The organism is Roseibium sp., assembly GCF_050301095.1.
Lineage (GTDB): Bacteria > Pseudomonadota > Alphaproteobacteria > Rhizobiales > Stappiaceae > Roseibium.
Window position 1 is genome coordinate 1 of the sequence record NZ_JBNKYW010000066.1, and the last position, 55164, is coordinate 55164.

The 55164-nt window shown below is 58.8% G+C and carries 46 protein-coding genes; 21 read left to right on the forward strand and 25 right to left on the reverse strand.

Annotated elements, in window-relative coordinates:
- Window positions 1–501: 501 nt before the first annotated feature.
- Window positions 502–3411 carry a hypothetical protein gene (locus tag ACQY7U_RS06060; protein WP_428642877.1) on the reverse strand — a complete coding sequence of 970 codons (2910 nt, stop codon included), beginning with the start codon at window positions 3409–3411 and terminating at the stop codon, window positions 502–504.
- A 507-nt stretch (window positions 3412–3918) separates the two neighbouring features.
- Window positions 3919–4503, reverse strand: a complete 585-nt coding sequence (locus tag ACQY7U_RS06065) for a peroxiredoxin (RefSeq protein ID WP_428642878.1) — start codon at window positions 4501–4503, stop codon at window positions 3919–3921.
- A 246-nt stretch (window positions 4504–4749) separates the two neighbouring features.
- On the opposite strand from ACQY7U_RS06065, the gene ACQY7U_RS06070 reads away from it, so the two are divergent.
- The 6 genes from ACQY7U_RS06070 (at window position 4750) to ACQY7U_RS06095 (ending at window position 16219) form a co-directional block, all read left to right on the forward strand.
- On the forward strand, window positions 4750–6891 hold the full coding sequence (locus tag ACQY7U_RS06070) for a hypothetical protein (RefSeq protein ID WP_428642880.1): 2142 nt from the start codon (window positions 4750–4752) through the stop codon (window positions 6889–6891).
- Window positions 6892–7020: 129 nt separating this feature from the next.
- Window positions 7021–8655, forward strand: a complete 1635-nt coding sequence (locus tag ACQY7U_RS06075) for an ABC transporter transmembrane domain-containing protein (RefSeq protein ID WP_428642881.1) — start codon at window positions 7021–7023, stop codon at window positions 8653–8655.
- Window positions 8655–10874, forward strand: coding sequence for a peptidase domain-containing ABC transporter (locus tag ACQY7U_RS06080; RefSeq protein ID WP_428642882.1), 2220 nt, complete (start codon window positions 8655–8657; stop codon window positions 10872–10874). The genes ACQY7U_RS06075 and ACQY7U_RS06080 overlap by 1 nt, the downstream gene beginning before the upstream one ends.
- Entirely contained in the window at window positions 10871–12229 is a 1359-nt protein-coding gene (locus ACQY7U_RS06085; protein WP_428642883.1) for an HlyD family type I secretion periplasmic adaptor subunit, read from the forward strand. Before ACQY7U_RS06080 ends, ACQY7U_RS06085 begins: the two co-directional genes overlap by 4 nt.
- Before the next feature lie 4 nt (window positions 12230–12233).
- The gene (locus ACQY7U_RS06090) at window positions 12234–13187 is read left to right on the forward strand and encodes a response regulator (protein ID WP_428642885.1); all 954 of its coding nucleotides are present in this window, start codon (window positions 12234–12236) and stop codon (window positions 13185–13187) included.
- Window positions 13181–16219 carry an ATP-binding protein gene (locus ACQY7U_RS06095; RefSeq protein ID WP_428642886.1) on the forward strand — a complete coding sequence of 1013 codons (3039 nt, stop codon included), beginning with the start codon at window positions 13181–13183 and terminating at the stop codon, window positions 16217–16219. Before ACQY7U_RS06090 ends, ACQY7U_RS06095 begins: the two co-directional genes overlap by 7 nt.
- 46 nt (window positions 16220–16265) lie before the next feature.
- Here the strand turns inward: ACQY7U_RS06095 and ACQY7U_RS06100 are convergent, their stop codons facing one another.
- From ACQY7U_RS06100 to rutR, 3 genes are all read right to left on the reverse strand, one after another.
- Window positions 16266–17798, reverse strand: coding sequence for an efflux transporter outer membrane subunit (locus ACQY7U_RS06100; RefSeq protein ID WP_428642887.1), 1533 nt, complete (start codon window positions 17796–17798; stop codon window positions 16266–16268).
- Between the two features lie 251 nt (window positions 17799–18049).
- Window positions 18050–18511 carry an alternative ribosome rescue aminoacyl-tRNA hydrolase ArfB gene (gene arfB / locus ACQY7U_RS06105; RefSeq protein WP_428642888.1) on the reverse strand — a complete coding sequence of 154 codons (462 nt, stop codon included), beginning with the start codon at window positions 18509–18511 and terminating at the stop codon, window positions 18050–18052.
- Window positions 18508–19200 carry an HTH-type transcriptional regulator RutR gene (gene rutR / locus ACQY7U_RS06110; RefSeq protein WP_428642889.1) on the reverse strand — a complete coding sequence of 231 codons (693 nt, stop codon included), beginning with the start codon at window positions 19198–19200 and terminating at the stop codon, window positions 18508–18510. Before rutR ends, arfB begins: the two co-directional genes overlap by 4 nt.
- A gap of 470 nt (window positions 19201–19670) precedes the next feature.
- Here rutR and ACQY7U_RS06115 point away from each other — a divergent pair, with 470 nt between their 5' ends.
- From ACQY7U_RS06115 to mazG, 8 genes are all read left to right on the forward strand, one after another.
- Window positions 19671–21017: an aspartate aminotransferase family protein gene (locus ACQY7U_RS06115; protein WP_428642890.1), complete on the forward strand. Its 1347-nt coding sequence runs from the start codon at window positions 19671–19673 to the stop codon at window positions 21015–21017.
- Window positions 21018–21053: 36 nt separating this feature from the next.
- A complete protein-coding gene (locus ACQY7U_RS06120; RefSeq protein ID WP_428642891.1) occupies window positions 21054–22310 on the forward strand; it encodes a Zn-dependent hydrolase in 1257 nt (418 codons plus the stop codon).
- 109 nt (window positions 22311–22419) lie between these two features.
- On the forward strand, window positions 22420–23190 hold the full coding sequence (locus tag ACQY7U_RS06125) for an endo alpha-1,4 polygalactosaminidase (protein WP_428642892.1): 771 nt from the start codon (window positions 22420–22422) through the stop codon (window positions 23188–23190).
- Window positions 23191–23257: 67 nt separating this feature from the next.
- Window positions 23258–24715, forward strand: a complete 1458-nt coding sequence (hydA, locus tag ACQY7U_RS06130) for a dihydropyrimidinase (protein WP_428642894.1) — start codon at window positions 23258–23260, stop codon at window positions 24713–24715.
- 119 nt (window positions 24716–24834) lie between these two features.
- Window positions 24835–25641, forward strand: a complete 807-nt coding sequence (locus tag ACQY7U_RS06135; protein WP_428642895.1) for an ABC transporter ATP-binding protein — start codon at window positions 24835–24837, stop codon at window positions 25639–25641.
- Window positions 25642–25710: 69 nt separating this feature from the next.
- Window positions 25711–26580: an ABC transporter permease gene (locus ACQY7U_RS06140; protein WP_428642927.1), complete on the forward strand. Its 870-nt coding sequence runs from the start codon at window positions 25711–25713 to the stop codon at window positions 26578–26580.
- Entirely contained in the window at window positions 26577–27722 is a 1146-nt protein-coding gene (locus ACQY7U_RS06145) for an ABC transporter permease (protein WP_428642896.1), read from the forward strand. Before ACQY7U_RS06140 ends, ACQY7U_RS06145 begins: the two co-directional genes overlap by 4 nt.
- Window positions 27723–27894: 172 nt before the next feature.
- Complete coding sequence (mazG, locus tag ACQY7U_RS06150) at window positions 27895–28716, forward strand: nucleoside triphosphate pyrophosphohydrolase (protein WP_428642897.1); 822 nt, start codon at window positions 27895–27897, stop codon at window positions 28714–28716.
- Between the two features lie 48 nt (window positions 28717–28764).
- Here the strand turns inward: mazG and hflX are convergent, their stop codons facing one another.
- The 6 genes from hflX to ACQY7U_RS06180 all read right to left on the reverse strand — a co-directional run bounded on the left by hflX (window position 28765) and on the right by ACQY7U_RS06180 (window position 36628).
- On the reverse strand, window positions 28765–30051 hold the full coding sequence (gene hflX, locus ACQY7U_RS06155; RefSeq protein ID WP_428642929.1) for a GTPase HflX: 1287 nt from the start codon (window positions 30049–30051) through the stop codon (window positions 28765–28767).
- A gap of 120 nt (window positions 30052–30171) precedes the next feature.
- Window positions 30172–30429, reverse strand: a complete 258-nt coding sequence (gene hfq / locus ACQY7U_RS06160; RefSeq protein ID WP_173006241.1) for an RNA chaperone Hfq — start codon at window positions 30427–30429, stop codon at window positions 30172–30174.
- A gap of 187 nt (window positions 30430–30616) precedes the next feature.
- A complete protein-coding gene (locus ACQY7U_RS06165; protein ID WP_428642898.1) occupies window positions 30617–31480 on the reverse strand; it encodes a D-amino-acid transaminase in 864 nt (287 codons plus the stop codon).
- A 103-nt stretch (window positions 31481–31583) separates the two neighbouring features.
- Window positions 31584–32960, reverse strand: a complete 1377-nt coding sequence (trkA, locus tag ACQY7U_RS06170) for a Trk system potassium transporter TrkA (protein WP_428642899.1) — start codon at window positions 32958–32960, stop codon at window positions 31584–31586.
- 49 nt (window positions 32961–33009) lie between these two features.
- Window positions 33010–34377 (reverse strand): sigma-54-dependent transcriptional regulator, encoded by a 1368-nt coding sequence (locus ACQY7U_RS06175; RefSeq protein WP_428642901.1) that lies wholly within the window; start codon window positions 34375–34377, stop codon window positions 33010–33012.
- Window positions 34367–36628: an ATP-binding protein gene (locus tag ACQY7U_RS06180; protein ID WP_428642902.1), complete on the reverse strand. Its 2262-nt coding sequence runs from the start codon at window positions 36626–36628 to the stop codon at window positions 34367–34369. Before ACQY7U_RS06180 ends, ACQY7U_RS06175 begins: the two co-directional genes overlap by 11 nt.
- Between ACQY7U_RS06180 and ACQY7U_RS06185 the strand changes: the two genes are divergently transcribed.
- The gene (locus ACQY7U_RS06185) at window positions 36546–36869 is read left to right on the forward strand and encodes a hypothetical protein (RefSeq protein ID WP_428642933.1); all 324 of its coding nucleotides are present in this window, start codon (window positions 36546–36548) and stop codon (window positions 36867–36869) included. The two genes, ACQY7U_RS06180 and ACQY7U_RS06185, sit on opposite strands and share 83 nt — an antisense overlap.
- A 487-nt stretch (window positions 36870–37356) precedes the next feature.
- Here ACQY7U_RS06185 and ntrC read toward each other — a convergent pair whose 3' ends face one another.
- Genes ntrC through dusB form a run of 3 tightly spaced genes read right to left on the reverse strand, consistent with a single transcriptional unit; the run spans window position 37357 to window position 40951 of the window.
- Window positions 37357–38796: a nitrogen regulation protein NR(I) gene (ntrC, locus tag ACQY7U_RS06190; RefSeq protein WP_428642904.1), complete on the reverse strand. Its 1440-nt coding sequence runs from the start codon at window positions 38794–38796 to the stop codon at window positions 37357–37359.
- Window positions 38797–38798: 2 nt separating this feature from the next.
- A complete protein-coding gene (locus ACQY7U_RS06195) occupies window positions 38799–39890 on the reverse strand; it encodes a two-component system sensor histidine kinase NtrB (protein ID WP_428642931.1) in 1092 nt (363 codons plus the stop codon).
- A gap of 56 nt (window positions 39891–39946) precedes the next feature.
- Window positions 39947–40951, reverse strand: a complete 1005-nt coding sequence (dusB, locus tag ACQY7U_RS06200) for a tRNA dihydrouridine synthase DusB (RefSeq protein ID WP_428642905.1) — start codon at window positions 40949–40951, stop codon at window positions 39947–39949.
- A 169-nt stretch (window positions 40952–41120) separates the two neighbouring features.
- On the opposite strand from dusB, the gene ACQY7U_RS06205 reads away from it, so the two are divergent.
- The 5 genes from ACQY7U_RS06205 (at window position 41121) to ACQY7U_RS06225 (ending at window position 44721) form a co-directional block, all read left to right on the forward strand.
- On the forward strand, window positions 41121–42374 hold the full coding sequence (locus ACQY7U_RS06205; RefSeq protein WP_428642906.1) for a bifunctional 2-C-methyl-D-erythritol 4-phosphate cytidylyltransferase/2-C-methyl-D-erythritol 2,4-cyclodiphosphate synthase: 1254 nt from the start codon (window positions 41121–41123) through the stop codon (window positions 42372–42374).
- A gap of 8 nt (window positions 42375–42382) precedes the next feature.
- Window positions 42383–42892 (forward strand): CinA family protein, encoded by a 510-nt coding sequence (locus ACQY7U_RS06210; RefSeq protein WP_428642907.1) that lies wholly within the window; start codon window positions 42383–42385, stop codon window positions 42890–42892.
- A 102-nt stretch (window positions 42893–42994) separates the two neighbouring features.
- A complete protein-coding gene (locus ACQY7U_RS06215; protein ID WP_428642908.1) occupies window positions 42995–43477 on the forward strand; it encodes a hypothetical protein in 483 nt (160 codons plus the stop codon).
- 225 nt (window positions 43478–43702) lie between these two features.
- Window positions 43703–44179 (forward strand): hypothetical protein, encoded by a 477-nt coding sequence (locus ACQY7U_RS06220; RefSeq protein WP_428642909.1) that lies wholly within the window; start codon window positions 43703–43705, stop codon window positions 44177–44179.
- 101 nt (window positions 44180–44280) lie between these two features.
- Window positions 44281–44721 (forward strand): hypothetical protein, encoded by a 441-nt coding sequence (locus tag ACQY7U_RS06225; protein ID WP_428642910.1) that lies wholly within the window; start codon window positions 44281–44283, stop codon window positions 44719–44721.
- Between the two features lie 38 nt (window positions 44722–44759).
- On the opposite strand, the gene ACQY7U_RS06230 is transcribed toward ACQY7U_RS06225, so the two are convergent.
- From ACQY7U_RS06230 to ACQY7U_RS06275, 10 genes are all read right to left on the reverse strand, one after another.
- Complete coding sequence (locus ACQY7U_RS06230; RefSeq protein WP_428642911.1) at window positions 44760–45212, reverse strand: type II toxin-antitoxin system RatA family toxin; 453 nt, start codon at window positions 45210–45212, stop codon at window positions 44760–44762.
- Window positions 45213–45244: 32 nt separating this feature from the next.
- Window positions 45245–46219 (reverse strand): lipoyl synthase, encoded by a 975-nt coding sequence (gene lipA, locus ACQY7U_RS06235; RefSeq protein ID WP_428642913.1) that lies wholly within the window; start codon window positions 46217–46219, stop codon window positions 45245–45247.
- Between the two features lie 56 nt (window positions 46220–46275).
- Window positions 46276–46716, reverse strand: coding sequence for an acyl-CoA thioesterase (locus ACQY7U_RS06240; protein ID WP_428642914.1), 441 nt, complete (start codon window positions 46714–46716; stop codon window positions 46276–46278).
- Entirely contained in the window at window positions 46713–46952 is a 240-nt protein-coding gene (locus tag ACQY7U_RS06245; RefSeq protein ID WP_428642915.1) for a GlsB/YeaQ/YmgE family stress response membrane protein, read from the reverse strand. Before ACQY7U_RS06245 ends, ACQY7U_RS06240 begins: the two co-directional genes overlap by 4 nt.
- A 22-nt stretch (window positions 46953–46974) precedes the next feature.
- Complete coding sequence (locus ACQY7U_RS06250; protein WP_428642916.1) at window positions 46975–47223, reverse strand: GlsB/YeaQ/YmgE family stress response membrane protein; 249 nt, start codon at window positions 47221–47223, stop codon at window positions 46975–46977.
- 88 nt (window positions 47224–47311) lie between these two features.
- Complete coding sequence (gene lpdA / locus ACQY7U_RS06255; RefSeq protein ID WP_428642917.1) at window positions 47312–48754, reverse strand: dihydrolipoyl dehydrogenase; 1443 nt, start codon at window positions 48752–48754, stop codon at window positions 47312–47314.
- Between the two features lie 71 nt (window positions 48755–48825).
- Window positions 48826–50166, reverse strand: a complete 1341-nt coding sequence (locus tag ACQY7U_RS06260; protein WP_428642918.1) for a pyruvate dehydrogenase complex dihydrolipoamide acetyltransferase — start codon at window positions 50164–50166, stop codon at window positions 48826–48828.
- Window positions 50167–50182: 16 nt separating this feature from the next.
- Complete coding sequence (locus tag ACQY7U_RS06265; RefSeq protein ID WP_428642919.1) at window positions 50183–51571, reverse strand: pyruvate dehydrogenase complex E1 component subunit beta; 1389 nt, start codon at window positions 51569–51571, stop codon at window positions 50183–50185.
- A gap of 14 nt (window positions 51572–51585) precedes the next feature.
- Window positions 51586–52635, reverse strand: coding sequence for a pyruvate dehydrogenase (acetyl-transferring) E1 component subunit alpha (gene pdhA / locus ACQY7U_RS06270; RefSeq protein ID WP_428642920.1), 1050 nt, complete (start codon window positions 52633–52635; stop codon window positions 51586–51588).
- A 174-nt stretch (window positions 52636–52809) separates the two neighbouring features.
- A complete protein-coding gene (locus ACQY7U_RS06275; RefSeq protein WP_428642922.1) occupies window positions 52810–53151 on the reverse strand; it encodes an FtsB family cell division protein in 342 nt (113 codons plus the stop codon).
- A 149-nt stretch (window positions 53152–53300) separates the two neighbouring features.
- Here ACQY7U_RS06275 and ACQY7U_RS06280 point away from each other — a divergent pair, with 149 nt between their 5' ends.
- The gene (locus ACQY7U_RS06280; RefSeq protein WP_428642924.1) at window positions 53301–53960 is read left to right on the forward strand and encodes a protein-L-isoaspartate(D-aspartate) O-methyltransferase; all 660 of its coding nucleotides are present in this window, start codon (window positions 53301–53303) and stop codon (window positions 53958–53960) included.
- A 19-nt stretch (window positions 53961–53979) separates the two neighbouring features.
- Here the strand turns inward: ACQY7U_RS06280 and ACQY7U_RS06285 are convergent.
- A partial coding sequence (locus ACQY7U_RS06285; protein WP_428642925.1) for a TRCF domain-containing protein occupies window positions 53980–55164 on the reverse strand: 1185 nt, incomplete at its 5' end.

A 55164-nucleotide genomic window follows, 5' to 3' on the forward strand; every position in this document is an offset into this window, starting at 1 on the left:
GAAAAATCCGGCTGCGATCTTAAGAATCGTGACATGGCCGTAACGGCATCGCTAGCACAGGCATACAAGCGACGCGCAAACCAGGCGCGGCTAACGGCCTGTGTTAGCAACCAAATTCATCCAGCTATTTATATTCCATAATATTGATTATGCGTATTTCGACTGCAAGTGCCGGACTGGACTGTCTCACGTGTGCGATTCAAAAATGTCACGCTCCCCGCGTCCATTGGATTGTCGGGTGTTTGAGCATGAGGTGGGTTTTGACGAGCGAACGTGACTTGAATCGGATCGAAGTGCAGCCCTGTTCGATGACGGGTACATCGGCGTCACTACCGCTGCCAACCTGATGTACATGTCCAGGCATCATGCCCATCTTTTGCTCGCCCGGTACCGGTCCGAAGGCCTTGTGGAGATACGGCACTTGGCTCGTGGCCGCTGCCCGAAAAACGCCACCCATCCGGATCGGGGGCTGATCGCTTCTTTATGCCCCTTTAACGCTTGCTATTGCAGTGCTGCGGAGGCCGAAGCCGTCGCGAGCTTCCAATCCTCGATCAAGGTCCCCTCTGTTTTGAGCCTGCTGGCAAGGTAATAGAGGCGCTGCGTGGCCGGTCCGTCCGGTGCAATGGTGAAGCGCTGTTTCAGGTAATAGGGTGGTATTGCCTGCGAATAGAGCGTTGCCGAGACAGTGACGTGTTCGGGGTTAATCCCTTCGGGCAACGCAATGCGGTATTCCAACCGGTCGGACCCGGGAACAAAATCAGGGTCTTTGGCCGCACGGCCTTCCGGCAGCGTCGCTTTCATGAAGGCCGATGTCACTTCGCTGTCGCCGAATTTCTTCTGGAACTCCGATGTCCCCGGAACCAGTGCACCAAGCGGCGTGAGCCGATTGTCCTTTGGATGATAAACGCGGTGCACAAAGCTCGTGGTGAACTCCCGTTCAGCGTTTTGGGTAAGCTCCTCGTAGATCTGCACCTGGGTCTGATCGGTGATAACCCGATAGTGCGGCTGGTAGAGCGCTGTCTCTTTGCCCTCAGGCACGACATCCAGAAACTCGGTCGGCAGCGCAGTGCCGGTATCGTCCACGATGACCCCTGCCCCATTTGTGCAGCCCGAACACCAGAGCGTCTCGCCGTTTTTCCCGACGGCCCGGACTTCAAGGAATGCCCGGCGGAACCCGACACCGGACGGCAGCCGGTGCCCGGTCTTGTTGGTCACGCTCACCTTGGCGACAAGCCCGCCGTAACCTTCCCTCAGATCCAGCGCCACATCCGCCGTTTCCTCGGCGGCCTGCAAGGCCATTGTGTCAATGGAAAGCTGCGCGCCGTTGGTGGCATAGGTCATGGGGTCCGTCCGACTCAGCCCCATTTCGGCCCGGAACTGCCGGAGCATCTCGACAAGGAAGACGTTGAGCCCGACATAGTTATGCCGCCGATAGTCTTCTCGGAATGGCACGTCGATTTCCTTCTGCGGCAGCCGGTTCGCCACATCCGGCAGCGTCGTATCCTGGATCGCGGCGATCTGCGTGGTGATCGAAGGTACCGAGAGGCTGCCGTCAACGCTCCTGAAGTCCGATTTCATGTGGCATTGCTGACACGTTTTCTTCGTCGCATCTTCGCTGTAGATGCTGTTGACCCATTCCAGATAAGTCGCCTGCTCCACCGAATGCTGAAACTCCGTCAGCGCCTTCGGGAAGGTCACCCCGAATTCGGCCTTCAGGTACTCCGAACCGTTTCGGGCTGCCTGGTTGAAGACCGCCTGGTCCGCCGCGGTATAACCTTCCAGCGGCTCATCCTTGTCGGCATCGACATTGGGCAGATTGATCGTGTGGCAGGCCCCGCAAAGCTCACTATCCTTGATGTAGCCGTCACGAACCGGCGCAATGCCCATGGCACTCTTCATCGGTTTTTGCCGAACATTGTCATATGGCCCGATCAGGCGGTCGGCACCGGTCAGGCGGAAAACACCGGTCGTTCCGTTCATCAGATAGGTATCAAGCTTGTTGTAGTGCGGCTGGCCTTCTGCCCGTTCAGGCGGCGCGATATGGTGGCAAACGGCACAGGAAATGCCTTCACGCGCAAGGCTGCCGTACTGGTTATAGGCGTAGGTTCCGTCTGCTTTCTGCTTTTCTTCCTCCGCCTTTGTCAGTGGTGCGTGCAAGAGTGTGTAGTCCACCTTGAATTCGTTCGGATCGAGCCCCGCGTGCGGGTTTGCATGAGCGTCGATCTGAAGCTGCCTCTGCCCCATGGCACCGTGACAGGACAGACACGTCGTGCCGAGGTTGGAAGTCAGCTCCCCAGCCCCGGCGGCTTCCAGCAGCGCGAATTCGCTTTCAAGCTGCGCGAAGAAAATGGGATCGCGTCCCGCCAGCCCCATCGGTGACCAGCGCCATTCGCCATATTCCGAAATGTTGTAGCCGTCACCGTAATTCGGGCCGGTCTGCAGGAACATCGTAGTGCCATAGGGCGGACCACCCAGACCGCCATGGCAACCGATGCAATTGTCGGACGTGAGGAAGTGCTGCGGGCCGCCCGGACGGGATGGAACATGATCCAGCCATTCACTCGGCAACGTTTGCACCTTGTTTGCAGGCACGGCGATGCCACCGGTCGGCGGAAACATCTTTGCAAAGTCGGGGTTGATGTCCGTGGGCGAAGGAGCGGCCTTGGCGTTGGACCGGTCAAACGCGTCGTCGTTATGAAAGAAATCCTGGATCAGAGCTGTCGCGCTCTTTCCCTCTGCCGGACGTTGTACTTTTGGCAGATTGAACGGCCCTGAAGGGAAACCCTCTATGTTCCGCCAGCTTTCGTCCACGCGGAATGTCAGCGGTTCGCCCGTATAACCTTGAATGTTTTCAAGTGCAGAGAAGGTGAGCTCCGCCGCCGAAGACGCATGGCAGCGCATGCACATGCCGTCGCCGGCCTGGCCTGAGGGCGGAGAAAACGGCGGTTTGAAACTGTCTACCTCGGCGGATTGTTCAACCGACGCGAAGAACCAGCCTCCGTGAGACACCGCGCTGTCCTTGACCATCACGGTCCAGCTGAGCCTCCCGGTCTTGCGCAGGAAATCCAGCATTTCGCCTTCCACCCGTTCCGGATCTCCGGGATGAAGGGACGCCAGCATATCGCGGTATTCGACGTAACGCGCCGCTGGAGGTGTTGCCATTTCCTTGATGATCATAGCTCCGTCGGGAATGGTTCCCTTTCGCTCGCCTTCAAGCCAGGTGACCACCCCGGGCGAATAATAGATCCGCACCGCCGGATGAACGCCATAGGATGTGCCAAGCACGAAAGGACCGGTATCGCGCCAGCTCTTGTCGCGTATCCAGCCTTCCTTTGCGTAAGTGCGATTTGCAACAAAGGGGTAGAGTTGTGCCTGGTATTCAAGCAAAGGCAATTCTGAGGGAAGCGGCATCGATGCCGTGTCCGACTGCGCCAGCGAGAAGCTCACAGATAGGAGAAGCAGGAAGACGGCGGCACAGGAACGAAACAACGGCTTACCCCTCCAAGGCTGACGAAGGGGAAGTATGTCCGCTCTGGTTGTGTCTTGCAAGAAGACCAATCCGGGGAAAGGTCTGATAAGGAAAGGCAATTATCTCCCCCCTCAGCAGCAAGATGTTTCAGGTGGATACGCCTTGAAGCCGAATTGCCACGCTACCTGGAATACTTTCCGGAAATGTCAGGGCATTTGATGAGGGAAAGCAGGTCGCACGGCTAGGCGCGTCGAGCAGCGCGATGCGATGCATCCGGAAAGCGGTGGAACGCTGCAAAACCACGGCGCGTCTCCCAACATGCCAGCAGACGAAACAGCTCCGGTCAGATGCTTCAGCTTTTAAGGAGCGTACTCCAGGTGCGGTTTTCAATTTCACTAACTTTGAATTCTGTCCTTTCCCGAGCGACCTGAACTTTTATATTTTTCCCCCTAGCACCTGCTCCGAAGGAAAGCCGCGACTTCGGCAGCATTTTCTGCCGGGTTTTCAACCGGTGAAAACACTTTTCGAACGCGTCCATCTTCGATGACAAGCGTAATTCGGCTCAGTAGCGTCATGCCGCCCGCCTCAAATCGAGGAAGCCCAAGCGCATCGGCAAACGCCAGTTGTTCATCAGACAGAATCGAAAACGGCAAGGACAGACGTTCCACGACTTCCTTCTGATAGTCGGTATCCTGGGTAGACAGTCCGAAAACGCGTCTGGCACCGGCCAGGAGGATTGCGTCGTGATGTTCCGCAAAACCTCTCGACTGTGGTGTACAGCCCCGCGCTCCCGGAATCTGGTCCCACCCCTCGATAGGTGGCTCGTTCGGCGGACTGGTGCGCGGGAAGGCGTATAGGACAGTTGTTCCCTCCAACCTGGCCAGATCTATTTCGTTGCCATCCGTTGCCTGCAACGAAAGATCGGGAACAGATTTCCCGGTCAAAGCCAAGGCAATGTGATCCTGGGTCAAATACGTTCTCCTGCAATGTTTCGAAGAAGTAACATGCAGCCTCTGTTGAGACAGGGCAATCATTCGGAATTTCCGGGAGGACCAAAACCCACGATTGAAATGCGGCATGGACCATTGGGATCGCTGTGCATCTTTACATAACGCATGGTAAGTTTTACCAATAAAAGATGTTACAAGTCATACCCAAGGGCAATACGTTAATATTTGTTAGTTTAAATGGATTGTTTACTTCACCACCAAGTGAAAGTACCGGTAAGTTAATCGTTTGCTATACTTTTCTTGCGACAGTGCTTTCTGTTGGAGGAAAAGATGGCTGCTCAAAATATTCCCAACGCTCTCGAGGCAAAGCTCTACGAGGCGATCGACCAATTCTCGGCACTCAACGGTTTCGCCGGCCCAAAAGGCCAGGACACAACCGGTGGTGACGCTGAAACGGCGGAATTGGGAGCAGCCGCGGTTCGCGGCGATGGGGCCCAATCGGATATTACGTCCATCTCCAGCAGCGCTTCGCCGCGAGCAGCTGAAGTTTCTCACGGGTCATCCGAGGACACGGTCACCTCCGCTCCTGAGGCCGCCGGCGTATCACAGCCGTTCACGGTGACGCCTGCAGACCTTCGCGGCTCCTCAAACGAAATAGCCGAAAATGCACATGCAGACGGCACTGCCGGATATTCGGAAGCCGAGAGTTCGGGAATAACCGGTGGGCATACTGGTATCGGCGCCACATTTTCAGCCCCCTCCTCCTCTTCCGCCCTTGAAACTGCTGTTGCGACCGGCAAGTCCGACGAAACAACCGGTTCGGGCAACAACTCCGGCGGCGACCCTACAAGTGGAGGCGGAGACGACATTCCCCCCGGAAGTGAAGGTTCTGACGGCGACACCGACCTGACTGTCGACGTGGTCGCGGACGTGCCGGTCCTGGATGACGTCGTGGCGGATATCGATGTCTCCCTTGATCCCGTTGAAAACCTGCTCAATACGGACATTGATGCCGATCTGGATCTCGTCGCCGACTTGCAAGCGGCGGTCGACGGCGTCGCGGACACATTGACGGATACCATTGACGGCGTGCTTGGAGACACCGCCGGCTCACTGCTGGATGTTTTGCTTGGCGGCGGCACCGGCCAAGACGGCGACACCGATCTGACCGTGGACGCGATCGCGGATATTCCGCTGGTTGGAGATGTCGTGGCCGACCTGGACGTCACCCTCGACCCTGTCGAAGACCTGCTCGATACGGACATCGACGTGGATGTGGATGTCGTGGCCGATCTTCAGACGACTGTGGAAGACGTCACGGACACTCTGACCGATACAGTCGACGACACGCTCGGCGACGCCGGATCCCTGCTGGATCCGCTTCTGGGTGGAGGCGACAGCACGTCCGAGGACGGTGACACGGATCTGACGGTGGACCTACTCGCTGATGCCCCCCTGATTGACGACACCGTTGCCGACGTCGACGTCACGCTCGATCCGGTTGAAGATCTTCTCGGCACTGATATCGATGCTGACGTCGATGCCGTCGTGGATCTGGACACATCCCTGGACAGTACGACGGAAACCTTGACGGGCAGCGTTGACGAAACGCTGGACACCGCCGACACCCTATTGTCCGACACAACGGACACAATCGTCGAAACCACAGATACGATCACCGATGCCGTAACCGAGGCTTCCGGCTCCCTGCTAGATCCTCTCCTGAGCGCGGATGACAGCACGCCCCAGGAAGGCGACACGGATCTTACGGTCGATGCAATCGCGGACACCCCGCTCGTGGAAGAAACGGTCGTCGATGCCGACGTGACCTATGACCCCGTGGAGGAGTTGCTTGGTACGGACATCGACATTGATGTCGACGCGACTACGGATGCCGACACACTGCTGACCGACACCACGGACACGCTCACCGATGTCAGCCTCGACGCCAGCCTCTCATCCACAGACGACCAGACGACATCGGGCGACACCTCCGCATCCTTGACCAGCGGTGACACGACTACGGACACCGACACAACGCTCACCGACACAACGCTCACCGACACGGTCGATGATCTGTTGAGCGCCGATACAAGCCTGGATTCCACCTTGACCGACACCACGGACCTCCTGAGTAGCGGCGATGAAATCGTGCTCGATGAAACCGTGGACGATACGTTGACCGATCAGACGCAAATCGACAGCCTCCTGGGCGATACCACAAGCTCGGTTGAAGACACGTCCCTGACTGCAGACACGGAAAGCGGCCTCCTCGACAGCGCTGATACGGTCAGCGACGGCAACGTTACTCTTGATGAACTCAGCCTGCTGGACAGCGGCGACACAACGAGTGACACGGGAACTCTCACCGATGACGGCTCGCTGACAACCGACAGCACGATCGACAGCACCACCGACACGCTTGGAGACCTGGGCGGTTCGCTGCTTGGAGGAGGAGGTCTGCTGGGCTGATACCAGCAAGGAAATACGGGGGACAGATCCAAACCGGAAGCAAATGTGTGGGGTAGCTTGATGGATCTTGGAAAAGGGTCATTCAACAAGGTAAGGAACGCCGACGCACCCGTTGGCGATCTCCTTATCATGACCGTGGCCCTGAATATTCTGGGCCTCACTGTTCCGATCGCCGCACAGTTGGTATTCAACCGGATTCTGCCAAACCCCCACTCCGCGACACTACCTGTCATCGTTGCAGGTGGTGCCGTTCTGGCCGGCCTGGAAGCCTGCCTCAGGTTTTGCAGGTCTTATACCCTTTACAACGGAATCGGCGTGCGTTCGGCCGCTCTGACCACCCGTCTGTTCAGCCAGCTTGTACGCAGTGGTTTCGAACCGGGCGAGCGAGGATCGGCGCGAAGCCTCGACTATTTCACACGGATTTCGCAAGTTGCTGAAAAATCGAGTGGCCAGACACTGGTCGCCATGCTCGAACTCATGTTCCTGCCGATCATACTTCTGCTGATCTTGTATATTTCCCCTGTTTCCGGCGTCCTCGTCACCCTTTGCCTGGCGGCAGGCGTCTGGTTCACCCTGCAACAGGCGACAAGGCTGCAAAGAACATCCAACCGTCTGAACAGGAAGACGGAACGCCGTTACCGCTTTCTCCTGTCCGTACTCGGGTCCATTCATCCGCTGAAGGCGCTTGCAATCGAGGACTATATTCAACGGCGCTACGAGGCCATCCAGGCCGACATAGCCCGCACCAGCCTTACCGCCTCCAACGCCGCCAGCAAGCTGATGAACGGCACCGTCCTGATCAACCAGGTGATCCTCGGCGTATCCCTCGCCTACGGCGCTTATTCGGCCTCAAACGGCAACATGACCCTCGGCGCGGTCGCGGCGATCATTCTGCTCGGCGGCCGACTTGTCGGCCCGATGCAGCGCGCCGTATTCATTTTGATCCAGTCCCGCGACATGTGCGAAGCCGAAACCACACTCTCAGAAGCCTTCGCCCTGACGCCGCGCCGCGCACTGGAGCTGAAGGTGGGCAGGGCCGAAATGGATGGCGAAGGCCGTCTGGATATCGAAGACCTGGAGTTCATTTCCCAGCATGGAAACGAACAGGCCCACTACGGCCCCATGAGCCTGCACCTTTCACCCGGAGAAACCATCGCCATTTCCGGGGCCGGAGAAGTCGCGCAAACCAAGTTTCTGCACTGCCTCGCCGGGATCAGCGACCCCATGGAAGGCCGGGTACTGATCAACGGGGCCGATATCAGCATGGTTGACCAGCAGCTCCTCAACAGGTGCGTCGCTTATGTCCCGCCTCAGGCGCGGATGTTCAAGGGTACCATCCGGGACAATATCACCCGCTTCGGCGAAGTGTCACTCGACGAGGCCATGCTGGTGGCCGGCATGATGTCCTTGAACGGCCCGCTTTCCGAGCTCCCCCGCGGGGTCGATACTCCGCTGACTGGAGAACTGAACGAAAATATTCCCGCCGGGCTCTGCCAGCAGCTCGCCATCTTGAGGGCATTGGCCCTGCGCCCCAGAATTCTGCTGCTGCACAACATCGACCGGGGGCTCGACCGGCAGGGATATGACCGCCTGCAACGTTTCCTCGGCCGCCTTCAGGGACAGGTCACGCTCATGATCGTGTCCGACGACCTCAATCTGACAAGCGGCGCTCAACGCAGCCTGATCCTGACCCAGCACGGATTTTCCGCAGATATGTCGCGGACCGAACGTCAGATTTCAGCATACAGGAGCCTGAGACTGTGATGGACGCACGCACGCTCCAGGCCCGGCTTCGACGGGAAATGGCTGGTGGCCCTTCTTCCGGGGCGCAGACGAGCCCGACCAAGCGTCATGCAACGTTTCGCCAGGGCATTGATGCCGTGGCGAAAGTGATCGCCACCTATAACAACGATATGGAGGCGAGCCGCCTTTTCAGCGCGCTGACCTTGAGTTCCGGCCGTGACTTTCCATTGAAAAAAGCCTTGGGTGCCATTCCGATCTCGCGTCTTGACGGCAAGGCGGATAGCTTGTTGTCGGCCATGGCTAATCTCGGTTTTCTCGTGACGAGCAGAACCCCCGCCTGGCTTGCGAAAACGGAAAAGCAACTGCCGGTGCTAGTGTGCGGAAAACGGGGCCTCGCTGCTCTGGTTCCAAGCGACGACAACTGGCTCGCGATCACCCCTCGTGGCAACGTTCGGTCCGTCTCCCGAGAGGAACTGGCGGACCTGGACGCGCAGGTGTGGAGCTTCGAGTTCGACAGTGACCACAATCCGGTTTCGGCGACCTCCCGGGGTCACACCGGACACTCATGGGTGCGTGCGATTTTCTCCCGTTTCAAGGGTGTTATGCGGTCTCTCCTGATCGTCAGTGCCCTGCTTTCTCTGACAAGCATCGCCATGCCGCTCTTCATTGCCGCCTTTTTCGGTCAAGTGATCGGCCTTGGCGATCTGGCGAGAATGCCGGACCTGATCCTCGGACTGGCCCTTCTCACGCTACTGGATGCCTATTTCCTTCAGCGCCGTGCCGAAATCATCTCATATGCGGCCAACCGGCTCGAATTTCTGATCAGCACTTCTGCCTTCTGGAAAATCCTGCAGGTTTCCCCTGCCCTGTCCGAACGCGCCCTGCCAACGGGACAGGCTGCCAGGCTGCGGTCCTTCGAAAGCGTCCGGGATTTTATCACCGGCCCGGCTTTTGCGTCCGTAATCGACTTGCCCGTATCGATCACCGGACTGCTGCTTGTCGGTCTGCTTGCGCCTCAGATCATCATCATTCCCCTTGTCGCCGTCGCATGTTTTGCAACCATATTCCTGCTGTCACTCAGAAAATCCAGTGTCCTGACCAGCATTGCGGCCGACGCCGCGACGGAAAGCCAGCGGCTTGCCATCGAGACCCTGGAAAAGCTTCAGACCATCCGGGACAACGGCCTGCAAGGCGCATGGGCAAAACGTATTGGTGTTGCGGCCAAGCGCGAACAACGCTCACAAATGAACCTGCGTCTGGTGGGCCTGAGGGCCGAACTGGCCTCGACATTCACCTTCACGGTTTCGATCATCGGGGTTCTTGCAGGCGGTGCGCATCTTGTCTGGAGCGGTGAGATTGGAGGATCGGTTCTTCTGGCAATAACGATCCTGACGCTCAGGTCCCTGCTCCCTTTCCATACAATCTGCCTGACTGTGCAGAGATTTGAACAAATCCGCCGGAACCTGAAGCAGACGAACTCGCTGATGGATCTTGCCGCGGAGAGCGAGGAAGACCGTGAGAGCCACCATATTGCACCAGTCAGGGGCCGTCTCAGCCTGGTCAACGTGGGTTTCAAGGCCTCCGACACGCGGCCGGTTTTCGTTGGTCTGGATATGGAGATCAGGCCGGGTGAGACGATCGGCATTCATGGCGCCAATGGCACGGGCAAATCCACCATATTGAAACTGATCCTCGGAATGCAGAACGTGCCCCTTGGAACGATCCGCCTTGACGGAGTCGATCTGCGCCAATTGCCACTTACGGAACTGCGCCGGCGTATCTCCTACGTCCCGCAAAGACCGCGCCTCTTTCCCGGGACCGTGCGCCAGAACCTTGCGTTCGCCAATCCGATGGCAACTGAAGACCAGATGCGTCACATTCTGGAAAGGGTCTCGCTGTCACAGACGATTGCGGAACTGCCGGACGGTCTGGATCAACCCATTCATGCCAGGATCGAGGCGAATTTCAACAACGACTTCCGTTACAGGTTTGCCTTTGCGCAGGCGCTGCTGGTCAACAGCCGGCTGGTGCTGATCGATGAATTGCCCAATTCGCTGATGAACGGAGAAACAGGTCTGCTCCTGCAGCGTTTGCTGCGGGAAATGCATGGCAAAAGGACGGTCCTTTTTGTCAGTCACCGCTCCGATTTCCTCGCCGAGGCGGACAGGATCATCGCCCTGCGCTACGGCAAAATCCCGATCGTTTCAAAACCGGACGGCAAAATGGTGAGGTCTGCATGATAGGGGTTCTCCGGCTCTACCGAAAAATGGTCCGCGCAAACTTCCCTTCCGGCCTCGTCCTGGCCGACGATGTGGGGCGTCCAGCCCTTGTCGAGGAACGTATTCCGGCAAGATACGCAAGACTGGTCGGCCGGGCGGCGGCTTCCGCGGTTTTCGTTGCCATTGCCTGGGCAGCCTTCGCCTCGATCGATGAAGTTTCCGTCGCAACAGGCGCGCTGATCCCCCAGGATTTCGAACAAACCCTGCAGCACCTGGAAGGCGGCATCGTTCAGGACATTCATGTCCGCGAGGGTGACGTAATCGAAAAGGACACGATCCTCCTAACTCTCCGCGACGCCTCGACCCTGGAGGACGGCGAAACGCTGGAACGTCAGCGAATGGACCTGAAAGGCCAACTGGAAACCCAGCGGGCCCTCGCCGACCAGCGGGATCCGGACTTCAGCTTCATTTCAAACAACTTCGCCATGGAGCGCATCAACAACCTGAATGCCTACAACGCCGCCATGTTCTCCCTTATGGCGCAACGGCGGGAATTCGACAGCCAGATCAGTGAAGCCCGTTTCTCGCTCGACGCGGTCCGGGCGCAACTCACCGGTGCGCGGGAAGAACAGAGCCACGCCATCAAGGAAGAACAGCGCTACAGAAAGTTGTTTACCAAGGGTGTGGTGACGGAGGTTCAATACGCTGAAAAGCGGCGCCTTCGGCTGAGAGCAGATGCCGAACTGGCAGCCCTGCTCGGACGGGAGGGCGCCGCAATCGCCCGCAGTGAAGAAGTGGAACACCAGAAAGCCAGTTTCGAGGCGGCGCAAAAGGCCGTGATTGCCCAACGCGTCCTGGAAATCGAAGCCGCCCTGACGGCCCTTGAAGGGACGATCCGCAAGAAGAATGGCCGCAGGCAGCGCCTGAGCGTCAAGGCCCCCATACGCGGTGTCGTGAAATCCCTTCAGGTGAAGGGCGCCGGCGCCGTGGTTGAGCCGGGAGAAGACCTTGCCGTCATCGTTCCTCTCGACAAGCCGCTTCTGGCGGAAACCAAAGTCCCCGCCCGTCAGGTCGGATATCTCAAAACCGGCCAGACGGCACATGTAAAGGTGAGCGCTTTCGACTACACCAGGTATGGCTGGCTTGACGGGCATATAAAAAGTATTTCGCCGTCCTCTTTCCAGTCCACGGACGGCCGCTCCTACTATCTGGTCCGGCTACAACTCGAAAACCAGCGTTTGAAAAAGGCACCGGGGGCGCTGCTTTTGCCCGGCATGGAGGTAACGGCAGACATCATCACAGGGCAAAAGACCGCCCTTCAGTATCTTCTGACCCCCTTGCAGCGCACGCTCACGTCTGCCTTTGGGGAGAGGTGACGCCATGACTTTCCAACCAATTACAGGCATGAACATTCCCCGGGAATGCGCTGAGAGAAAACGGGTTCTTCTGGTTGAAGACGACCGTGTGGCGGCAACTGTTCTGGAATCAGAACTGGAGAGGCTGGGATATGCGGTCGAACTGGCGGAAAACGGCGCCGAAGCCTATACCCTGATCCGCGAAAACCCGGCCCGTGCCGACGTGATCATCACGGACCGGATGATGCCGGTCATGGACGGCCTTGCACTGACCCGGCGCATCAAGGCCGATCCCGACACGGCAGACCTTCCAGTCATCCTGCTGACCGGCGCGACCGAGACCGGAGACATCAGTGCCGGTCTGGAGGCTGGTGCCTTCTACTATATAACCAAACCGGCGCAACGCGACCTCGTCAGATCGGTGCTCATTTCCGCCGTTCGGGAATCTGCCCGCCGAAAGGCCGTAAAGAACAGGCTCGACAATCACCAAATCGCCTTCGAAAACATTGACGTGCTGAAAATGTCGTTACGCAGGCCGGATGAAGTGGAACCGGTTGCGAGCCTGCTGGCCAGCATCCACCGGCACCCCGAAAAGATCATCCAGGGTATTTTCGAACTGCTTCAGAATGCCGTCGAACACGGTGTCCTGCGTTTCGGCTTCAATGAAAAGGCCCGCCTTCTTGCGGAAGGGACATGGGACAAGGCCCTGAGGGACCGCGCAAGTCTTCCCGAATATGCGTCCGGCCGTGTCGAGGCCACAATGCTTCGGCGGACAAACGGCCTCGTCCTGACGGTGGAAGACAATGGCCCCGGGTTCAATTGGCGTCCCTACCTGGCAGCCGATCCCTCTCGCGCGCTCGGACAGAGCGGACGCGGTATCGTGCGCGCCAGGGCCTTCGTCTTCGACAAACTCGTCTACAGCGAAACCGGCAACAAGGTCACCGCCGCCTGCCTGACGGAAAAGAGCTACAAATGGTAAGACCAGTCCATCGCACACGGAACCTGATCCGCCATTTGAAGAGAAATCCGCATCTCGCGGCGATATGCCTGGTATTTTGCGTTGCCGTTTTGCTGGAAATCGCTCTTGCGTCGAGCATTATCGACGAAAACAGAAAACACTACCAAAGCGACCTGTCCGGTTTCCTGCAATCAGTCAATTCCGACGTTTCGGCAGTCGTCATCGGCGTCAAGGACCTGACGGTAAAACTGCTCTCTGAAGAAGAACGGGAAGCCGAACAGGATTTCGGAAAATACCGAAAGATTCCGCCATTCATCAAAGACATCGGGCACCTCTTCAGCGACGACTTGCAATCACGACATTCGCTGCTTGCATCGGAAATCGCCTTTGGAGCCGAGGCCCATTCCTACGCCCGGTTTGTGGGAAGGCTTGCCTCCGAACCGGGCAACCTCCTCCTGTTTGCCAAGTCCGACTTCCCGGAACTCTTTCGGAACCTTCACAAGGAATACATCGTCGTTGCACAGGCCGTTCCGGTCAGCAGGGAATGGGGCCTGAGACTGAGCAGGGAAAACACGGAACGCCATCTGATCACGTACGCGGTCATGGATCTGAACGCAGCTATCAGGGCCGCCGAAAAGAAGCTGAAGCATACCAGCATAGAGGAAATAAGGTACTCCCTGAACGCAACCACGTTTGACGTCAAGAACAGAAGGCGTGACGACATCGTTCCACTTTTCCTGAAAGGTGACACAGAAACTTTCTCGATCCCTCTCAGCTCCAATGCATCGCTCGGCTTTTCGGTCCGGGAATACGACGGCAACATGCTGGTTCATCTGTACTTCGTGCTGGGCTTCGCACTCCTCATCTTCGTCACGAGCGTATTTCTCGCTCATGTCAGGCGATCGGCCCGCAAGCTTCGCCAGGAGCAGGTCAGGGCGATGAAGGAGGCCGTGCGCGCCAACAATGTCAAATCCGAATTCCTGGCGACCATGAGCCATGAAATCCGGACGCCCTTGAACGGCATCCTCGGCCTTGCGGAGGTCCTGAACCGTTCCGAACTGACGCCTGTTCAAAAACGTTACACGCGCCAGATCATGTCGTCGGGCTCCATGTTGCTCGGGATTCTCAACGACGTCCTGGACATGTCCAAGCTGGAAAGCGGCAAGATGGACATATCGCCAGAGCGCATCAACCTGCACACCCAACTGCTCGAGATCGCAAGCTTCTACTATCCGAATGCCCGCAAGAAGCAGATCGACCTGCATGTCAACGTGGATCATTCAGTTCCCGAATATACCGAACTCGATCCGATGCGCCTGCGCCAGGTGATTGGCAACCTTCTGTCGAACGCGATCAAATTCACCACCAAGGGCGAGGTGATCCTTTCGGCAAGGTTCGTTTATTCGGACACCTGCCCCTCCCCGGCGAACGGCTGGCTTCTTGTCGATGTAAAGGACACCGGCATAGGCATGGAGCAGAAGGAAATCGACAAGCTCTTTCAACGGTTCGTTCAGGCCAATTCCAGCATGTCGCGCAAGTTCGGCGGCACCGGACTGGGCTTGTCCATCAGCAACCTGATTGCCAAGGCTATGGGCGGAAACATTCTCGTGCAAAGCACCCGCGGCATCGGTTCGACATTCATTCTCCGTCTGCCGATCGAAAGCGGCGATACAGCTTTCATTCCCTACGAGGGCAACGACCGCATTGCCGTACTGACCACTTCAGCTACGAACGAGCGCCTGCTCCGGGCGGCATTCGCTCCACTGGGACTTGAAGTGACCGTTTTTGATTATGACGAAAACACGCTTAAGCAGGTGTTTGAAGATGCTGACGCAAACGGGCCGTTCCGGGTAGTGATGTTCGACGAAGAACACGACGTCCAGCGTGCAATTGACGACTGGCAGGCACTCAAGAAGCATTTTGGCGCGTCGATATCGTCCGTTGTTGTCGGCGACAAGCAACTCAGCAAGAATTACGCTCACTTCGACCGCGCGATCATCAAGCCCTTCCTCCCCTTGCGTCTTGCGGAAACGGTGGTCGAATTGATTTCTGGCGAAGACAGGAACGTAACGCTGATAGAACCTTCAGCTACCGCCAACCCGCTCCACAACGCATTTGCCGGGTGCCGGATGCTGGCGATCGACGACAATCAGGTCAACCTGCTTGTCGTGGAAGAAATGTTCAGCGACTACGGATTTGTCATCGACACAGTCAACGACGGGCAGAAGGCTCTGGCGAGGATTGAAACCAAACCGTACGACATCGTGCTGATGGATTGCCAGATGCCGGTTATGGACGGGTACGAGGCCACGCGCCGCATGCGCAAGATGATGGCGGAAGGCACCACTTCCAGGTGTCCGATTGTCGCGATCACAGCAAACGCGCTGAAGGGCGATCGTGAAAAATGTATCTCCGCCGGCATGGACGACTTCCTGGCAAAGCCGATGCAAGACGACGCGATCCGCCAGATGTTTGAAAGATTGCTGGAAAATCCGGAGTTCAGGGCCTGCCTTGCGCCCAAGACAAAGCTGCGAAAAACCGCTGACGTTCTTAGACTTCCGGCAACCACGCCATTGACGGCTGTCGAGGAGCAAACGACTGCGGAAAACAGTGCCTCACAAGATGCAGCGCCATCTGCGGGAATCGAGGCGCAGGACGGTAAGGACCGGGGGCCGCTGATGGATCTGCACGTTTTCCAGCGAACCCGCCGGTCCATGAAGAAATTCGACACGCTTGTTTCTTTCTACCGTGCCGATACGCGCAACTACCTCGCCGCGCTTGAAGAGGCCATTGACAGCGGTCGTCTGGACGAAGGTGTCCTGCCCGCGCATACGCTCAAGAGTTCAAGCAATATTCTTGGAGCCACCGGGCTTGCCACGCTTGCCGAAGCCATGGAGCGGCGTCTCAGAAGCGATGAAAAGGGATCGCCGGAAGAACTGAAAGCACAGCTCGACAAGATGAACGACGTCTGCACGGCAACCTTGACGCAAATCGACCGCTTGATGTGCGAAACGCCCCGAAATGACGAAGAACCGGTTTCCGCAGTTTCTTAGGAGCCGGTCTCGAACCATCAGGTGGCGGAGTTTCGTCCGATTGCAGTCAACCTGCCCGTTTCAGGCGGAGCGGCGCGATGGCCTGACCGCTTTCCTTTTTCGCCTGAACCGGTTTATCTGCCGCTTTGGCGTCCCTGGCAGGCAAAGCGGGGAGCTTGACGGGTGACGACACGGCAATGTGGCCGGTACTTCCTGTCGTCAAGCTCTCCAGGGCTCCGGTCACCGCGGCCCCGCCCCCGATGGCAACCTGCAGACTGACGTAATCCTTGCCAAGTTGCCGAAGGCTATCAGCGAGAGCCAATCGCCCTTCGGAGAGTGATCTTTCCGACGCGAGCACATCGAGAATGATACCCGTTCCACCGCGATAGCTTTCACGGGCGAGCTTGCTTGCCTTCGCATAGGAACTCACGACTTGCCGGTAAGCCTGCACCTGTTGCTGACTGCGCCTGACCGCGGCAAGGGCTGTTTCCACCTCTTCGACCGCCTTCAAAACCGATTGCCGCCAGACAAGATACTGCCCGCGCGTGTCCGCCTTGGCGATGTCGACATTTGCCCTGAGCCTGCCTCCGTCAAGGATCGGCGCCAGCAACGAGGGACCGAATGCCCAGACAGCCGCGCTTACGGGGTTTCCTGTCGCGAGTATGGTCGAGGCATCGATGTTTCCGGTAAGCGACAATGCAGGATAAAGTTGCGCCTGCGCTACGCCGATTTCCGCCGCGGCGGCTGTGAGCAAGAATTCCTCCCGCCGGACATCGGGCCGGTTGCGCAGAAGGTCTGCCGGCACGCCTGCGGTCAGGACCGAAGCCTTGCCCGATGGTTGTGGCTGATGACGTTTCTTCGACAGCGAATTGACAAAACCTGTTGCCGGCTGGTCCAGCAGGGTCGCGATCCGGTGAGCTGCCGCATCGGCCCCTTTGTAAAAGAGGGGAAGTTCCGCCCTGGCCGCATCCACCAGCGCCTGGGCCTGCGCCACATCAAGATTGGTGGCAATCCCGGCTGTCCTCATGTCGCGCGTCAGTTCGAGGGTCTTGCGATATGAAGCGATGTTCTGGTTCGCGACGAACAATGCCTGCCGGAAATATTGCAGGTCGATGTAACTTGCCGTCAGATCCGCCAGATAGGCGAGCCGGACGACTTGCACATTGGCAGCCGCCGCGGCCTGCCTGGCCGCAGCCGCCTTCCGTTCGTTTGCATAACGGCCGAAAAGATCGATCCCCAGATTGAACGTCAGCGATCCGGTCCCGCGCGTTCCAAGGTCATGACTTCCGGCAGCATGGCTGCCGTAGCCGGAGTACCCTCCCTCCACCGACAACTGGGGACGGGCGTCCGCCCCGGCACGTCGTAAGGACGCATTCGCGGCCGCAAGCCGCTGATAGGCTTGCCGGATATCCAAATTCGTGCTGAGTCCACGATCGATCAACCCATTTAGCTGCGCATCGCCAAAAGTCAGCCACCAGCGGGACTGCGACGGCAGGTCACCATGTGAGGATCCTTTTGCGGAAGAATAGGCAAGAGGCAGAGCGATTTCCGGTGGCGGCGTCGAGACACTGTTACAACCGGCCAGAAGGGCGCCCCCCACGGCAAGTCCGGCAAAACATTTCAAGAACGCCCTGGGCAACATCCCAAAATCCGACCAGATTTAAGTATCTGTTATCCATAAACGGCGGCCATTAATTTAAAATTAAACATGAATTACAGAGACATAGGCATTTTTTACCATGCCTCCTTTTACGGAAGGCATGTTCCGGCTCTTGCCGCACCCTCACGCCGTCCCGCACCGGGGCTGGTGCCCTGCACCAGCACCGGTTTAAGGAGGGCCTGGTCCGTCGGTCAGTCGTCGTGCCGTCCGCCGCGGCCCCGGAGCTTCTTGATCTGACCCCGTTGCTTTTTCGAATCCAGCCTGCGGCGCTTCGAGCCGAGTGTCGGCTTGGTTGCCTTGCGGGGCTTGGGTTTTTCTGTCGCTTTCCGCAGCAGCTCCAGAAGCCGTTGCAGCGCGTCGTCCCGGTTGCGCTCCCGCGTCCGATGTCGATCGGCCTGCAGAATGATTTCGCCGCTCAGTGTCAAGCGGCTGCCGGCAAGCCTGGCAGCGCGCGCCTTGACGTCCTGAGGCAGGGTCGTGTTTCCCGCCAGATTGAAACGAAGCTGAACGGCGGTAGAAACCTTGTTGACGTTCTGCCCGCCCGGCCCGGACGCCCTGATGAAATCCTCCGAAAGGTCGTCCCTCAGAATGAAAATTCTGTCTGTCACCGGAATCCGGGCGTTGCTTTTGCCTTCTGACGGATCGTCCGTCATGTTGCCGCTTCTTCCTCCGGCTCCCATTCAAGGCCGACACCATTCAGGATCAATGCCGTTACGGATTGCACGGTTGCCTTGTGAAAGTCAGGATCGCTGAGATCCTTTCCTGTCAGCGCCTTTATCTGAACGGAAAAATCGGCGTAATGCTGGGTGGTTGCCCAAATCGTGAAAATCAGATGGACGGGATCGACGCGCTTCATCTTGCCGGCGGCGATCCAGTCCTCGATCACCTGGCTCTTTTCCTCCACCAGCCGCTTCAGGTCGGTCTGCAAGATAGGCAGGATTTGTGGCGCGCCCTGCATCACCTCGTTCGCGAACAGGCGCGAAGCCTCCGGGAACCTTGCGGACATATCAATCTTCTGCCGGATGTAATCCGCCAGTTCATGCGCAGGCTCACCCGCCGGATCAAGCGTCTTCAGGGGCGCCAGCCAGACTTCCAGAATATGGGCCAGCGTCGCGTTGTAGATCGCTTCCTTGGACGAAAAATAATAGAGCAGGTTCGACTTCGACATGCCGGCTTCAGCTGCAATCCGCTCCACCGTCGCACCGGAAAAACCCTTCTGGGAAAATTCACCCAAGGCGGCATCAAGAATCAGAGACCGATTTTTTTCCTGAATTCTGCTGAGGCCACCCGCCTTTGACCCCGCAGTCGTCTGACCGCTGAAACCTGTCATCAATAAGTCCATCCCGGCCCGCAGGCCGCCTCTCGTAACAGTTCCCGAGGGCAATTTCGGCTTGATTCCAGCCGTTTTTCGCCTCTGGTTTCGTCAAGCGCAATGGAATGACCAGAAATTAGCCATATCGACCGGATTTGCATCTTGACCATTTGGTCAAATCCCTCCTAGGGTAAATTGACCAGATGGTCAGAAGGCTAGACGATCGCATTGGGCCCCGCAATGGGGAACTCTTGATGGATCGCCCGGTTGTGATCATCATGAAACATATACCGGTGACAAACCGGAAACGGCCCTGGGGCCAACCAGAGACATTCGCACTTTGAAAAGAGGCAAAAGCCCGTTCAAGGTGTTACGGGAACAGTTTGGGGAGAGGACCAAAGCTGGCAGATCTGCCTTTAACCGGCGGACAAGCAGCCATGCCTCTTCTCGTGAATTGCCAACAGCCGGCCCTGAGTGACGACGGGCCGCGAGGAGGACGTATGTCAGCAACGGCGTCATCAGCAGCATCGGGCCAGGCTGCCACCAACAATCTCGAAGCCTTCTGGATGCCGTTTACGGCCAACCGCCAGTTCAAGCAGGCGCCGCGCATGTTCGTGTCTGCCAAGGACATGCACTACCAGACCGCGGACGGGCGTCAGATCCTTGACGGAACGGCGGGCCTGTGGTGCTGCAACGCCGGTCACTCCCGACCCAGAATAGTCGAAGCGGTTCAAAAACAGGTCGCCGAACTGGATTACGCCCCTGCGTTCCAGATGGGTCATCCCAAGGCGTTCGAACTGGCCGCTCGTCTGGCCGCCATGATGCCCTCCCCGCTGGACCATGTCTTCTTCACCAATTCCGGTTCGGAAAGCGTCGACACGGCATTGAAAATCGCGCTCGCCTATCAGCGCGCAATCGGCCAGGGCACCCGCACCCGCCTGATCGGCCGCGAGCGCGGTTATCATGGGGTCGGCTTCGGTGGCATCTCCGTCGGCGGCATTGTTGCCAATCGGCGCACCTTCGGCACCATGCTGACCGGTGTCGATCACATGCGCCACACCCACGACCCGGAGCGCAATGCCTTTTCGCGCGGTGTGCCGGAAAACGGTGCCGAATATGCCGAAGACCTGATCCGCATCATCCAGTTGCACGATCCGTCCACGATCGCAGCTGTAATCGTCGAACCGGTTGCCGGCTCCACCGGCGTTCTCATTCCGCCGAAAGGCTATCTGGAACGCCTGCGCGAGATCTGCACCCAGAACGGAATTCTCCTGATCTTCGACGAAGTCATCACCGGCTTTGGCCGTCTCGGTTCGCCCTTTGCGACAGACTTCTTCGGTGTCACTCCGGATCTCGTCACAACCGCCAAGGGCCTGACCTCGGGCGTAGTGCCGATGGGCGCCGTGTTCTGCACGTCCGACATCTACAATGCCTTCATGACCGGTCCGGAACACATGATCGAGTTGTTCCACGGCTATACCTACTCGGCCCACCCGATTGCCTGCGCTGCGGCGCTCGCAACCCTCGACACCTATGACGAGGAAGGCCTCATGACCCGTGCCGCCGACGTTGCGCAGCACTGGGAAGACGGCCTGCATGCGCTTAAAGACTGTCCGCATGTCATCGACATCCGCAACCTCGGGCTGATCGGTGCGATCGAACTGGAAGGGATTGCGGGCGAGCCGACCAAACGCGCGTTCTCCGCGTTCCTGAAGGCCTATGACGACGGTCTCCTGATCCGCACCACCGGCGACATCATCGCCCTGTCACCACCGCTCATCATCTCCAAGGCCCAGATAGACGAGCTCTTTGAAAAGCTCAGAACCGTCTTGAACACAATAGACTAATTATCTGAAATAGAACGATTTTACAGGAGAAAGCACATGGCAGCTCCGGGCGAAAACCTCAGGATCAACGCGGACCGTCTTTGGGACAGTCTGATGGAAATGGCCAAGATCGGTCCAGGCATCGCCGGCGGCAACAACCGTCAGACCGTCACCGACGAAGACGGTGAAGGCCGCAAGCTCTTCCAGAAATGGTGCGAAGAAGCCGGCATGACCATGGGGCTAGACACCATGGGCAACATGTTCATGACACGTCCGGGCACCGACCCGGACGCACTGCCCGTCTATGTCGGCTCTCACCTCGACACCCAGCCGACCGGCGGCAAATACGACGGCGTTCTTGGCGTACTCGGTGGCCTGGAAGTCGTGCGCACCATGAACGACCTCGGCATCAAGACAAAACGTCCGATCGTGGTCACCAACTGGACCAACGAGGAAGGCACGCGTTTCGCCCCCGCCATGCTCGCCTCCGGCGTTTTTGCCGGCGTGCATGAACAGGACTGGGCCTACGACCGCGAAGACCATGACGGCAAGAAATTCGGCGACGAACTGAAGCGCATCGGCTGGGTTGGCGACGAGGAAGTCGGCGCCCGCAAGGACAAGATGCACGCCATGTTCGAGCTCCACATTGAACAGGGACCGATCCTGGAAGCTGAAGGCAAGGACATCGGCGTCGTCACCCATGGCCAGGGTCTTTCCTGGACACAGGTGACGGTGACCGGCAAGGAAAGCCACACCGGCTCCACGCCGATGCCGATGCGCAAGAATGCCGGCCTCGGCATGGCGCGCATCCTGGAGAAGGTCGACGAGATCGCCTGGTCCCACGCCCCGCACGCGGTCGGTGCCGCCGGTCACATCGAGGTCTTTCCGAACTCGCGCAACGTGATCCCCGGCAAGGCGGTCTTTACGATCGATTTCCGCTCTCCGGACATCGCCGTCATCAAGGACATGGAGGACCGGTTGAGGATCGAGGCACAGAAGATCTGCGACGACATGGGACTGCAGGTCGAATTCGAAAAGGTCGGCGGTTTCGATCCGGTCGAATTCGATCATGGTTGCGTCGAAGCCGTTCGCAATGCCGCCGAACGCCTCGGCTACTCCCACCAGAACATCATTTCCGGTGCCGGTCACGATGCCTGCTGGATCAACAAGGTCGCCCCGACGGCCATGATCATGTGCCCCTGCGTCGACGGCCTTTCCCACAACGAGGCGGAAGAGATCTCAAAGGACTGGGCCAAGGCCGGCGTGGACGTCCTGTTTCACGCCGTCGTGGAGACGGCGGGGATCGTGGAGTAGCGAGTACTTTTTGCAATTGGTCCCGGATCGGGTCCGGGACGGCGAAGTAACAAACTCTATGCCGTCCCGGCCCTGAGCCGGGACTTCACACCAGGGAACTGCAGGAACGATGAACTTGAACGGAAAGGTGATGGCACTGGCCGGCGGTTTGCTCACCGCACCGACGGCGGCCCACGCCTTTTCCGTCGGCGACAGTTGGGACTGGCAGCTTACCGAGCCCGCCGATCTCAACCGCTCGGTCAAAGTCATCGACCTACATCCGGACCTGGTCACGTCAGAGGATCTTGCCACCCTCAAAACAACGGGCATCAAGACGATCTGCTACGTCAGCATCGGTACACTGGAGAGAACGGCAGCGGACCGGAAGGCGTTTCCGGCTGAAGTCATCGGCAAGACCTATGGCGATTGGCCGGACGAGAAGTTTCTCGATGTCCGGCGCTTCGACATTCTGCTGCCGCTGATGAAGGCCCGCTTCGAGAGCTGCAAGGCCATGGGGTTTGACGCCGTTGAACCTGACAACATGGATGTGCACGACAACGACAGCGGTTTTCCTGTAACGGTGGTGCACACGATCGCCTATGTCCGCCTGCTGGCGGCAACGGCTCATGGCCTTGGACTCAAGGTCGGCCAGAAGAACGTACCCGAGTTGACGGAAGAACTGGTTGATACCTTCGACTTCGCCATCGCGGAAAGCTGTTACCAGGACCGGAGCTGCAAGTCCTACATCGCCTATACCGAAGCCGGAAAGCCGGTATTCGATGCAGAATATACCGACCGGCCGATCCATTTCAGCAAGGCCTGCGAGATCGGAAAAAAATACGGAATTTCGATGATCCTGAAGGACCGGGAGCTGACAGCCCCGGCCCTTTGGTGCCCGTGATAGGGTCACACAGACATGCCGGTGCCGGGCACCGGTCAAAGAGACGCAAACAAAGAGGGGACCAACAATGGCCAGCAAAGTGATCAAGGGTGGCACGGTCGTTACCGCCGACCTGACCTACGAAGCCGATGTGAAGATCGAAGGCGGCCGGATCGTCGAGATCGGCCCGAACCTTTCCGGCGACGAAACGCTGGATGCGACCGGCTGTTACCTGATGCCGGGCGGCATCGACCCGCACACTCACCTGGAAATGCCCTTCATGGGCACCTTCTCCTCCGACAACTTCGACAGCGGCACGCGCGCGGCCCTTGCCGGCGGCACCACCATGGTCGTCGACTTTGCCCTGCCCTCGCCCGGCCAGTCGCTGCTGGAAGCCCTGCAGATGTGGGACAACAAGTCGACGATGGCCCATTGCGACTATTCCTTCCACATGGCGATCACCTGGTGGGGTGAGCAGGTCTTCGACGACATGCAGAAGGTCGTGCAGGAAAAGGGCATCAACACCTTCAAGCATTTCATGGCCTACAAGGGCGCGCTGATGGTGAACGATGACGAGATGTTCGCCTCCTTCTCCCGCTGCGCGGAACTCGGCGCCCTGCCGCTGGTTCATGCCGAAAACGGCGACGTCGTGGCCACGTTGCAGCAGAAGCTGCTTGCCGAAGGCAACAACGGGCCGGAAGCGCATGCCTACTCCCGTCCGCCGGAAGTGGAAGGCGAAGCCACCAACCGGGCCATCATGATCGCCGACATGGCCGGCGTGCCGGTCTATATCGTGCACACGTCGTCGGAGCAGGCTCATGAAGCCATCCGCCGCGCCCGGCAGAACGGCATCCGCGCCTATGGCGAGCCGCTGATCCAGCATCTGACGCTGGACGACAGCGAATACAGGAACGCTGACTGGGATCACGCCGCCCGCCGGGTGATGTCACCTCCGTTCCGCGACAAGAAGCACCAGGACAGCCTCTGGGCAGGTCTTGCCTCCGGCTCCCTGCAGGTTGTCGCGACCGACCACTGCGCCTTCACTACCGAACAGAAGCGCACCGGCATCGGCGACTTCACCCAGATCCCGAACGGCACCGGGGGACTGGAGGATCGCATGCCGATGCTGTGGACCCATGGCGTCAACACGGGCCGCCTGACACCGAACGAATTCGTTGCCGTTACTTCAACCAATATTGCAAAGATCCTCAATATCTATCCGAAAAAAGGAGCAATTCTGGTTGGTGCAGATGCCGATATCGTTGTCTGGGACCCGGAAAAGGAAAAGACCATTTCCGCCTCCAGCCAGCAGTCGGCCATCGACTACAACGTGTTCGAGGGCAAGAAGGTCAAGGGCCTGCCGCGATACACGCTCACCCGTGGCCGCGTCGCGGTGGAAGACGGCACGGTTCACCACCAACAGGGCCACGGCGAGTTCGTCGCCCGCAAGCCGTTCCAGGCGGTCAACAAGGCGCTCAGCACGTGGAAGGAACTCACTGCACCGCGTAAGGTGGAACGCACGGGCATTCCGGCCAGCGGCGTATAGGATACAAACTCCCCTCCCTCTTCCAGGGAGGGGAATGATCCGGTGAAACTGTCGAACCAGCCCCGACTCGTATAGCGAGGAACTTGATGACTGCTCTTGCCAGCGCAAAGGACACCGAAATGGTGGATAACATACAAAGCGCCAGCCCGAACCGGGTAATCGATATCGAGAATCTTTCCCTGACCTTCGAGACCAACGATGGTCCGGTGCATGCGCTCTCCGATATCGACCTGAAGATTGAAGAAGGCGACTTCGTTTCCTTCATTGGACCCTCCGGCTGCGGCAAGACAACCCTGCTCCGGGTTATCGCGGATCTGGAAAAGCCAACGGCCGGGTCGATCACGGTCAATGGCGTTACGCCGGAAGAAGCGCGCCTTAACAGGGCATACGGCTACGTCTTCCAGGCAGCAGCGCTCTATCCATGGCGAACCATCGCCAAGAACATCGCCCTTCCCCTGGAAATCATGGGGCTCTCCGGGGCCGAACAGCAAGAACGTATCACCAGGAACATGGAACTGGTGAACCTCACCGGTTTTGAAAAGAAATATCCTTGGCAGCTTTCCGGCGGCATGCAGCAGCGCGCCTCCATTGCCCGCGCCCTCGCCGTCGAGCCTCACCTCCTCCTGATGGATGAACCGTTCGGCGCGCTCGACGAAATCGTCCGCGACCATCTCAACGAACAGCTCCTGCAGCTCTGGGCCAAGACCAACAAGACCGTTGTCTTCGTCACCCACTCCATCCCGGAAGCCGTGTTCCTGTCGACCAAGATCGTGGTGCTCTGTCCGCGCCCGGGTCGAATTTACGACGTCATCGAAAGCGACTTGCCGCGTGACCGCAGGCTCGATATCCGCGAAACCCCGGAATTCCTGAAAATCGCCCACCGCGTGCGCGAAGGCCTCAAGGCCGGGCATTCCTATGAGGATTGAGGAAGGTTCTCGATAATGACCGACGCAACCCTTCCCTCCTCCCGCAGCACAAACCCGTTTGCCGGACTCATGTCCGGAACGGTCGGGCCTGTGACCGTGGTCGTGCTGGCGATTATCGCGATCTGGTATCTGTCCGCGATTGCGCTCAACACGAAATTCCAGAACGAACTCTACGAGCGGGCCGGTCAGTCGGACGTATCCGTCTCCCAGTTGATCACCGATACACTCGCCCAGGAACGCCCCGTCCTCCCCGCTCCGCATCAGGTGATCGTGGAGATGTGGAACACGACGGTGAACAAGAAGATCACGTCCAAGCGTTCCCTCGTCTACCACACCGGTATCACGCTTTCCTCGACGCTGCTGGGGTTCGTGATCGGCACGCTGCTGGGCATTCTGCTCGCCATCGGCATCGTGCACTCCAGGGTTTTGGACAAATCTCTGATGCCCTGGATCATTTCCTCCCAGACAATCCCGATCCTGGCGATTGCCCCGATGATCATCGTGGTGCTCAACGCCGTCGGCATTTCCGGGCTTCTGCCGAAGGCGATGATTTCGACATACCTGTCCTTCTTCCCGGTCGCGGTCGGCATGGTGAAAGGCCTGCGGTCTCCGGAAGTGATTCACATGGATCTGATGCACACCTATTCGGCAACACGTAATCAGGCCTTCTGGAAACTGCGCCTGCCCTATGCCGTTCCCTTTCTCTTCACATCCATGAAGATCGGCATGGCCGCCTCTCTGGTCGGAGCCATTGTCGGGGAACTGCCGACGGGAGCCGTTGCCGGCCTCGGTGCGCGGCTGTTGGCCGGTTCCTACTATGGCCAGACCGTCCAGATCTGGTCCGCCCTTCTGATGGCGGCCTTCCTTGCCGGATCGCTTGTGGCCCTTATCGGGGTTTTGGAGAAAATCACCTTGAAACGCATGGGAATGGCTCGATGAGTACGACGGCAGCAAGCAACCGCCGCCTGGACATGCCGGCACTTCTCGCCTGGTTCATCGTCGCGATGGTCCTCGTGGGTCTTTTCAGCACCATTTTCACACCGGATCTCGGCATCATGGAAGTTCCCCGGCTGGCGCTCTGCCTCGTCATCCTGGCGATCGCCGGGGTGCGCTATGAACTTGGCTTCATGCGCAACAAGGTCGGCGATCTGATCCTTGGCCTTGTGACGGCAATCGCCGCCTGGCTGCTGCTTGGAACCGTCTCGAACCATGTGGGCGAGGCGGCGCTCGGGTTCTGGGCATTGGCGGCCGCCACATGGGCGGCTTCCTGGCTTTTCGTGGAGCGCCTGGCATCCTGGCGCGGAACCTCGCCTGGAACCACAAGACTGATCAACCTCGCCATTCCCGCCCTTTTCGGCGTCACCCTCCTGGTTCTCTGGCAAGTCGTCGTGACCGGCGCCGGTATTCCGAAAGTCCTGCTGCCTGCCCCATCAGAAATCTGGCTGCGCCTGACAACATCGCTGCCGACGCTCTGGGCAGATTTCCGCCAAACCTTCCTGAAAGCCGTCATCGCCGGTTATGTCATCGGCTGCGGGTCCGCCTTTCTGGTGGCGATCCTGGTGGACCGGGTACCGTTCCTGCGGCGCGGCCTGCTGCCCATCGGCAATCTGGTCTCCGCCCTGCCGATCATCGGCGTCGCCCCGATCATGGTCATGTGGTTCGGCTTTGACTGGCCTTCCAAGGCGGCTGTCGTCATCATCATGACTTTCTTCCCGATGCTGGTGAACACGGTTTCCGGCCTTGCCGCTTCCGATGCCATGCAGCGCGACTTGATGCGGACCTACGCCTCCAGCTATCTGCAGACCCTCTTGAAACTGCGCCTGCCGATGGCAATGCCCTTTATCTTCAACGCCCTCAAGATCAACTCCACGCTTGCACTCATCGGCGCCATCGTGGCGGAATTCTTCGGCACGCCGATCGTCGGCATGGGCTTCCGCATTTCGACGGAAGTCGGCCGCATGAACGTCGACATGGTCTGGGCGGAAATTGCCGTCGCGGCGCTCGCCGGCTCGCTCTTCTACGGCCTCGTGGCCTTGCTGGAACGGGCCGTCACCTTCTGGCATCCGTCGGTCAGAGGGTGAAAATCCTCTCCACTTGTCATCCCGGATGTGCCAAAAGGCACACTCCGGGATCCGGTGCCCCCTGCCTCCGGTTTTGACATCGGAGAGTTCAAGCGGCTACTGGATTCCTGCTGAAGTTTATCCCCGCGCAGGCGGGTGCAGGAATGACAAGCAGACAGGACAAATCCTTCTCATGACCCCCAGCCGCGACATTTCCCGACTGATCGAAATCATGGCCGCGCTCCGCACACCAGTCACCGGCTGTCCCTGGGATCTGGAGCAGGATTTTTCGACGATTGCCCCCTATACGCTGGAAGAAGCCTATGAGGTGGCAGACGCGATTGCCAGGAACGACCATCTGGAATTGCGCGAGGAGCTGGGCGATCTTCTGCTGCAGGTGGTCTATCACGCGCGCATGGCCGAAGAAGAGCAATCCTTCGATTTCGGCGACGTGGTCGAAAGCATCACCAGGAAGATGATCCGCCGGCATCCCCATGTGTTCGGTGATGAGACCGGTGAGAAGCCGGAGCTCGTCAAGGGCATCTGGGAACGCATCAAGGCTGAGGAACGGGCAGAAAAGAAGGCCGAGAGGGAAAAGCTCGGTCTGGCGGAACCCAACAGGGGCTTTCTGGACGACGTGCCGACAGCCTTCCCCGCACTCCAGGAAGCCGACAAGCTCCAGCGCCGTGCGTCCAGGGTCGGTTTCGACTGGAACGATGCCCGCCTCGTGCTCGACAAGATCCGCGAGGAAACCCACGAACTGGATGAGGAACTCGCCAAAGGCGCTCCGGACAAGAATCGGATCACGGATGAACTCGGCGATACTCTGTTCGCCCTCGCCAACCTCGCCCGTCACCTTGATATCGATCCGGAAGAGGCGCTGCGGCGGACCAACCGCAAATTCCGCAAGCGTTTCGCAGCCATCGAGGATCACGCTGCCGCAAGCAATACGACGCTTGAAGCGATGAGCCTCGAAGACATGGAAGCAGCCTGGCAGGCGGCGAAGGGGAAGTAGACCCGGGCCTCCGCGCTCGACAACGGATCGATCGCGAAGAACGAATGTTTAGCCCTGCAGATAAGTGGAATAGGTTTCCCGGAACGGCCCGCGCAGCTTGTCGCAAACGCGAACCTCTGCCGTGACGAATTCCTCGTCATCCGTGCGTTCCAGTACTTCGGCCAACTGGTAGAGCTTGGCCAGCAACGCCCCTTCCGCAACCGGGATCCTGACCGTCAGAATGTCGTCGTGCTGCGCCATGAAGGCGTCGATCCGGGAAGACAGCTGATCGATGCCCTCGCCCGTCAGCGCTGACAGCGCAATAGGGCCGTCCGGCCCGGCGTCGGCAAGAAGCTTTTCCCGGTAGGCGGGATCGAGGCAATCGATCTTGTTCCAGACTTCGACAACCGGCGCACCGGTCTGCGCATCGACGCCAAGGTCTTCGAGCGTCTTCTTCACATCCAGGGCCTGGGCTTCCGTATCGGCATGCGAGATGTCTCGCACATGCAGGATCAGGTCGGCTTCCAGAACCTCTTCAAGCGTCGCCCGGAAGGCGGCCACCAGATGTGTCGGCAGATCCGAGATGAAACCGACGGTGTCCGACAGGATAATCTCCCGGCCATGAGGCAGAACAACCTTGCGCAGGGTCGGGTCGAGCGTCGCGAACAACAGGTTTTTTGCAAAAACGTCCGAGTTCGTCAGCCTGTTGAACAATGTCGACTTGCCGGCGTTGGTATAGCCGACAAGCGCCACGACCGGCTGCGGGATCTTCTTGCGCTTCTTGCGGTGCAGGTTTCGCGTCCGGCGCACCCCTTCCAGCTGCTTCTGCAGGGCGATGATGCGGTCCTGGATCTGGCGTCTGTCCGACTCGATCTGGGTTTCGCCCGGACCGCCCATGAAACCCGCTCCGCCGCGCTGGCGCTCAAGGTGCGTCCAGGAGCGTACCAGACGGCTCTTCTGCCAGGTCAGATGCGCCAGATCGACCTGTAGCCTGCCTTCCTTGGTCCGCGCACGGTCGCCAAAGATTTCCAGGATCAGGCCCGTCCTGTCGATGACCTTGACCTTGAGGCGCCGTTCAAGGTTCCGCTGTTGTACAGGTGTCAGCGGATGGTCTATGACCACGAGATCAAGATCTTCGCTGGCGACTATGCCGGCAAGTTCAGACACCTTGCCGTCTCCGAAAAGCGTCGCCGGCTTCGGATTGTTGACCCGGACGACGCCGGAATGAATGATTTCGAGATTAATTGCGGCCGCCAGACCGAGCGCCTCTTCCAGGCGCGCCTCCGGGCTCCTGTTGGAGCGAAGTTCTTGCGCCCCTGTCTCGGCACGCAGTTGCAACACCGGCTCCAGCACCATCGCGCGAAAAGCCTGGGGCAGACGATCCACCCCAGTGTCTTTCAATCTCAGCGATTTCTGGCCGGGCTCTTCGGAGCCGTTGGATTTTGAAAAATCGTCCGCGCGAGACTTCGGTTTCAATCAGCTTGCCTTTTCCGCGTTTTCCTCTGCCTGATCGAACAGTTGAACAGGTCCGTTTGGCATAATTGTGGAAATCGCGTGTTTGTAAACCAGCTGGGAATGTCCGTCGCGGCGCAGCAGGACACAGAAGTTGTCGAACCAGGTCACGACGCCCTGCAACTTCACACCATTGATGAGAAAGATCGTCAGGGGAGTTTTTTGTTTTCGAACGTGATTAAGAAAAGTGTCTTGAAGATTTTGTGCGCGCTCAGCCATCAGTCTTTTTATCCTATTTGTTCCGGATGCGGCCGAGCATCCGGCGTTTCAGCAGCTTATCGTCAAAAACCGTTTGCATTCAAACGATAATGTGTGACGCACCGCTCGCTTCTTTCATTGCCCACCGTTAGGAACTGTCTGCCTCAGTTCCATATTGTTTCGAACATCCGCCGCAACAAGGCCAATCGAATCACACCGCCTGCAAATCAGTAGCAGTATGGAACAATTCGCGCAATCGGGTTGCAACCGTACCGGGATGTCCGTTCCCGATAATCTTGCCATCCACCTTGGTCACCGGCATGACAACGCTCGTGGCTGCCGTCACGAACGCTTCTTTTGCTTCGAAGGCCTCGCTTAGGCTAAACGGCCTTTCCTCAAAGGTCAGCCCCTCACTTTGAATAAGTTCGAGCACCGCAGCCCGGGTAATGCCGCGCAAGATACCGCTATCGGCCGGCCGGGTTACAACCGTTCCGTCCCTGGTGACGATCCATGCATTGGTGGAACCGCCTTCGGTGACGAAGCCGTCGCTGTCCACATACCAGGCTTCCTTGCCGCCGTTTTCTTTCGCATTCTGCTTGGCCAGAACATTCGGCAACAGTGCCACGGTCTTGATATCAACCCGTGGCCAGCGGTTTTCGGGATAGCTGACAACAGCAATACCCTGCTCTGCCAGGGCCTTTGCGGCTTCCGGATTGGAAGAGCGGGAGGTCACAACGATTGAGGGCGCCACATCTTCCGGCGGGAAGAAGTGGTCGCGTTTGGCTACACCGCGTGTCACCTGGATGTAGACCAGCCCGTTGCGAACCCGGTTCCGGCGCACCACCTGGTGCAGGACGAATTCTACCGCTGCCCGTGCCATCGGCCAGTCGATCCTGAGCTCGCGCAAGGACCTGTCGAGCCGGTCCAGATGCCGGGGGACATCAACGATATTGCCCTGCCAGACTTCGCAGACCTCATAAACGCCGTCAGCAAACTGATAGCCCCGGTCCTCCACATGCACTGCAGCTTCGGCGTGACGCACATACTGGCCGTTGACATAGGCAATACGGCTCATGATTCCTCCTGAACGGAACGGTTCAATTCGAACCGATTGGTATTCTTGAAAGTTTTGTCCACTTGGTCAGGCAAATGCAAGACCTGTATCCATTGAAACAGTTCTAAAAGAAATCCAGGCTCACGCGGAACATCTGCTCGACCTGACGCACGCGGTTGGCGACTGCGAAGATCACGATCCGGTCCTGAGCCTGGATCTGCAGGTCACCATTCGGCGTCAGCACCTCACCACCCCGGAACACCGCCCCGATCCGGATGCCGGACGGTAGATCAATGTCACGAAGGGGCTTTCCCACAAGCGGAGAGGTATCCAACGCCTCGGCCTCGACGATTTCCGCAGCGCCGTTCTGAAGTGAATGAACACCCCGGATACGTCCCCGCCGTACATGCTGCAGGATACGCGAAATGGTTACCGCACGCGGATTGATGAAGGCATCGATCCCGAGTGCATTGGCAAAGGCCGGATAGCTCGGATTGTTCAAAAGTGACAGGGACCGGCGACAGCCGAGTTTCTTGGCCATGACGGAAGACAGGATATTGACCTCGTCCTCGTTGGTCAGAGCAACAATGGTATCCGCATCGCCGGCATCGGCTTCGTTCAGGATGGTTTGATCGAGCGCGCTGCCGTGCAGAATGACGGAGCGCTTGAGTTCATCCGCGACGGCCATGGCCCGCTCGCGCGAAGCCTCGATCAGTTTGACCTTGGTGCCGGTCTGCCGTTTCTCAAGAGCCTTGGCAACATAAAGGCCGATGTTGCCGCCACCGGCAATCACCACCTTGGCTGCTTCCGGTTCCTCGTGTCCGAAGATGCTCAGGGTTCTGCGGACCTGATCGCGCCGGGCAACCACATAGGCCAGATCTCCGGTCAGGATGGAATCGCTGCTTTTGGGGACAAAAAGCCGGTTGTTCCGGTAAATGCCGACCACCACGGCGCCGAGATCGGGGAACAGCTCCGTGAGCTGGTGAAGAGGCGTGTCGACGACCGGGCAATCCTCTTCGCAGATGATTCCGACAACAACGACCTGGTCATCCGCGAAACGAACCGTTTCCACGGCGCCGGGCAGCGCCAGCCGCCGCAGCACCATTTCGCCGACTTCGATCTCCGGCGAGATAATCACGTCAATCGGCATATGTTCGCGTGAAAACAGGTTGCGCCAGCGTCCCTGCAGGTAGGACTGCGCCCGGATACGCGCTACCTTGGTGGGAACGTTGAACATGGAATGCGCCACCTGACAGGCCACCATGTTGACCTCGTCATAGAGGGTGACGGCAACGATCATGTCCGCTTCCTCTGCGCCCGCCTGCGCCAGAATATCCGGATGGGCACCGTGCCCAACGAAGCCGCGAACATCCAGCTGATCGCCGATGGCATTGATCAGCTGAGGCGAGGAATCGATCACCGACACATCGTTCTGCTCAGCGGCAAGACGCTCGGCGATGCCGTATCCGACCTGACCGGCTCCGCAAATAACGATCTTCATGGAAGGAACCCTTTTCCGCTCAGCAGTTTATTTCAGTTGCCCACCGTCCTCAGGTCATGCCGAGGGTCTTCAGCTTCCGGTGAAGCGCAGACCGTTCCATACCGACAAATTCGGCAGTCCGCGAGATGTTACCGTCAAATCTTTTGATCTGCGCCTGGAGATATTCCCGTTCGAAAATCTCACGAGCCTCGCGCAAAGGCACGGACATGAGGTGTTCGCCCGTTCCTGACGTCGGCAAACTCGGCAGGGTTTCGCCGATTTCCGCCGGCAGAAGGTCTGCCGTGATCGTGCTGTCCGGATCTCCCCGGCTCAGGATCATCAGCCGTTCCACGTTGTTGCGAAGCTGGCGCACGTTGCCCGGCCAGTCGTGTGTCTGCAGTACGGCCATGGCATCGTCCCCGATCGGCCGCAACGGAATGCCGGAAGCAGCGGAAATCTGCTCCATGAAATGATGCACCAGTACCGGAATGTCCTCGCGTCTTTCCGCAAGCCCCGGAACGCGCAGGGGAACCACACTCAGCCGGTGATAAAGATCCTGCCGGAAGAGCCCCGAGGCAATATGTTCCTCGAGGTTCTTGGAGGTGGAAGACAGGATCCGGATGTCGACCTGTACCTTTTGTGTCCCCCCGACACGGGAGAAACTCTGTTCGACCAGAACCCTGAGGATCTTGCCCTGGGTCTCGGCCGGCATATCGGCGACCTCGTCCAGGTAGAGCGTGCCGCCATGCGCCTCCTCCAGGGCTCCGATCTTGCGCAGATTGCCGTTCTCATCCTCAATGCCGAACAGCTCTTCTTCCATCCGTGCCGGTGTAATGGTCGCAGCATTCAGGACAACGAAGGGGCTCTTGGCGCGCAGCGACTGGTCATGGATCATGCGGGCCGCGCGTTCCTTGCCCGCACCGGACGGTCCGACGATCAGGATACGGCTGTTGGTGCCGGAGATTTTCTGGATTGTCTGGCGCAAATTATGCGCCGCGGAGGAACTGCCGATAATCTCGCTGCTTTCACCGCTACGCTGCTTCAGGTCGCGGATTTCGCGTTTCAGGCTTGACGCCTCCAGCGCGCGCTCCACGATGTGGATCAGCCTGTCCGCCTTGAACGGCTTTTCGATATAGTCATACGCACCGCGCTTGATCGCGGAGACCGCGGTCTCGATGTTGCCGTGACCGGAAATGATCACGACGGGCATGTCGGGATCCGTCTCCCTGAAGATATCAAGAAGGGCCAGACCGTCGAGACGGCTGCCCATCAGCCAGATGTCCAGAACCACCAGCGAAGGCTTGCGTTCCTTCACGGCAGCGAGCGCGCTGTCGGAATCGTGGGCTGTGCGTGTGCCATAACCGTCATCGTCCAGGATGCCGGCGATCATTTCCCGAATGTCTGTTTCGTCGTCTACGACAAGAATATCATGTGCCATGTGCAGTCACTGCCTGGTCTTCAAGGGTCTGTTCCTCGGCGTCGGCATTGGCGGCCAATGTCAGGCGAACGAGGGTTCCCGTGTCTTCAGAATTGGTTTTGGGAGCATCAAGCAATTCGATACCGCCCCCGTGGTCTTCCAGAATTTTCCGGACAATGGCGAGACCGAGTCCGGTCCCCTTTTCCCGGGTTGTCATATAAGGTTCCAGCAAACGGCTCCGGTTTTCTTCCGGCAGGCCGATGCCGTTGTCGATAACATCGATCACAATCCGTCCGCTGCGGTCGTCAGCTTCGCCGCGCAGATGAACGGTAACCTTGCCCTTCGGCAGGTCCTCACCGGTTCTGGCGCCGACGGCTTCCGTGGCGTTCTTCACGACATTGGTCAGCGCCTGCCCGACAAGGCGGGCATCGAATACCGCGTTCACCGGTGTAGACGGAACATCTGCCGTGACGCTGATCTCGGGATTGGCGACCGACTGCATGAATGCGGCGTCTCGCACCGCTTCGCGCAAATCGCCCGGTGTCTTTGCCGGTTTACGCATCCGGGCAAAGGAAGAAAATTCGTCCACCATCTGTCCAATGTCACCAACCTGCCGGACAATCGTGTCGATGCACTGGTCGAAGACTTCCCGGTCTTCCTCGATGCGTTTGCCGTAGCGCCTGCGAATCCGCTCCGCGGACAGCTGGATCGGTGTGAGCGGGTTCTTGATTTCGTGGGCGATGCGGCGCGCCACATCGGCCCAGGCCGAATTCCTCTGCGCGGAAACAAGATCGGTAATGTCGTCGAGGGTCACCACAAAGCCGTGCTCCCGCCGCGTCGACTGTTCGGAGGTAATCCGCACATTGATCGTTCGAAGGCGTCCGCCCCTTGCGATTTCAATCTGTGTTTCCGGAATTCTGTCGCCCGGGTTCTGCAGCATCGAGGACACACATTCGGAAAGTTCGGGAACCACCTCGACCAGTGGCTTGTTGAGGATCTGAACCTCGTCAACTTGAAGCAGTTGCAGCGCCGAACTGTTTATCAGCATGATGGAAGCTTCGTCATCGACACCGATAACACCGGTCGAAACGCCGGACAGAACCGCCTCGTTGAAACGTCGGCGGCGGTCGATCTGTTCATTTGCGGCGAGCAGTGCATCCCTCTGGCCGAGCAGCTGGCCTGTCATCTTGTTGAAGGTCTCACCGAGATTTGCAAGATCTCCGCCCGATTTCTCGGTCGGCACCTTGACGGCAAGATTCCCCTTCGAGACCTCGTCAGCCGCGGATATCAGTGTCCGGATGGGAGAAACAAGGCGATTGGCAAACCCGAAACCGATCCAGATGGCGGACAGGAGCAGCACCAGCGCAACGCCCAGGTAAACCAGCGCAAACGCAACCTGGACGCCAAAGCGGCTGTTCTCCATCTGCTGATACTGGGAGGCACCGGTTTCCGCCAGCCTGAGGTAATCGACCACTCGCGGATCAATGACACGCACTGCGTAAAGGTAATAATTGTCGTAAGCCGAGAGCTTCATCACCCCGCCGACAAGGTTCGAGCTGCCGGGAGCGATCAGAATGGGATCGCCGGATTTCGCCTTGTAGAAACTGTCCGCGGGTGGCAAGGGCACTTTCGCCTTGGGATCAAGGACGATACGTGTAACCACTTCTCCGTTTTCGTTGAGCATGAAGGCCGCCAGTATGCCGCGCAAGGACACCTGGGTTGCGAAAAACTGGTCGAACCGGGAGGGTTCGAAATCATAGACGGTTTTTGCCCGGTCGATATCGTTTGTCATGGCGATCAGATCGCCGCGCAGCACTCTTGCGTGTTCCTGCAGGTAGGCCTGAGCCACCGTAAGCGCGTTGTCGATGATCTGACGTGTCCTGTCTTCAAACCAGCGATCCAGTCCCCGGTCGAGCGTTATGGCCGCAAGGATCGCCATCAATATCGCAGGCACCGCGGCAACGACGCTGAATAGCGCCACAACACGCACATGCAGGCGGGCAGCCGCACGTCCGCGGCGCCGGGCCTGCCAGAGCTTGTGAATTTCCAGGGAAATGACGCCGAGCAGAACGGCCGCAAGCGTTCCGTTGATCGCCATCGCCGTCATGATGACATTTCTGGTCGGATCTATGGAGGTCAGTCCCATCAGGATAACGAAGGTCACACCGATCGAGACCAGGGCAACAACCATGATCGTCAGCCCCAACCGCCGCCATAGCCTGCCGGCAGCGCTTGATTGCGCGACTGCCTGCTGTTCCGCTTCCAAAATCATTTGGCCTCAACTGCCCGCGTTGTCCGGCGGGACTCGACTGCTTCTGAAATTTTGCGGCAAACTTATCACACAATGTTGCGAAATTGCGACAGGCGCATCTATCCATGAAAAAAATGCGGTGGACGAAAACTCCGGCATCCGCTTCGAAACGGAACCCGGCCCTGGAGAGATGCCGTTTCAGGATCGCGGCCGGCAAGAAACGCGGGACATTTCGGCTTGGATCGTGCCGCTGACCGCATGACCCCGGCACAATTCCAGGGCCACCGTTGATGCACTGCTTGAGCAATCTTTCCATGGGAAAGCCCAGCCGGCTCACTTAAAGCGGAGCCTTTCCGGAGAGCAGGACGATCTGAAACGTCCGGTCAGGCAGGCCCTTATCCAGACCTCCTGACGGCGGCTCGCCGCATCAATCCAAGAATAGACTTTCCCGGAGCGTATGTTCGGGTATCCCGTTGTCCGCGCGCGGTTTTTCGAAGGTTCCATCCTCGCGCAAAAGCGCATGTGCACTGATGAACGCGTCCAGAATTTCTTGCCAGCAAGGTTTGCACCTGATGTTTTCCGGACCACTGCAACGGCAAAAGCGACGTAGCCGCAGGACCCTTCCCTTTTCATTGGGCCATGTGCGTGTGCGCGCCCGGACAGCCATCAAGCAAAGCGGAGTTCCCGTTCAAAATGGCCTGCGCTGAAATCTTTGGGTGCAGCAATGCAGACGCCGTCTCGATCGCAGACTATCGCATTGATCTCATGATTTGAATGTCCAGATCCCGGATCTTCTTGCGCAAGGTGTTGCGGTTGACGCCCAGCAATTCGGCAGCCTTGATCTGGTTTCCGCGCGTAGCCGCCAGTGCTGCGCTGATCAAGGGATACTCTACCTCCCGCAAGATCCGGTGATAGAGGCCCGGCGGAGGCAGAGCTTCCCCGTAAGTGTCGAAGTAGCCCGACAGATAGCGCTCCACCGAACCACCGAGATTGATATTCTCCTGTACCTCTTCTTCCACGGTCGAAACCGTTGGCTGGCTGAGTTCGTTTTCCAGGAGACTTTCGCTGATGACATCCTGCGGATAGAGCGCGGCGAGCCGCCGGACCAGATTTTCCAGCTCGCGCACGTTACCTGGCCAGCGGTACCGGCGCAAAAGGTTGAGTGCCCCCTGATCGATCTGCTTCAGGGGCAGACCTTCCTTTTCGACCAGAGAAAAGAAATGACGGACGAGATCCGGAATATCCTCCACACGTTCACGCAGCGGTGGCAGGCGGATAGGAACAACGTTGAGGCGGAAATAGAGATCTTCGCGGAAAAGCCCCTGGTTGATCAGGTGCCGCAAGTCCTTGTTGGTCGCCGCGATGATACGCACATCCGTCTTGATAGGTGTCCGTCCCCCGACGGTCGTATATTCACCCTGCTGGAGGACACGCAGCAACCGGGTTTGCGCCTCCATCGGCATATCGCCGATCTCGTCCAGAAAAAGCGTGCCGCCGTCTGCCTGCTCGAACCGGCCGGAACTTCGGTTCTGCGCGCCGGTAAAGGCCCCCTTTTCGTGACCGAAGAGTTCGGATTCGATCAGGTCACGCGGAATGGCAGCCATGTTGATCGCAACGAACGGCCCGTTGCGCCGCTTGCCGTATTCGTGGAGGGCGCGAGCAACCAGTTCCTTGCCGGTACCGGACTCGCCGTTGATCATGACCGTCAGATCGGTCTGCATCAGCCGCGCCAGAACCCGGTAGATCTCCTGCATCGCCGGCGAGCGGCCAACCAGCGGCATGCCTTCGCCCGCATCTTCCAGTTCGACCGCCGGCCGTTTCTTCGGCTCTTCCAACGCGCGTTGCACGATGCTGGTCAGTTCCTTCAGATCGAAGGGTTTGGGCAGATACTCGTAAGCCCCCTTCTCCGACGCCTTGATCGCCGTCATGAAGGTGTTCTGCGCGCTCATCACCAGGACCGGCAGATCCGGCCGCATCTTTTTCATGCGCGGCAGGACATCGAAAATATTTTCGTCGGGCATGACGACATCGGTGATCACGAGATCACCATCACCGGAGGACACCCACCGCCACAGGGTCGAGGCGTTCGACGTCAACCGGACGGTGTATCCCGCCCGCGACAAGGCTTGGTTGAGCACGGTGCGGATGGCCGCGTCATCGTCTGCAACAAGGATCGTGCCTGTCGGCATGGTCAATCATTTCCTCTGCTGGACCGGTCGGAAGCAAGGTGTTCCTCGCCTGTAAATGCCGGCATCAATATTCGGAAAACGGTTTTATGACGCTGGCTGTCGCATTCGATCACCCCGCCATGGTCACCGATGATTTTGGCGACAAGCGCCAGTCCCAGGCCCGATCCATTTGTTTTTGTTGTAATGAATGGCTCAAAGAGATGCGGCAGCAGATCGTCCGGTACACCCGGTCCATTGTCCTGCACGCAAAATTCCAAAGGCAGGCTGACCTTTTCCACGGTCCCTGGAACGGACAACCGCACGCCCGGCCGGAAGGCAGTCGAAACACGGATTTCTCCATCCGGATCATCGCCGATCGCCTCGCTGGCGTTCTTGATTAGATTCAGGAAGACCTGAATAAGCTGGTCCTTGTTGGCAAAGACCGGCGGCAAGGAGGGATCATAGACCTCGACGATCTTTTTGCCTCTCGCAAAACCGCTGTCGGCAAGCCGCTTCACATGGTCGAGAACGATATGGATGTTGACAGGCTCCCGCTCGATCGGGCGCTCGTCGGAAAAGACTTCCATCTTGTCGACGAGTTTCACGATCCTGTCGGTTTCGTCCATGATCAGCCGAGTCAGAGCCCTGTCTTCGCCCGGAACGGACTGTTCCAGCAGTTGGGCGGCTCCGCGGATGCCGGACAGCGGGTTCTTGATCTCGTGCGCCAGCATTGCCGCAAGCCCCGTGACGGTCCGGGCGGCCCCCCGAGAGGTCAGCTGCCGGTCGATTTTTTCCGCCATGGTGCGTTCCTGGAACATCAGGACCACGGCCCCCGGACGCTCCGAAACAGGCGCTGCGTTGATGTCAATCACCTTCGGCGCCCCGATACGTGGCGATCCGATATCCACCTTGTATTCGTTGACCGGCGCCTTGCGCTCGCGCACCTGGTCGATCAGCGTGAGCAACGGGCTGCCGAAGGGAACGAAGTCACTGATCGGGTGGCGCCGAAGCACGGACACGCTGGAGCGCATGAAGATTTCGGCCGCCATATTGGCCGATTCAATGACGCCATCCGGAGCAACCAGCAGTACGGGATGCGGCAATGTATCCAGGATCGTCGGGCCGTCAATCGCAAGTGCGGCCGTCCGGCCGGATGAAGGGTCAGTTTCCGTCACGCGGCAGTCCGTTCGTTCGAGGAGGAAAACCAGTCGCCAGCAAGGCGCACAACTTCGCCGGGCTGACTGGAGGTCATGAGGGTCTTTCTGACGCCGGCGGGAACCGCCGCTGCGCCTGCCCGTTCCGTTTCATCCAGATACCAGCCGAGATGCTTGCGCGCGATACGCAATCCTGGCAGCTGACCGTAATGGCTCAGGATGTCTTCGTAATGGCTGATGACTAGTTCAGCGAATTCGCCGCCGGCCGGAGGCGTCAGCCGCTCGCCCGTGGCCAGGAAATGGCCGACATGACCGGGTAGCCAGGGCCGGCCATAAGCGCCTCGGCCAATCATCACCCCATCCGCGCCGGACTTTTCCAGCATGACAACCGCGTCATCACATCCGGCGCAATCGCCATTTGCGATCAGCGGCACCGTGATGGCGTCCTTGACCCTGGCAATTGCCTGCCAGTCCGCCTTGCCCTTGTAAAACTGGCACCGCGTACGGCCGTGCACCGTCACAAGAGCGATACCGGCGGCTTCCGCACGGCGGGCAAGCTCCGGAGCATTCACGGAGGTTTGGTCCCATCCAAGGCGCATCTTCAGGGTAACGGGAATGTCCACAGCTGCGACGGTCGCCTCGATCAATGTCAGCGCATGATCAAGATCGCGCATCAGTGCGGATCCCGAATAGCCGGAGGTCACCTTCTTGGCAGGGCACCCCATGTTGATGTCGAGAACATCAGCGCCAAGGCCGGCAACAACCTTCGCCGCCTCGCCCATCCACCGGGCCTCACGGCCGGCAAGCTGCACCACGTGAAGGCCCTTGTCCTGAGCCTCGGCGCGCATCTGTGTTTCGGCGTCACCCTGCACAAAGGATTCGCTGGCGACCATTTCGCTGACGACCATGCCGGCTCCAAAGCGCGCAGCCAGCCGCCGGAACGGCAGGTCGGAAACGCCCGACATGGGCGCAAGGACTGCCCGGTTGGTGAGTTCGTGCGTGCCAATCCTAAGCGTTTTCATCGATTGCGCCCCGCGGCTCCCGTTTTGCTCAAGGACTGTGCATCTTTCATTCTGCCTATATTGTAGACAAATTCCGCAATGCAACAAGTCAAAATTTGCAGTCCCAACAGGTTCTTCGTTAAAGACGGTTTCATTCGTATGGATTGCCCGACCGTCAAGGAGACCGTTCATGGCAGCGACAGCCGCCGCCCTTATCGTTGCCGCCGGCCGCGGAACGCGCCTTTCGGACCCAGGGCATCCGCAACCCAAGCAATACCGGCGCATTGCCGGACTTCCGGTGCTGTCCCATACACTGAACGCTCTTGGGAATCATCCCCGCATTACACACCTCCTGACTGTCATCCATTCGGACGACCGCGATCTATTCGAGGAAGCGGTCTCAATGACGCACAGCCTCGCGTCGGCAAAGCTGGCAGCTCCCGTCCCTGGGGGCAGGACACGCCAGCAATCGGTCCACGAAGGCCTCAAGGCGCTCGCCTCATCGGGATGCGACTACGTACTCATTCACGATGCCGCCCGTCCTTTCGTGAGTACCGGTGTCATCGACCGGTTGCTGCAGAAGCTTGAGAGAGGCGCGGAAGGTGCCCTTGCCGCCGTCCAGGTGGTCGACACGCTAAAAAAACAAACAGACACAGGCATGCCGCTTGAAACGATCGACAGGACGGGGCTTTGGGCGGCCCAAACCCCTCAGGGCTTTCCTCTCGCCCGGATAACAGCTGCACACGCACGCGCAGCGGAAGCCGGTAAAACGGACTTTACCGACGACACCGGTCTGGCCGAATGGGACGGGATGACCATCCTGTTAAGCGAAGGCGACCCGGCAAACTTCAAGATCACAACTTCAGCCGACCTTGCACGCGCTGAACAACAGACAAGACATTTTTCCATGCAGGATACACGCGCACCTCACCGCCCACTTGCCGATCTCGCGGACATCAGAACCGGTATCGGTTACGACGTTCATGCCTTTGACGACGGCGATGCCGTCATTCTGGGCGGCGTCAGCATTCCACATTCCAGAAAACTCAAGGGTCACTCAGACGCTGACGTGGTCCTCCACGCCATCACCGACGCGACGCTGGGTGCCATCGGGGACGGCGACATCGGCCAGCACTTCCCGCCGAGCGATCCACAATGGAAGGGTGCATCCTCCGACCGGTTCCAGCAGGATGCCATGAGACGGCTTGCAGAGCTCGGCGGCCGAATTGCACATATCGACGTCACCGTCGTTTGCGAGGAACCCAAGATCGGACCTCACAGGGACCGGATCCGAACGTCGATCGCCGCCATTTGCGCAATGCCCTTATCGCGTGTATCCGTCAAGGCAACGACTTCGGAAAAACTCGGCTTCACCGGACGCAAGGAAGGCATTGCAGCTTTGGCAAGCGTGACGGTTCGCCTGCCCTTAGACGGAACCGAATGAGGTGAGCCATGACGGATGGACCAGCGAAGAACCTTGATGATCTGGCGCCGCTTGTGACAGCGGCCCTCAAGGCGCTCAAGACCAAAGGCTGGATGGTCGCAACCGCCGAGTCCTGTACGGGAGGGCTCATCTGTGCTGCGCTTACGGAAATCGCAGGCTCCTCGGAAGTCGTGGACCGGGGCTTTGTCACGTATTCCAACGAAGCAAAGTCAGACCTGCTCGGGGTTCCCTCAGACCTCATTCAAAAGGTTGGTGCGGTCAGCAAGGAAGTAGCCGTTGCCATGGCAGACGGTGCGTTGGCGCGATCGAACGCACAAGTCGCGGTATCGGTGACCGGGATAGCGGGTCCCGGAGGCGGCAGCGCGGAAAAACCCGTTGGAACAGTTCACATCGCCATTGCGTGCGAGAACCGGCCAACGGAACACGTTCACTGCCGGTTTTCTGGCCAAGGACGTCAGGAAATCCGCCTGGCAACCGTGCAGACTGCTTTGACATCGATTTTAAATGCGATTTCCTGAGTAAATTCCCGTTAAGTCTGCCCTGATCTTGTGCTGGGTTTCCTGAAACGGCTTTTCTATAGTCCCGCGAAAAGCTCCGTTGAAAGAAGCCCCATCATCATCATGAATATGACAACAACAACGACCGCGGCCCTTTTGTTTCTCGGTGGAACGCTGACCCTTACCGCCACAACAACCGCGGGCACACTCCCTCAGCATGGCGATTTTTATTTGATTTCCCGGGATCGTGGCGGCCAGTTCGTCGGCAGCCACAAACTGTTCCTGGAGGACGCGCAGGGCTTGAGCAAGGTAACCTATTGCGACCGTGACTATTTCGTCCGGAGCTTCACAGTTGCCTGGACGCAGGTGGAATCCGAACGCGGCCACACGGTTCAGCTCGAGTTCAATTTCGGACGCGGCTGGCGGCCGATCTGCCGGGAACCCGAACAGCAGGTTACCCTCGACGATCTCGGCATCGCCATCAGTCCGCAGGAACTGCTGCAAATCCAGGCCGACACCCCTGACCCGCAAAGCCGCCTGTCTGCCATCGGCGCTCTCTTTCAGACCAGCAGAGACGAGACTTCAGGCAGCTACCATTCCAAATAATGCAGTTGCGCCGACATACCCCGAGCGGCACCTGCCGGGGATCGACTGTTCATAATTCAATCGGTTCTGTAAGAGAGTCGCCTCCCAATAAGCAACCAGAAGAATTAGATACATTTTGAATAAATCGAATTTGTCTTTCGAAACGAGTTTTACAAACTTCAATTGTACAGTCACGACTGGATAAAACCAGTTCGCGCGTAGTTTCCCCGACAAGGGTCATTGAAAATGTCTATCTACCGGTATTTACTTGCAGGCGCCGCTTTTCTCTTCGCGGCGACCGATGCGTTTGCCGGAAGCGATATACCCAACCCCGCAGATATCTTCATCATTTCCAGGGATGAAAATCATGTTTTCCGGGGATCTCACAAGATTTACGACAGAATGTCCGAAGGCCTGATCGAGGTTAAATACTGCGGTTATTCCTACTATGTACGCTATGCGACGGTCGCCTGGACGCAGCTTGAAGTCGAGCGGGACTATGTCGTGCGGGTGGAATTCAACCGCGGAAAAGGCTGGCGGCCGATTTGCGACCACCCCGAACAGCAGGTGACATTGAAGGACCTCGGCGTTGAGGAAGATCCGAGGCTTGTCATCCAGAACGACGGCACGACGGAACAGCGTGTGAACCGCTTCGCGGTTATCCGGGATTCCTTCCGCCTGAATTCGGGAGACGATGCGGCCAAATCCTACCACAGCGACTGATGGGAAAAACAAAATGCCGGTAAGGCCTGAGTAAGCGGCGCGTTATATACTTGTTTTGAATTTTACAAGGTGAGCTGAAAACAAGGGAAAGGGAACAGGCAATGAAACGCTTGACGGCGTTCCTGGCGATCATGGTCTTGGGCAGCGGGTTACAGGTGGAAACCGCTCTGGCTCAAAGCGATTTCTATATACGTTCCCAGTACTCCAACGGCGGCTTCACCGGTTCCCACGAGATCCTGACAAAACCGAAGGACGGCTATTACAAGGCTTCCTACTGCCAAAGGCCCTTCTGGGTTTCCTCAAGCACGATCTTGTGGACGGAAGAAGAAGCTGCGGCCGGGCGCAAGCTCATTCTGGAGGAAGATGTCGGAGACGGTACGGCTAGAAAGGTTGTCTGCGCAGATTATTCAGCCTTTGCCACTCTTGACGACCTTGGCCTCAACAAGAAGGAGGTAGAACGGATCCGTGCGGAAAACCAGCCGCTTGACATGCAATCGAGCCGCCTCCGCATCATTCGGGACGCCTTCAAGCAGTTCAAATAAGCCGCATATTTTCCGGTAAAGACTGCAAGGTCCGCCTGTCAGGTCCCGTAGACCTCATCTGCGCGGGCCTCAAAGGCGCTTGAGAATTTTCTGAAGGCCTTGTCGAACATGACGCCCATCAACGAGCCGAGGGTCCGGCTGCGGAATTCATAGGAAATGAAAAAGCCGACGTTGCAAACGTCTTCGCCCGCTTCCTCGAAAGTCCACTTGTTTTCCAGATGCTTGAACGGACCATCGAGGTATTCAACGAGGATTGACTTCTCGTCCGGGCGCAGCTCTACCCGGCTGGTGAAAGTCTCCTTGAACATCTTGTAGGCAACTGTCATGTCCGCGATCAGAACGGTATGGCCATTTGCCAGTTCCTTGCGCCCGCGCACATGCAGATCCTGGCAGAGCGGCACGAACTTCGGATATTGCTCCACATCGGCGACAAGGCGGAACATGTCTTCCGCCTTGTGTTTGACCTTATGCGTGGAGGAAAAACTGGGCATTCGCTGCGCTCGAAGGTTATCCGGGGATCGTGTCAGTGACCGAGCTTGGCCTGGCGCGCGGCACGAAGATCCGCAAAGTCCTCGCCGGCATGATGCGAAGACCGCGTCAGCGGACTGGCCGACACTTTCAGGAAGCCCTTGGCATAGGCAATGCGCTCATAGCCCTTGAACTCTTCCGGCGTCACGAAGGACATGACCGGATGATGTTTTTTGGACGGTTGGAGATATTGCCCGATGGTCAGGAAATCGACATCCGCGGCCCGGAGGTCATCCATGAGCTGCAGAACTTCGTTCCGTACTTCGCCCAACCCGACCATGATGCCGGATTTGGTGAACATTTCCGGGTCCAGTTCCTTCACCTTCTGAAGAAGTCGGATGGAGTGGAAATAGCGGGCACCCGGCCGAACGGTAAGGTATTTGGACGGCACCGTTTCCAGATTGTGGTTGAACACATCCGGCTTGGCGGCAACGACGATTTCAAGTGCGCCGTCTTTGCGCAGGAAGTCCGGTGTCAGCACTTCAATAGTGGTCGAAGGCGACGCCTTGCGGATGGCCGCAATCACATCGGCGAAGTGCTGTGCACCGCCGTCGTCAAGATCGTCCCGGTCCACTGATGTGATGACGACATGTTCCAGCCCCATGGCAGCAACCGCATCACCCACGCCTTGCGCTTCCTTCGGATCAACCGGTCCCGGCATGCCGGTGCGCACGTTGCAGAAGGCGCACGCACGGGTGCAGGTGTCTCCAAGGATCATGAAACTGGCATGCTTTTTCGACCAGCATTCACCGATATTGGGACAACCTGCCTCTTCGCAAACGGTCACCAGATTGTTGTCGCGCACGACATTCTGGGTCTCGCGATAGACCGGAGATGTCGGAGCCTTGACGCGGATCCATTTCGGCTTGCGCTGAACGGGATTGTCCGGACGGTGGGCCTTTTCCGGATGGCGCGGACGCGCATCGGATTTTTCCTGGGGGCGATTAAGCGTGTCGACGATCGTAACCATGGGCTTTAAGTGTCTTCATTCCCCTGAAAGGTCAAGCCATAAAGCTGGCGAGCCAGCTATGTGTCTGACGCAGGTCTGGTCAATTCTTCGAGGCGCTGCAGCGCCCTGTCGCCAAGCGGATGGGACTTTCGGGTGGCTTCATTCATCTGAACGATAACCGTCACTGCCTGCGCAACCGGCCTGCCATCCTGAAAAACCTTCTGGAACAGCTTGAACGAACTCCGGCCGACTTCAAGCACCGCGGTGCCGATTTCCACACTCCCGGGCCAGTTGATTTCGGACAGGAAGTCCAGTTCCAGGCGGGCGATCACGAAGGCCGTCCCCTCCTCCGCGAGCCGGTCGCGGAAAAGCAGCTCGACCCGGCCCGTCTCCAGGAACGTCGCGAAGACCGCGTTGTTGACATGCCCCTGCCGGTCTGTGTCGGCATAGCGAAGCTTGTCCTGGGTTGTGATCGGAAAGGCGTCGATATCGGGGAAGTTCTCGGACGGCTTTGTCACTTGAACACTTTTCTCCAGAGGAACAAGAACAAGATTGAGCCGAGAACGGCCACGATCAGCCGGTCGAGCAATCCGCCCGTGACATTGAGGTTCAGAAGATGCGCCAGTTCCCCGCCGACCAAGGCGCCGACAAGTCCAACCACGAGACTGCCCAGAAACCCGCCCCGGCTGTTCAGCACCCGATGCGCAATGGCGCCCGCGACGAGACCAATGATGATGGTAATAATCCAGCCCATCGCGAGCTCCTGTTTGAAGTCCCTAGGCTATCAGCCGCGCCAGCAGCACCACGACAACAGCCCCGATGGCCGCGACCACAATCTGATTTACGTATGCATTGCCGAGGTTGATGTTGATGCCGGTGACGTTGAACAGGAAACCGCCGACAAACGCCCCGATCAGTCCCGTGATGAGATAGCGGATCAGGCCACCGCCTCCCACGACAACACTCGCCAGCCAGCCGGCGAGAATACCGATCACGACCCAGATCAAAATTGCTTTGACATCCATAATGAAGGCTCCCTTTGCCCCAAAACCCAGACGGCTCCACGTTAACCGCTTTGCCGTCCGGGTCCAATCCTTGGATCGGCAATTTTGCCTACATGTTCAGGACGCGGCCATAGGCGTCGAGAACGGACTCTTTCATCATCTCCGAAAGGGTCGGATGCGGGAAGACCGTGTGCATCAGGTCTTCTTCGGTCGTTTCCAGGTTCATGGCGACCACATAGCCCTGGATGAGCTCGGTCACTTCCGCGCCGACCATATGAGCGCCCAGCAACTGGCCGGTCTTGGCATCGAAGATTGTCTTGATCATGCCGTCCGGCTCACCGAGCGCAATCGCCTTGCCGTTGCCGATGAACGGGAAGCGGCCGACCTTGATGTCGTAGCCGGCTTCTTTCGCCTTCGGCTCGGTCAGGCCGACAGAGGCAACCTGAGGATTGCAGTAGGTGCAGCCCGGGATCATGGACTTGTCCATCGCGTGGACGTCCTTGCCGGCGATCTTTTCAACGCAAATGACGCCTTCATGCTCGGCCTTGTGGGCCAGCATTGGAGGACCGGCAACGTCACCGATGGCATAGATGCCCGGAACATTGGTGCGGCCGTAGCCGTCGATCACGACACAGCCGCGGTCGGTCTTGACGCCGAGCGCTTCCAGGCCGAGGTTTTCGATGTTGCCGACGACACCGACAGCGGAGATCATCTTCTCCGCGGTCAGGTCCTGCTTCTTGCCGTCCTTGGTTTCCACGGTCGCCGTGACGCCGCCGGCGCCTTTCTTGACTTGCGAAACCTTGGCGTCGAGCAGGAATTTGATGCCCTGCTTTTCCATCTGCTTCTTGGCAAGGCCGGAGATTTCCGGATCCTCGACCGGCATGATTGTCGGCATCATTTCGATGACCGTCACATCGGCGCCCATGGTCTTGTAGAAGGACGCGAATTCGATGCCGATGGCGCCGGAGCCCATCACGATCAGGGACTTCGGCATGGACGGCGGAACCATGGCCTCGAAATAGGTCCAGATGTCCTTGCCGTCCGGCTCGATGCCCGGAATGACACGCGGGCGCGCGCCGGTCGCCAGAATGATGTGCTTGGCCTTGTAGACGCCCTCGCCCTTGGTGCCCTTGGGCGCCGGGTGCTGCGGTTCCATGGCCTTCTTGGCAGTCTTTGAAACGGTGACTTCGCCGACCTTGGAGACCTTGCCCTCGCCCCAGAGGATGTCGACCTTGTTCTTCTTCATCAGGAAGCCGATGCCGCCATTGAGCTGGCCGGAAACCCCGCGCGAGCGCTTGACGACAGCAGCCGGATCGAAGGAAATGTTGTCGGCGCTGAGGCCATAGTCCTTGGCGTGCTGCATGTAGTGGTAGATCTCGGCAGACCGAAGCAGCGCCTTTGTCGGAATGCAGCCCCAGTTGAGGCAGATGCCGCCCATGTGCTCGCGCTCGACGATCGCGGTCTTGAAACCGAGCTGCGCGGAACGGATGGCGGTCACGTAACCACCCGGCCCGGAACCGATGATGATCACGTCGTAGTTGGTATCAGCCATGGTGTTTTCCCCGGCGAAAGAAGTCATCGTTCAAAAACGGCGCGGCGTTGCCGCCGCGCCGGAGAGCTGCCTCAGACGAGCATGCTCATCGGATTTTCGATGTAGCCCTTGAAGGCGGCGAGCAGTTCCGCACCAAGCGCACCGTCCACACAGCGGTGGTCGGTGGAGAGCGTCACGCTCATGACGGTGGCAACCGCCAGTTCGCCGTCCTTCACGACCGGGCGTTTTTCACCCGCGCCGACCGCCAGGATGGTCGCATGCGGCGGGTTGACGACGGCCGAGAAGTTCTTCACGCCCATCATGCCCATGTTGGAAACCGCAGTGGTGCCGCCCTGGTACTCCTCAGGCTTCAGTTTCCGCTCTTTCGCACGTTTACCGTAGTCCTTCATTTCGTTGGAAATGACGGAGAGCGGCTTTTCTTCCGCGCGCCGGATGATCGGGGTGATCAAACCGCCCGGGATCGAAACCGCAACGCCGACATCGGCATGCTTGTGCATGACCATGTTGTCGTCGGTCCAGGAGACGTTCGCGTCCGGCACATCGCGAAGAGCAAGCGCCAGCGCCTTGATGGTCATGTCGTTGACCGACAGCTTGTAGGCCGGCTTGCCGTCCTTGTCGGTCGCCGCCGCGCTGTTTAGCTGGGCCCTCAAGGCCAGCAGCGCATCCAGTTCGCAGTCCACGGAGACGTAGAAGTGCGGAATGGTCTGCTTGGATTCGGTCAGGCGCTTGGCGATGGTCTTGCGCATGCCGTCATGCGGCACGAGCTCGTAAGAGCCTTCCTCGAAGAGCTTCAGCACCTGATCCGCGGACGGACCGGTTGCCGGCGCCGGAGCGGCGGCGGCTTTCGGAGCTTCGGTGGCGGCGGGAGCGGCCTTGCCCGTACCGGCAGCAAGAGCTGCTTCGATGTCGCGCTTCACTATCCGGCCGTGCGGACCGGAGCCGGAAAGCGCCTTCAGGTCGAGACCGTTGAGCTGCGCCAGCCGGCGGGCAAGCGGGGACGCGAAAATACGCCCGCCGTCCGCGGTTTTGGGTGCAGGAACCGGATCGGTTGCCGCCTTTGCCCCGACCTCAATGGCGGGAGCGCTCTCGGGAACTGCCGGAACTTCGCTCTTTTCGGACGGTGCAGAAGATGAACTGCCGCCGGCAGTATCGATAGCACTTGCATCTTCGCCATCTTCAAGGAGCACGGCGATCAGCTCGTTGACCTTCACGCCTTCCGTCCCGGCCTGCACGACGATCTTGCCGACCGTGCCTTCATCGACCGCTTCCACTTCCATGGTCGCCTTGTCGGTTTCAATCTCGGCGATCACATCGCCAGCGGAAACCTGATCGCCTTCCTTGACCAGCCATTTGGCCAGGTTGCCCTCTTCCATGGTCGGGGAAAGGGCCGGCATGGTGATATTGATTGGCATGTCCGTTTCCCCCGCCTCAGGCTGTGTATGTCACGGCCTTGACCGCGTCGATGACTTCCGCAACGCTCGGCAGCGCCAGCTTTTCCAGGTTTGCGGCGTAAGGCATCGGAACGTCCTTGCCGGTCACGCGCAGGATCGGGGCATCGAGATAGTCGAAGGCCCTTTCCTGAACCTGGAAGGCGATTTCCGAAGACACCGAGCACATCGGGAAGGCTTCTTCCACCGTGACGATGCGGCCCGTCTTGCGGACGGAAGCAAGCACCGTGTCGATGTCGAGCGGACGGATCGTGCGCAGGTTGATCACCTCGGCGGAAATGCCCATTCCGGCCAGTTCGTCTGCCGCCTTAAGAGTGTAGGTCATGCCGATACCCCAGGAGACCAGGGTCACGTCCGTGCCGCCCCGTTCGATCTTGGCCTTGCCGATCGGCAGGACGAAATCGTCCATGTCGGGGATCTCGAAGGATTGCCCGTAGAGGATTTCGTTTTCCAGGAAGATAACCGGGTTCGGGTCGCGGATCGCGGCCTTGAGCAGGCCCTTCGCATCAGCAGCCGAATAGGGTTGAACCACTTTCAGCCCCGGAACATGCGCATACCAGGAGGCGTAGTCCTGCGAGTGCTGAGCACCCACGCGCGCGGCCGCCCCGTTCGGGCCGCGGAAGACGATCGGAGCCCCCATCTGGCCACCTGACATATAGAGCGTCTTGGCGGCGGAGTTGATGATCTGGTCGATCGCCTGCATGGCGAAGTTGAAGGTCATGAACTCGACGATCGGCTTGAGACCCGCCATCGCGGCGCCGACGCCGAGACCGGCAAAGCCGTGCTCGGTGATAGGCGTGTCGATAACGCGCTTGGCGCTGAACTCGTCCAGCAACCCTTGCGTGATCTTGTAAGCGCCCTGGTATTCGGCGACTTCCTCACCCATGATGAAGACGTCCGGATCGCGGCGCATCTCCTCGGCCATCGCATCGCGCAGGGCTTCGCGAACGGTGGAGGATTTCATCGCTGTACCGGCCGGAACTTCCGGGTCCTCGGCGGGTTCGGAGGCAACAGGCGCGGCCGGCACCGGAGCTGCAGCCGGAGCGCTCGGCGCCTCTGCGGCAACCGGAGCCGGAGCGGCGGCAGCCGGAGCAGCCGCGGCGGCATCGATTGCGCTGGCATCTTCTCCATCGGCCAGGAGAACGGCGATCTTCTCGTTGACCTTGACGTTGTCGGTGCCTTCGGCAACCAGGATCTTGCCGAGCGTGCCTTCATCGACAGCTTCGACTTCCATGGTAGCCTTGTCGGTTTCAATTTCGGCGATCACGTCGCCTGCGGTAACGGCGTCGCCCTCGGCCTTGAGCCACTTGGCGAGCTTGCCTTCTTCCATTGTCGGCGAAAGCGCCGGCATCAAAATATCGATCGGCATGAGTATCCCCGGCGTTAAAGCAGAATATCGGTGTAGAGTTCAGAGACATCCGGTTCCGGATCGGTCTGCGCAAATTCCGCGGCTTCCGCGACCTTGGCCCGGACGTCCTTGTCGATGGCCTTCAGGTCATCCTCGGTCGCCCAGCCGTTGTCGAGAAGACGCTTGCGGACCTGCTCGATCGGGTCGTGCTCGGTGCGCATTTTCTGAACTTCGTCCTTGGACCGGTATTTGGCCGGGTCGGACATTGAGTGACCGCGGTAGCGGTAGGTGATCATCTCCAGGATGTACGGCCCCTTGCCGGAGCGGCACCATTCCAGGGCCTTTTCGGAAGCCGCCTTCACCGCGCGCACATCCATGCCGTCGACCTGTTCGCCCGGGATGCCGAAGGAGGCGCCACGCTGGGAAAGGTCGGTGGTGGCAGAGGCACGCGAAACGCTGGTGCCCATGCCGTATTTGTTGTTTTCGATGACATAGACGACCGGCAGCTTCCAGAGCTCGGCCATGTTGAAGCTTTCGTAGACCTGCCCCTGGTTGGAGGCACCGTCGCCGAAGAAGGCCATCGCGACATTGCCGTTCTCGCGGTACTTGTTGGCGAATCCGAGACCGGTGCCGAGGGACACCTGGGCGCCGACGATGCCGTGACCGCCGTAGAAATGCTTCTCCTTGGAGAACATGTGCATGGAACCGCCCTTGCCCTTCGACAGGCCGCCGCGGCGCCCGGTCAGCTCCGCCATGACGCCCTTGGGGTCCAGGTCCATCGCCAGCATGTGGCCATGGTCACGGTAGCCGGTGATCATCTGGTCACCGTCCTTCTTGGCCATCTGCAGACCGACAACGACAGCTTCCTGCCCGATGTACAGATGACAGAAACCGCCAATGAGGCCCATGCCGTACAATTGTCCGGCTTTTTCCTCAAATCGGCGGATCAGAAGCATTTCGCGGTAAGCGTGAAGTTCTTGGTCCTTATCGAACGTGGCGATCGCAGGCTTCGCTTTCTTGGCGGTGCTGCGGGTCCGGCTGGCGCTCTTGGAGCTAGCGGAAGTGGTCTTCGATGCTGTGGCCATAACCCTCTTCTCGGCGTGACGTTTCCCCTAAGACAGGTAGCTGCAACTTAACTTGTCGCCGCTGTCAATCCAATCCGTGTATTCCACGCCGATTTTTTGAAATAGCCCTTTGCAATTATTAAAAAATTTTTGTTTTAACTCGGCTTAGGTTAATTTCTAAAAATAAACCGAAAATCAGTTTACATCGTAACGATGCCCGGGACGCAACACAACCAGCTCGTTGGCATGCACGAGGTTGAGATTGAGCCTGGCCCGTTCATCCAGCATGTCCGGATCGAGGCTTTCCGGGCGCAGCAGACTAACCCGGGAAAACAACTCCTGCCGCTCCGCAGTCAGCACCTCAAGCTCCGCTTCGAGTTCGGATACCTGGCGCTCGATCATTGCGCGCCCGACAATTCCGAGCTCCCCGCTCATGGCATGGAAACCGAAGTAGCCAAGTGCCGCAATCGCAATTGCAGGCGTGATCAGGCGGCGGAGAAAGGACTGTTTTCGTTGACGTGTGGCTGCTCGGGGCACGTTGGACCTTAACACTTGAACTCATGGCCTCTTTATCCGGATACTATGCCGCGTTAGGCTTAATAGAGTCTTGAGGCGGGCCGAAGTTCACATGTCCAAGCCCTCCTCAACCGGGACACGGCCAATTACCCGGGAAAGCGGGCTACTCCATGGAACCATACGGGTCTCAGCGCAGGGAAATGGTGCAGCGGCAAATTCGCGCCCGAGGGATCCGGGACGAAAGGGTCCTGAACGCCATGCGCTCAGTCCCCCGCCACCTCTTCATCGACCCTTCGCAGCGGATTGCCGCCTATTGCGACGGCCCTCTTTCCATCGGCTTCGGCCAGACGATTTCCCAGCCCTATGTCGTCGCCCTCATGTGCGAATTGCTGGAACTCAATGGAGACAGCAAGACGCTCGAAATAGGGACAGGCTCCGGTTACGCGGCCGCGGTTCTCGCCAAACTGTCCAAGCAGGTCGTCGGTATCGAACGCATTCCGCAACTGGCCGAAGCAGCACGCCAGAACCTGCTTTCAGCCAATATCACCAACGTCGATATCAGATGCACAGACGGCAGCATCGGCTGCCCGGACGAAGCTCCCTTCGATGCCATTCTGGTCTCGGCAGGCGCGCCTGCCGCACCGGAGGAATTGAAGCTGCAATTGAAGGTTGGCGGGCGCATGGTTATCCCCGTCGGCACAAGCGCCCGCTACCAGATGCTCAAACGCATCCGGCGCCTTTCCGAAACGTCCTTCGTGACGGAAAACCAGGGCGAAGTCGCCTTCGTCCCGCTCGTGGGTGAGAAAGCCTGGCCGGAAGGAACACCCTGACCGAGCCCCCTCCTGCCCCTCAAGCCGCCGCCAGCCGCGCCAGCTTCGTCAGGATCGTCGCGGTGCCTTTCAGACGCGAATCGGTTTTCTCCCAGTCCCGCGTCAGCACGACCTTCTGGTCCGGACGTATTTTGGCAAGCACGCCTTGTTCCGCGATATAGGAGACGAGCCCTGCGGGATTTGCGAATTCGGCATTCCGGAAGCTGATGACGATGCCCTTCGGACCGGCATCCACCTTCTCCACATTCGCCTTGCGGCACAGTCCCTTGATGTAGACGATCTTGAGAAGGTGCTGCACTTCCTCCGGCAGCGGCCCGAACCGGTCGATCAGCTCGGCGCCAAAGGCATCAATTTCCTCTGCTTCCGCCACATCCCCCAAGCGCCGATAGAGCTGCAGGCGCAATTGCAGATCGGCGACATAATTGTCCGGAATGAGCACCGGCGTGCCGATGTTGATCTGCGGCGACCATTGCTCTTCTCCAGCCGCCACACCGCCGTCTTTCAGCTGTGCGACCGCTTCTTCCAGCATTTGCTGGTAAAGCTCGAATCCGACTTCCTTGATATGGCCGGACTGTTCCTCGCCAAGCAGGTTTCCCGCCCCGCGAATGTCGAGGTCGTGGCTGGCAAGCTGGAAGCCCGCTCCCAGCGAATCGAGCGACTGGAGCACTTTCAGACGCCGTTCCGCCGTCTTGGTCAGCGTCTTGTTGGCGGGCAGCGTCAGAAGCGCATAGGCGCGGACCTTGGACCGGCCGACGCGGCCGCGGATCTGGTAGAGCTGGGCAAGACCGAACATGTCGGCGCGATGGACGATCATGGTGTTGGCGGTCGGGATATCGAGACCGGATTCGACGATCGTCGTCGACAGGAGAACGTCGTAGCTCCCGTCGTAGAAGGCATTCATGATGTCATCGAGTTCGCCCGGCGCCATCTGGCCGTGGGCGACGGCGACCTTCAGTTCCGGCACGTGCTGATCCAGGAAAGCCTTCACGTCCGCCAGGTCGGAAATGCGCGGGCAGACATAGAAACTCTGGCCACCGCGATAACGTTCGCGCAACAGGGTTTCCCGGATGATCAGCGGATCGAAGGGCGACACGAAGGTGCGCACGGCGAGCCGGTCAACCGGCGGCGTCGAGATCAGCGACAGTTCGCGCACTCCGGTCAATGCCAGCTGCAGCGTGCGCGGGATCGGCGTCGCCGACAGCGT

Bases quoted from the DNA above. Each gene is read 5' to 3' on its own strand.
- ACQY7U_RS06090 (WP_428642885.1), top strand. From the start codon at position 12,234: ATGACTTTCCAACCAATTACAGGCATGAACATTCCCCGGGAATGCGCT.
- ACQY7U_RS06165 (WP_428642898.1), bottom strand. From the start codon at position 31,480: ATGAGCCGTATTGCCTATGTCAACGGCCAGTATGTGCGTCACGCCGAA.
- ACQY7U_RS06080 (WP_428642882.1), top strand. From the start codon at position 8,655: ATGGACGCACGCACGCTCCAGGCCCGGCTTCGACGGGAAATGGCTGGT.
- mazG (WP_428642897.1), top strand. From the start codon at position 27,895: ATGACCCCCAGCCGCGACATTTCCCGACTGATCGAAATCATGGCCGCG.
- ACQY7U_RS06145 (WP_428642896.1), top strand. From the start codon at position 26,577: ATGAGTACGACGGCAGCAAGCAACCGCCGCCTGGACATGCCGGCACTT.
- ACQY7U_RS06280 (WP_428642924.1), top strand. From the start codon at position 53,301: ATGGAACCATACGGGTCTCAGCGCAGGGAAATGGTGCAGCGGCAAATT.
- arfB (WP_428642888.1), bottom strand. From the start codon at position 18,511: ATGACGGACGATCCGTCAGAAGGCAAAAGCAACGCCCGGATTCCGGTG.
- ACQY7U_RS06265 (WP_428642919.1), bottom strand. From the start codon at position 51,571: ATGCCGATCGATATTTTGATGCCGGCGCTTTCGCCGACAATGGAAGAA.
- ACQY7U_RS06070 (WP_428642880.1), top strand. From the start codon at position 4,750: ATGGCTGCTCAAAATATTCCCAACGCTCTCGAGGCAAAGCTCTACGAG.
- ACQY7U_RS06135 (WP_428642895.1), top strand. From the start codon at position 24,835: ATGGTGGATAACATACAAAGCGCCAGCCCGAACCGGGTAATCGATATC.
- rutR (WP_428642889.1), bottom strand. From the start codon at position 19,200: ATGGACTTATTGATGACAGGTTTCAGCGGTCAGACGACTGCGGGGTCA.
- trkA (WP_428642899.1), bottom strand. From the start codon at position 32,960: ATGAAGATCGTTATTTGCGGAGCCGGTCAGGTCGGATACGGCATCGCC.
- ACQY7U_RS06250 (WP_428642916.1), bottom strand. From the start codon at position 47,223: ATGGATGTCAAAGCAATTTTGATCTGGGTCGTGATCGGTATTCTCGCC.
- ACQY7U_RS06095 (WP_428642886.1), top strand. From the start codon at position 13,181: ATGGTAAGACCAGTCCATCGCACACGGAACCTGATCCGCCATTTGAAG.
- lpdA (WP_428642917.1), bottom strand. From the start codon at position 48,754: ATGGCTGATACCAACTACGACGTGATCATCATCGGTTCCGGGCCGGGT.
- ACQY7U_RS06205 (WP_428642906.1), top strand. From the start codon at position 41,121: ATGGCAGCGACAGCCGCCGCCCTTATCGTTGCCGCCGGCCGCGGAACG.
- ACQY7U_RS06140 (WP_428642927.1), top strand. From the start codon at position 25,711: ATGTCCGGAACGGTCGGGCCTGTGACCGTGGTCGTGCTGGCGATTATC.
- ntrC (WP_428642904.1), bottom strand. From the start codon at position 38,796: ATGCCGACAGGCACGATCCTTGTTGCAGACGATGACGCGGCCATCCGC.
- ACQY7U_RS06245 (WP_428642915.1), bottom strand. From the start codon at position 46,952: ATGGGCTGGATTATTACCATCATCATTGGTCTCGTCGCGGGCGCCATT.
- ACQY7U_RS06175 (WP_428642901.1), bottom strand. From the start codon at position 34,377: ATGGCACATGATATTCTTGTCGTAGACGACGAAACAGACATTCGGGAA.
- ACQY7U_RS06125 (WP_428642892.1), top strand. From the start codon at position 22,420: ATGAACTTGAACGGAAAGGTGATGGCACTGGCCGGCGGTTTGCTCACC.
- hflX (WP_428642929.1), bottom strand. From the start codon at position 30,051: ATGGTGCTGGAGCCGGTGTTGCAACTGCGTGCCGAGACAGGGGCGCAA.
- ACQY7U_RS06060 (WP_428642877.1), bottom strand. From the start codon at position 3,411: ATGCCGCTTCCCTCAGAATTGCCTTTGCTTGAATACCAGGCACAACTC.
- dusB (WP_428642905.1), bottom strand. From the start codon at position 40,951: ATGAAAACGCTTAGGATTGGCACGCACGAACTCACCAACCGGGCAGTC.
- ACQY7U_RS06260 (WP_428642918.1), bottom strand. From the start codon at position 50,166: ATGCCAATCAATATCACCATGCCGGCCCTTTCCCCGACCATGGAAGAG.
- ACQY7U_RS06210 (WP_428642907.1), top strand. From the start codon at position 42,383: ATGACGGATGGACCAGCGAAGAACCTTGATGATCTGGCGCCGCTTGTG.
- ACQY7U_RS06225 (WP_428642910.1), top strand. From the start codon at position 44,281: ATGAAACGCTTGACGGCGTTCCTGGCGATCATGGTCTTGGGCAGCGGG.
- hydA (WP_428642894.1), top strand. From the start codon at position 23,258: ATGGCCAGCAAAGTGATCAAGGGTGGCACGGTCGTTACCGCCGACCTG.
- ACQY7U_RS06115 (WP_428642890.1), top strand. From the start codon at position 19,671: ATGTCAGCAACGGCGTCATCAGCAGCATCGGGCCAGGCTGCCACCAAC.
- ACQY7U_RS06180 (WP_428642902.1), bottom strand. From the start codon at position 36,628: ATGATTTTGGAAGCGGAACAGCAGGCAGTCGCGCAATCAAGCGCTGCC.
- ACQY7U_RS06230 (WP_428642911.1), bottom strand. From the start codon at position 45,212: ATGCCCAGTTTTTCCTCCACGCATAAGGTCAAACACAAGGCGGAAGAC.
- ACQY7U_RS06220 (WP_428642909.1), top strand. From the start codon at position 43,703: ATGTCTATCTACCGGTATTTACTTGCAGGCGCCGCTTTTCTCTTCGCG.
- lipA (WP_428642913.1), bottom strand. From the start codon at position 46,219: ATGGTTACGATCGTCGACACGCTTAATCGCCCCCAGGAAAAATCCGAT.
- ACQY7U_RS06120 (WP_428642891.1), top strand. From the start codon at position 21,054: ATGGCAGCTCCGGGCGAAAACCTCAGGATCAACGCGGACCGTCTTTGG.
- ACQY7U_RS06065 (WP_428642878.1), bottom strand. From the start codon at position 4,503: ATGATTGCCCTGTCTCAACAGAGGCTGCATGTTACTTCTTCGAAACAT.
- pdhA (WP_428642920.1), bottom strand. From the start codon at position 52,635: ATGGCCACAGCATCGAAGACCACTTCCGCTAGCTCCAAGAGCGCCAGC.
- ACQY7U_RS06075 (WP_428642881.1), top strand. From the start codon at position 7,021: ATGACCGTGGCCCTGAATATTCTGGGCCTCACTGTTCCGATCGCCGCA.
- ACQY7U_RS06215 (WP_428642908.1), top strand. From the start codon at position 42,995: ATGAATATGACAACAACAACGACCGCGGCCCTTTTGTTTCTCGGTGGA.
- ACQY7U_RS06085 (WP_428642883.1), top strand. From the start codon at position 10,871: ATGATAGGGGTTCTCCGGCTCTACCGAAAAATGGTCCGCGCAAACTTC.
- ACQY7U_RS06185 (WP_428642933.1), top strand. From the start codon at position 36,546: ATGATCGTCAGCCCCAACCGCCGCCATAGCCTGCCGGCAGCGCTTGAT.